The organism is Marivirga arenosa, assembly GCF_030503875.2.
Taxonomy (GTDB): Bacteria; Bacteroidota; Bacteroidia; order Cytophagales; family Cyclobacteriaceae; genus Marivirga; species Marivirga arenosa.
Window position 1 is genome coordinate 1,620,687 of record NZ_CP129968.2, and the last position, 57,671, is coordinate 1,678,357.

Annotated in this window: 52 protein-coding genes and 1 tRNA gene (2 of these 53 cut by a window edge); 36 read left to right on the top strand and 17 right to left on the bottom strand. The window is 33.4% G+C overall.

Annotated features, from left to right (window positions below; genetic code table 11):
* Nucleotides 1-156, bottom strand: the 5' end (the start) of a protein-coding gene (locus tag QYS47_RS06990) for a hypothetical protein (protein WP_322348172.1). Its footprint begins 510 nt before the window's first position; 156 of the gene's 666 nt are visible here — the first part of the coding sequence; it begins with the start codon at nt 154-156; its stop codon lies off the left edge, out of view.
* On the bottom strand, nt 143-721 hold the full coding sequence (locus QYS47_RS06995) for an RNA polymerase sigma factor (protein ID WP_302099666.1): 579 nt from the start codon (nt 719-721) through the stop codon (nt 143-145). Before QYS47_RS06995 ends, QYS47_RS06990 begins: the two co-directional genes overlap by 14 nt.
* Before the next feature lie 310 nt (nt 722-1,031).
* Between QYS47_RS06995 and QYS47_RS07000 the strand changes: the two genes are divergently transcribed.
* The 4 genes from QYS47_RS07000 (at nt 1,032) to QYS47_RS07015 (ending at nt 6,957) form a co-directional block, all read left to right on the top strand.
* On the top strand, nt 1,032-4,268 hold the full coding sequence (locus QYS47_RS07000) for a S41 family peptidase (RefSeq protein ID WP_322348173.1): 3,237 nt from the start codon (nt 1,032-1,034) through the stop codon (nt 4,266-4,268).
* Nucleotides 4,269-4,443: 175 nt separating this feature from the next.
* Nucleotides 4,444-5,178 (top strand): LiaF transmembrane domain-containing protein, encoded by a 735-nt coding sequence (locus tag QYS47_RS07005; protein ID WP_322348174.1) that lies wholly within the window; start codon nt 4,444-4,446, stop codon nt 5,176-5,178.
* A 7-nt stretch (nt 5,179-5,185) separates the two neighbouring features.
* The gene (locus QYS47_RS07010) at nt 5,186-6,226 is read left to right on the top strand and encodes a sensor histidine kinase (RefSeq protein ID WP_322348175.1); all 1,041 of its coding nucleotides are present in this window, start codon (nt 5,186-5,188) and stop codon (nt 6,224-6,226) included.
* Nucleotides 6,223-6,957, top strand: coding sequence for a LytR/AlgR family response regulator transcription factor (locus QYS47_RS07015; protein ID WP_322348176.1), 735 nt, complete (start codon nt 6,223-6,225; stop codon nt 6,955-6,957). The genes QYS47_RS07010 and QYS47_RS07015 overlap by 4 nt, the downstream gene beginning before the upstream one ends.
* Before the next feature lie 50 nt (nt 6,958-7,007).
* Here the strand turns inward: QYS47_RS07015 and QYS47_RS07020 are convergent, their stop codons facing one another.
* From QYS47_RS07020 to QYS47_RS07035, 4 genes are all read right to left on the bottom strand, one after another.
* Nucleotides 7,008-8,417, bottom strand: a complete 1,410-nt coding sequence (locus QYS47_RS07020; RefSeq protein ID WP_308357220.1) for an MBL fold metallo-hydrolase — start codon at nt 8,415-8,417, stop codon at nt 7,008-7,010.
* A 162-nt stretch (nt 8,418-8,579) separates the two neighbouring features.
* A complete protein-coding gene (locus tag QYS47_RS07025) occupies nt 8,580-9,959 on the bottom strand; it encodes an MBL fold metallo-hydrolase (protein WP_322348177.1) in 1,380 nt (459 codons plus the stop codon).
* 160 nt (nt 9,960-10,119) lie between these two features.
* Nucleotides 10,120-12,618 carry a PspC domain-containing protein gene (locus QYS47_RS07030; RefSeq protein ID WP_322348178.1) on the bottom strand — a complete coding sequence of 833 codons (2,499 nt, stop codon included), beginning with the start codon at nt 12,616-12,618 and terminating at the stop codon, nt 10,120-10,122.
* Between the two features lie 52 nt (nt 12,619-12,670).
* Nucleotides 12,671-13,033 (bottom strand): PadR family transcriptional regulator, encoded by a 363-nt coding sequence (locus QYS47_RS07035; RefSeq protein WP_308357217.1) that lies wholly within the window; start codon nt 13,031-13,033, stop codon nt 12,671-12,673.
* Between the two features lie 359 nt (nt 13,034-13,392).
* Between QYS47_RS07035 and QYS47_RS07040 the strand changes: the two genes are divergently transcribed.
* The 4 genes from QYS47_RS07040 to QYS47_RS07055 all read left to right on the top strand — a co-directional run bounded on the left by QYS47_RS07040 (nt 13,393) and on the right by QYS47_RS07055 (nt 21,126).
* Nucleotides 13,393-14,469: a putative type IX sorting system protein PorV2 gene (locus QYS47_RS07040; RefSeq protein WP_322348179.1), complete on the top strand. Its 1,077-nt coding sequence runs from the start codon at nt 13,393-13,395 to the stop codon at nt 14,467-14,469.
* Nucleotides 14,456-19,459: a putative type IX secretion system sortase PorU2 gene (porU2, locus tag QYS47_RS07045; RefSeq protein ID WP_322348180.1), complete on the top strand. Its 5,004-nt coding sequence runs from the start codon at nt 14,456-14,458 to the stop codon at nt 19,457-19,459. The genes QYS47_RS07040 and porU2 overlap by 14 nt, the downstream gene beginning before the upstream one ends.
* 109 nt (nt 19,460-19,568) lie before the next feature.
* Nucleotides 19,569-20,474, top strand: a complete 906-nt coding sequence (locus tag QYS47_RS07050; protein WP_322348181.1) for a thioredoxin family protein — start codon at nt 19,569-19,571, stop codon at nt 20,472-20,474.
* On the top strand, nt 20,464-21,126 hold the full coding sequence (locus QYS47_RS07055; protein ID WP_322348182.1) for a hypothetical protein: 663 nt from the start codon (nt 20,464-20,466) through the stop codon (nt 21,124-21,126). Before QYS47_RS07050 ends, QYS47_RS07055 begins: the two co-directional genes overlap by 11 nt.
* 11 nt (nt 21,127-21,137) lie before the next feature.
* Here the strand turns inward: QYS47_RS07055 and crcB are convergent, their stop codons facing one another.
* The 4 genes from crcB to QYS47_RS07075 form a co-directional block, all read right to left on the bottom strand.
* Entirely contained in the window at nt 21,138-21,509 is a 372-nt protein-coding gene (crcB, locus tag QYS47_RS07060; protein WP_322348183.1) for a fluoride efflux transporter CrcB, read from the bottom strand.
* The gene (locus QYS47_RS07065) at nt 21,506-22,399 is read right to left on the bottom strand and encodes a toxin-antitoxin system YwqK family antitoxin (RefSeq protein ID WP_308357213.1); all 894 of its coding nucleotides are present in this window, start codon (nt 22,397-22,399) and stop codon (nt 21,506-21,508) included. The genes crcB and QYS47_RS07065 overlap by 4 nt, the downstream gene beginning before the upstream one ends.
* An 86-nt stretch (nt 22,400-22,485) precedes the next feature.
* Nucleotides 22,486-24,372 (bottom strand): molecular chaperone HtpG, encoded by a 1,887-nt coding sequence (gene htpG / locus QYS47_RS07070; RefSeq protein WP_322348184.1) that lies wholly within the window; start codon nt 24,370-24,372, stop codon nt 22,486-22,488.
* A 204-nt stretch (nt 24,373-24,576) separates the two neighbouring features.
* Nucleotides 24,577-25,059 carry a DUF4293 domain-containing protein gene (locus QYS47_RS07075; RefSeq protein WP_308357211.1) on the bottom strand — a complete coding sequence of 161 codons (483 nt, stop codon included), beginning with the start codon at nt 25,057-25,059 and terminating at the stop codon, nt 24,577-24,579.
* Nucleotides 25,060-25,277: 218 nt separating this feature from the next.
* Here QYS47_RS07075 and QYS47_RS07080 point away from each other — a divergent pair, with 218 nt between their 5' ends.
* From QYS47_RS07080 to QYS47_RS07175, 20 genes are all read left to right on the top strand, one after another.
* Nucleotides 25,278-25,760 (top strand): CIA30 family protein, encoded by a 483-nt coding sequence (locus QYS47_RS07080; protein ID WP_308357210.1) that lies wholly within the window; start codon nt 25,278-25,280, stop codon nt 25,758-25,760.
* A 117-nt stretch (nt 25,761-25,877) separates the two neighbouring features.
* Complete coding sequence (locus tag QYS47_RS07085) at nt 25,878-26,141, top strand: rhodanese-like domain-containing protein (RefSeq protein WP_302126842.1); 264 nt, start codon at nt 25,878-25,880, stop codon at nt 26,139-26,141.
* A complete protein-coding gene (locus QYS47_RS07090; protein ID WP_302126840.1) occupies nt 26,138-26,452 on the top strand; it encodes a rhodanese-like domain-containing protein in 315 nt (104 codons plus the stop codon). The genes QYS47_RS07085 and QYS47_RS07090 overlap by 4 nt, the downstream gene beginning before the upstream one ends.
* On the top strand, nt 26,449-26,640 hold the full coding sequence (locus tag QYS47_RS07095; protein WP_302126837.1) for a hypothetical protein: 192 nt from the start codon (nt 26,449-26,451) through the stop codon (nt 26,638-26,640). Before QYS47_RS07090 ends, QYS47_RS07095 begins: the two co-directional genes overlap by 4 nt.
* 65 nt (nt 26,641-26,705) lie before the next feature.
* Nucleotides 26,706-27,302, top strand: a complete 597-nt coding sequence (locus QYS47_RS07100; RefSeq protein WP_308357209.1) for a methyltransferase domain-containing protein — start codon at nt 26,706-26,708, stop codon at nt 27,300-27,302.
* A 22-nt stretch (nt 27,303-27,324) separates the two neighbouring features.
* Nucleotides 27,325-28,698 (top strand): cytochrome ubiquinol oxidase subunit I, encoded by a 1,374-nt coding sequence (locus QYS47_RS07105; RefSeq protein ID WP_322348185.1) that lies wholly within the window; start codon nt 27,325-27,327, stop codon nt 28,696-28,698.
* Nucleotides 28,699-28,738: 40 nt separating this feature from the next.
* On the top strand, nt 28,739-29,776 hold the full coding sequence (gene cydB, locus QYS47_RS07110) for a cytochrome d ubiquinol oxidase subunit II (RefSeq protein WP_322348186.1): 1,038 nt from the start codon (nt 28,739-28,741) through the stop codon (nt 29,774-29,776).
* A 103-nt stretch (nt 29,777-29,879) separates the two neighbouring features.
* The gene (gene katG / locus QYS47_RS07115) at nt 29,880-32,147 is read left to right on the top strand and encodes a catalase/peroxidase HPI (RefSeq protein ID WP_322348187.1); all 2,268 of its coding nucleotides are present in this window, start codon (nt 29,880-29,882) and stop codon (nt 32,145-32,147) included.
* 83 nt (nt 32,148-32,230) lie between these two features.
* Complete coding sequence (gene yjjX / locus QYS47_RS07120; RefSeq protein ID WP_322348188.1) at nt 32,231-32,746, top strand: inosine/xanthosine triphosphatase; 516 nt, start codon at nt 32,231-32,233, stop codon at nt 32,744-32,746.
* Between the two features lie 48 nt (nt 32,747-32,794).
* Nucleotides 32,795-33,775: a TlpA family protein disulfide reductase gene (locus QYS47_RS07125; protein WP_322348189.1), complete on the top strand. Its 981-nt coding sequence runs from the start codon at nt 32,795-32,797 to the stop codon at nt 33,773-33,775.
* Nucleotides 33,776-33,912: 137 nt separating this feature from the next.
* The gene (locus tag QYS47_RS07130; RefSeq protein WP_302126820.1) at nt 33,913-34,734 is read left to right on the top strand and encodes a sulfite exporter TauE/SafE family protein; all 822 of its coding nucleotides are present in this window, start codon (nt 33,913-33,915) and stop codon (nt 34,732-34,734) included.
* A gap of 146 nt (nt 34,735-34,880) precedes the next feature.
* Nucleotides 34,881-36,218, top strand: a complete 1,338-nt coding sequence (locus QYS47_RS07135) for an MBL fold metallo-hydrolase (protein ID WP_302128639.1) — start codon at nt 34,881-34,883, stop codon at nt 36,216-36,218.
* Nucleotides 36,219-36,428: 210 nt separating this feature from the next.
* Nucleotides 36,429-37,031: an RNA polymerase sigma factor gene (locus QYS47_RS07140; protein ID WP_322348190.1), complete on the top strand. Its 603-nt coding sequence runs from the start codon at nt 36,429-36,431 to the stop codon at nt 37,029-37,031.
* The gene (locus QYS47_RS07145; RefSeq protein WP_302126814.1) at nt 37,021-37,794 is read left to right on the top strand and encodes an anti-sigma factor family protein; all 774 of its coding nucleotides are present in this window, start codon (nt 37,021-37,023) and stop codon (nt 37,792-37,794) included. Before QYS47_RS07140 ends, QYS47_RS07145 begins: the two co-directional genes overlap by 11 nt.
* Nucleotides 37,795-37,825: 31 nt before the next feature.
* Nucleotides 37,826-39,067: a hypothetical protein gene (locus tag QYS47_RS07150; RefSeq protein ID WP_322348191.1), complete on the top strand. Its 1,242-nt coding sequence runs from the start codon at nt 37,826-37,828 to the stop codon at nt 39,065-39,067.
* A gap of 90 nt (nt 39,068-39,157) precedes the next feature.
* A complete protein-coding gene (locus QYS47_RS07155; protein ID WP_302126807.1) occupies nt 39,158-39,976 on the top strand; it encodes a hypothetical protein in 819 nt (272 codons plus the stop codon).
* Between the two features lie 15 nt (nt 39,977-39,991).
* Nucleotides 39,992-40,831 carry a shikimate dehydrogenase family protein gene (locus QYS47_RS07160; RefSeq protein WP_322348192.1) on the top strand — a complete coding sequence of 280 codons (840 nt, stop codon included), beginning with the start codon at nt 39,992-39,994 and terminating at the stop codon, nt 40,829-40,831.
* 76 nt (nt 40,832-40,907) lie between these two features.
* On the top strand, nt 40,908-41,579 hold the full coding sequence (locus tag QYS47_RS07165) for a KdsC family phosphatase (protein ID WP_322348193.1): 672 nt from the start codon (nt 40,908-40,910) through the stop codon (nt 41,577-41,579).
* Between the two features lie 136 nt (nt 41,580-41,715).
* Entirely contained in the window at nt 41,716-42,717 is a 1,002-nt protein-coding gene (locus tag QYS47_RS07170; RefSeq protein ID WP_302126795.1) for an acyl-CoA reductase, read from the top strand.
* A 90-nt stretch (nt 42,718-42,807) separates the two neighbouring features.
* Nucleotides 42,808-44,151 carry a short-chain fatty acid transporter gene (locus QYS47_RS07175; protein ID WP_322348194.1) on the top strand — a complete coding sequence of 448 codons (1,344 nt, stop codon included), beginning with the start codon at nt 42,808-42,810 and terminating at the stop codon, nt 44,149-44,151.
* On the opposite strand, the gene QYS47_RS07180 is transcribed toward QYS47_RS07175, so the two are convergent.
* Nucleotides 44,148-44,762: a histidine phosphatase family protein gene (locus QYS47_RS07180; protein WP_302126787.1), complete on the bottom strand. Its 615-nt coding sequence runs from the start codon at nt 44,760-44,762 to the stop codon at nt 44,148-44,150. The genes QYS47_RS07175 and QYS47_RS07180 overlap by 4 nt on opposite strands.
* 105 nt (nt 44,763-44,867) lie before the next feature.
* On the opposite strand from QYS47_RS07180, the gene QYS47_RS07185 reads away from it, so the two are divergent.
* From QYS47_RS07185 to QYS47_RS07200, 4 genes are all read left to right on the top strand, one after another.
* Nucleotides 44,868-45,293, top strand: a complete 426-nt coding sequence (locus QYS47_RS07185) for a hotdog fold thioesterase (protein WP_302104185.1) — start codon at nt 44,868-44,870, stop codon at nt 45,291-45,293.
* A gap of 2 nt (nt 45,294-45,295) precedes the next feature.
* A complete protein-coding gene (locus QYS47_RS07190; RefSeq protein ID WP_322348195.1) occupies nt 45,296-46,513 on the top strand; it encodes a chorismate-binding protein in 1,218 nt (405 codons plus the stop codon).
* 94 nt (nt 46,514-46,607) lie between these two features.
* Nucleotides 46,608-47,060 (top strand): MarR family winged helix-turn-helix transcriptional regulator, encoded by a 453-nt coding sequence (locus QYS47_RS07195; RefSeq protein WP_308357192.1) that lies wholly within the window; start codon nt 46,608-46,610, stop codon nt 47,058-47,060.
* Between the two features lie 19 nt (nt 47,061-47,079).
* Nucleotides 47,080-48,084, top strand: coding sequence for a ligase-associated DNA damage response exonuclease (locus tag QYS47_RS07200; RefSeq protein ID WP_322348196.1), 1,005 nt, complete (start codon nt 47,080-47,082; stop codon nt 48,082-48,084).
* Nucleotides 48,085-48,151: 67 nt separating this feature from the next.
* Here the strand turns inward: QYS47_RS07200 and QYS47_RS07205 are convergent, their stop codons facing one another.
* The 4 genes from QYS47_RS07205 to QYS47_RS07220 all read right to left on the bottom strand — a co-directional run bounded on the left by QYS47_RS07205 (nt 48,152) and on the right by QYS47_RS07220 (nt 52,594).
* Complete coding sequence (locus tag QYS47_RS07205; protein ID WP_322348197.1) at nt 48,152-49,420, bottom strand: adenylosuccinate synthase; 1,269 nt, start codon at nt 49,418-49,420, stop codon at nt 48,152-48,154.
* Nucleotides 49,421-49,500: 80 nt separating this feature from the next.
* Nucleotides 49,501-49,842 carry an STAS domain-containing protein gene (locus QYS47_RS07210; protein ID WP_322348198.1) on the bottom strand — a complete coding sequence of 114 codons (342 nt, stop codon included), beginning with the start codon at nt 49,840-49,842 and terminating at the stop codon, nt 49,501-49,503.
* A 20-nt stretch (nt 49,843-49,862) separates the two neighbouring features.
* Nucleotides 49,863-50,336: a Fur family transcriptional regulator gene (locus QYS47_RS07215; RefSeq protein ID WP_308357188.1), complete on the bottom strand. Its 474-nt coding sequence runs from the start codon at nt 50,334-50,336 to the stop codon at nt 49,863-49,865.
* Nucleotides 50,337-50,383: 47 nt separating this feature from the next.
* Complete coding sequence (locus QYS47_RS07220) at nt 50,384-52,594, bottom strand: RelA/SpoT family protein (RefSeq protein WP_308357187.1); 2,211 nt, start codon at nt 52,592-52,594, stop codon at nt 50,384-50,386.
* A 102-nt stretch (nt 52,595-52,696) separates the two neighbouring features.
* Between QYS47_RS07220 and QYS47_RS07225 the strand changes: the two genes are divergently transcribed.
* The 4 genes from QYS47_RS07225 to clpX all read left to right on the top strand — a co-directional run bounded on the left by QYS47_RS07225 (nt 52,697) and on the right by clpX (nt 56,196).
* Nucleotides 52,697-52,778: transfer RNA gene (locus QYS47_RS07225), tRNA-Leu, on the top strand.
* Nucleotides 52,779-52,864: 86 nt separating this feature from the next.
* Nucleotides 52,865-54,208, top strand: coding sequence for a trigger factor (gene tig / locus QYS47_RS07230; RefSeq protein ID WP_322348199.1), 1,344 nt, complete (start codon nt 52,865-52,867; stop codon nt 54,206-54,208).
* An 81-nt stretch (nt 54,209-54,289) separates the two neighbouring features.
* The gene (locus QYS47_RS07235) at nt 54,290-54,958 is read left to right on the top strand and encodes a ClpP family protease (protein WP_308357185.1); all 669 of its coding nucleotides are present in this window, start codon (nt 54,290-54,292) and stop codon (nt 54,956-54,958) included.
* A complete protein-coding gene (clpX, locus tag QYS47_RS07240; protein ID WP_308357184.1) occupies nt 54,958-56,196 on the top strand; it encodes an ATP-dependent Clp protease ATP-binding subunit ClpX in 1,239 nt (412 codons plus the stop codon). Before QYS47_RS07235 ends, clpX begins: the two co-directional genes overlap by 1 nt.
* 157 nt (nt 56,197-56,353) lie before the next feature.
* Here the strand turns inward: clpX and rimK are convergent, their stop codons facing one another.
* The gene (gene rimK / locus QYS47_RS07245; RefSeq protein WP_308357183.1) at nt 56,354-57,265 is read right to left on the bottom strand and encodes a 30S ribosomal protein S6--L-glutamate ligase; all 912 of its coding nucleotides are present in this window, start codon (nt 57,263-57,265) and stop codon (nt 56,354-56,356) included.
* Between the two features lie 49 nt (nt 57,266-57,314).
* A protein-coding gene (locus QYS47_RS07250; RefSeq protein ID WP_322348200.1) for a homoserine dehydrogenase crosses the window boundary here: on the bottom strand, nt 57,315-57,671 show its final stretch. Its footprint extends 843 nt past the window's final position; only the last 357 of its 1,200 coding nucleotides appear in the window; its start codon lies beyond the right edge, outside the window — the gene reads right to left on this strand; the stop codon is at nt 57,315-57,317.

Genomic DNA, 57,671 nt, shown 5'->3' on the forward strand with positions numbered 1-57,671 from the left:
TATACTTACACTAGCTGCTATCATCCATGGGAATCCTTTTTTTTGTTTATTCCCCTTTAAATTCGCCTGTATTTTAGCAAAAGCATCAGCTGATACTCTATCGCTATGACGCTCTAGTTTTTGCTTAAATAATTGATCTATCTTATGAGTTTCCATGACCTATTGCTATTTCTTGTTCCATCTCTGCTAAGCGCTTTTGTAAAAATGTTCTTGCTCGGCTTAACTGAGATTTCGATGTATTTTCATTAATATTTAATTGTTCAGCTATCTCCTTATGAGAATAACCTTCAATGGCATAGAGGTTAAAAACTGTTCTATACCCAACCGGTAGTTCCGATATCATTTGCATTAAATCTTCAGTTTGCAAATGATCTTCCATTGCGTCATAATTCGGTAAATGATGCGCTTCTTCTATATCCATATTGAGTTGCATATTTTTATGCTTTCTCAAATACTGTAGCGATTCATTTACCATGATGCGTTTCATCCAGCCTTCAAAATTGCCTTCACCTGTATATTGATTTATTCTCTCAAATATTTTGGTGAAAGCTGTGATCATCACACCTTCAGCTTCAAGCATGTCTTTTACATACCTTCTGCAAAGGCTTAGCATCCTTCCGGAATATTTATCAAACAAGGCTTTCTGAGCACTTGCTTTCTGCTTAATACAGCCTGCTATTAAGTCTTCTTCCGTTTTAGATTTGTTGATAAACACTTTCATTATTGCTGGTTACATCTAGAAGATGCAAGTAAGTTATGATCGGTTGCGTGGGTAGTTGATAATTTTTAGAAATTTAGTGTTTTTTTACATGATAATTAAATGTAATCGTTCAAAAAGCTTTCTTATTTGGTTTATAGGCCTATTTTGAATATTGTATTGACACAATTTTTTTTTATTAACTTTTATCATCAAGGTGATTTAGGACGGATTTTTATTCTCCGGTTTTAATCTTTATAAGTCATTCATGTAATTCTAATATATATTTTGATATGAATTAATTAGATTGATATCAAAATTAAAATTTCTCACTATGAAGAAACTTACATTAATTCTAGCGCTAGCTTTAATTACCTATCATGGCTTTAGCCAAGGTACAATGTTGTTAAGGCAACCCACTATTTCCAACGAACATGTAGTATATGTTTACGCCAATGATCTTTGGAAAGCTCCCATATCAGGTGGGGATGCCATCAGATTAACCACCAATGAAGGTTATGAATCATCCCCTCATTTTTCTGATGATGGAAAGTGGATTGCATTTAGCGCCCAATATGATGGTAATACTGATGTATATGTGATGCCTGCTGAGGGGGGTTCTCCTAAAAGACTAACTTTCCACCCTGATTCTGATTATGTTCAAGGCTGGTCACCAGAAGGGGACATAATATTTAGAACTGGAAGACAGGCGCATCCTACTAAAACATCACAGTTATATACAGTAAAAGCAGAAGGTAGCTTTCCTCAACCCTTAATTGATATAAGAGCTGCATATGGAGAAGTATCAGCTGATGGAAAGCATTTAGCCTATACTCCAATAACTTCTTGGGATCCAGAGTGGAGGAATTATCGTGGTGGCCAGGCAATGCCTATTTGGATTCTGAATTTGGAATCAAAAGAATTAGTACGAACCCCCCAAAAAGATAAAGAAAGACATTTAGATCCAGTTTGGGTAGGAAATAAAGTGTATTATCTATCTGAAAGAGATTACGTTAGTAATATTTGGAGTTTTGATATTTCCTCTCAGGAAGAAGAACAAATTACATTTCATAAGAAATTTGATATTAAAAGTTTAGATGCTTTTGGAGATCAGATTGTGTACGAACAAGGTGGATATCTTCATTTACTTAATACTGCTGATAAAAGCACAAAACAGTTGGAAATCAATGTAGCAGGAGATTTAAATTTCAGCCGTGAAAGATGGGAAGATGTAAATGCGAATAATGTTACAAATCCGAATTTATCGCCTAATGGAAAGAGAGCGATATTCGAATATAGAGGTGATATTTTTACATTTCCTAAAGAGGAGGGGAGTTGGAGAAACATCACACAAAGCAGTGGTATTGCTGATAGATTTCCTATTTGGTCGCCAAAAGGAGATAAAATCGCATGGTTTTCAGATGAAAGCGGAGAATATCAATTGGTAGTAGCTTCTCAATTTGGAGAGAATAAGAAATCGTATCCTTTAAAGAATCCTACTTTCTATTTCACACCAGACTGGTCTCCGGATGGAAAGCATATTAGTTATACCGATACCGATTATAACTTATGGTATATCAATATAGAAAATGGAGCTGTTAAGAAAGTAGATACAGATGGATATGCTCATCCTAATAGGACAATGAATCCTAATTGGTCTCCTGACAGTAGGTACATTGCTTATGAAAAGCAGCAGGATAGTCATTTTAAAGCGATTTTTATTTATGATATTCAAACTGGTAAAGCAACACAGGTTTCGGATCCTTTAGCAGATGCAACCTCACCTGTATGGGATCAATCTGGAGATTATCTTTATTTCTTAGCAAGCACAGATTACGGTCTAAATTCTGGCTGGTTAGATATGAGTTCTTATGACCCATCTATTACAAGAAGCCTTTATGCTGTAGTACTTTCCACAAATGGGACAGCACCTAATCTTCCTGAAAGCGATGAAGAGGATGCTAAAGCTTCAACAGATGAAAAGGATGATAAAGAAGACAAGGATGAATCAAAAGCCATTCAAATAGATTTTAATACTATTCAAGAAAGAGTTGTCGCCTTAAAATTAGATGCTCGTAATTATCAATTTATTAAATCTGCTCAGGCTCACAGCTTATATATAGCGGAGTCTATTCCTAATCAAAGAGGTTTGAAAGTACATAGCTATGATGTGAAAAAGGAAAAAGCGGATGATTTTGCTGAGGGAATAAGCCAGATGGTATTATCAAAAGATGGTCAGCATACCTTATTTCAGCAAAATGGTAGCTGGAGTATTACTTCAACCAAAGGAAAAGCTAAACCAGATGATAAAATTTCAGTATCTGCGTCCATGAAAGTTAATCCTAAGGCAGAATATGCACAAATTTTCAAAGAAGGATGGAGATTTATGCGTGACTTCCTGTATGTAGATAATGTACATGGTGCACCTTGGGATAAGGTATATAGTTGGTATCAACCATGGGTGAAATATGTGAATCATAGAACAGATTTAAATTATTTAGTTGATATTTTGAGTGGTGAAGTTGCTATTGGTCATTCCTATGTTTCAGGTGGAGATATGCCAGATTTAGACAGAATACCTGTTGGCCTGCTTGGAGCTGATTATGAAATAGCAAATGGATATTATCGCATAAAAAAAATATATGATGGAGAGCATTGGAATCCTGATATAGAATCGCCTCTCGGGTTGACAGGTCAAAATATTAATGTAGGAGATTATATAGTGGAAGTGAACGGTAGAAGGTTAACAGCAAATGATAATATTTATGATCTTTTTGCTCAGACTTCTGGTAGAGTGGTTTCTTTAATGGTAAATGATAATGCTTCAATGTCTGGAGCTAGGAGAGTATATGTGAAACCAGTATCTAGTGAATATAGATTAAGATATATTGATTGGGTTGAGGGGAATAGAAGAAAAGTAGATGAAATGTCAAATGGGAAACTGGCGTATGTATATATTCCAAATACGAGCGGTCCTGGATTTACTAGTTTTAACAGATATTATTTTGCTCAGCAAGACAAAAAAGGAGTAGTCTTAGATGAAAGAAATAATGGAGGAGGTTCTGCTGCAGATTATATGATTGATATCTTAACTAGAGAACCTATTGGTTATTTTAATAGTAAAGCAGGAGATAATCGTCCGTGGACTTCACCAATTGCAGGTATTTGGGGACCTAAGGTGATGATTATTAATGAAAGAGCAGGCTCAGGTGGTGATTTACTTCCTTATATGTTTAAGAAAAAAGACATTGGTCCATTGGTTGGAACTCGCACATGGGGAGGATTAGTAGGGACATGGGATACACCTCGATTTATTGATGGAGGTAGAATGGTAGCGCCAAGAGGAGGTTTTTATGATACTGATGGAGAATGGGCAGTAGAAGGCGAAGGTATAGCTCCAGATGTTGAAGTGATTGACGACCCTAAAATGGCATTAGAAGGTAGAGATGCACAATTAGAAAAAGCAGTGGAGCAAGCATTAAAACTATTGGAAACGGAAGAGTTTAATATGAAGGCAGAACCGGAAGCACCGGTTAGATGGAAACGACCAGAAGGCTGGGATAAAGATTGATAAGCATATTTAAATTCAACAAAAGAGCATTAGATAATCTGATGCTCTTTTTTTTGTGGCAATTTCACCGGATGAATTCCGCTGTTCACCTAGTTTTTTCATGCTACAGCCTAGAATGATTTACAATAAGTAATCATTTACTCTATTATTGTATCGAACTTAAATCTTAATATAGATGGAAAATAGAAATCGGTATTCAGGAAAGAATAACTTCTCCTTTGGTTTTATTCTACTCTTCATTGGTAGTGTTTTATTATTAGATAGACTTGATGTTATTAGCTTTAGCTGGGTCTTTAGTTGGCCGTTTATCATGATTGGCTTTGGTGTATTTTTACTAATACGGCATGAGGGAAAGAATTTATTTGGTGTATTTCTAATCCTCTTTGGGACCTTCTTTTATCTCAGAAGAGAAAATTGGATACCCGATGAATATTATGAATTTATATTACCAATTGGGATAATAGCAGTTGGTCTGTATTTGATTTTGAATAGGCGATCTAAAGGTTCTTCGGATGAATTCTCTGATGAGGAAAAAAAAAGCTTTGAATCATCAGATCCTCAAATAGTGAATAGTGATTATATCAAAGCTGAATCAGTATTTGCAGGATTACAAAGAAGGTTAATAACTAAAGACTTTAAAGGTGGTAAAATTACTACAGCTTTTGGAGGTGCAGATATTGACTTGTCGAAGGCTGAAATAAAGGATAAAGCGGTCTTAGATGTTGAAGTTATTTTTGGAGGTTTAAAATTAATTATTCCACCTCATTGGGAAGTTCAAGCAGATGTAAGTAATGTCTTTTCTGGCATAGAAGATAAAAGAGCGTTTCCTTCTATTAATGAAAGTGATAAAAAAACACTTTATATTAAGGGCTCAGTTAGTTTTGGCGGACTCCAATTTAAATCTTATTAAATAAATTATGATAATTAGTTTTCTTCATCAGCGGAATAATGCATGGCTTAAACTAATTATCATATTTCTATTATTATTGTCACTTTGCACGTTACTTTTCATGTATTATGGGCAAAGTTTATGGGCATCTTTAATTGATAATTCCATATTCAGTTTATTGCTTTTTTCAGCATTTATCATTTTAGAAAATGTATTTAAGAACTATATACCTACAGCTAAAAACCGCATATTAGTTTACATTATTCCACTTGTAATTTCTATTGCTATATTGTTTTTGGGAGATTTCATACTTCAAAAATTTGCTATTTCTTCAGAAATAAATCAGGATTTTTTGGATCAAGTATTTGTTTTAAGAGCCTTTATAATTTCTATAATTTTAGTTTTTTACACAGTTTTAATTAACATAAATGCTAAAATAAAAGAACAGAAAGAGATTGAAGAAAGAGAAAATAAGATTCAGCAATTAGCGAAAGAATCAGAATTATATCAGCTAAAACAGCAATTACAGCCTCATTTTTTATTCAATAGTTTGAATTCTATTAGTGCCTTAATTAATCAAAAACCAGAAAAGGCGCGAGAAATGACTTTACAGCTTTCTGACTTTTTGCGAAACACAATTAAGAAAGAAGCCAATAATTGGATTACTGCGGAAGAGGAATTGAAATTTTTAAAATTATTCACTGATATAGAAAATGTCCGCTTTGGTCATAGGTTAGCAATAAAGTTTCAATTCAATGATGAGCTTATGGAAATGAAACTTCCTCATTTATTGATTCAGCCTATATTAGAAAATGCTATTAAGCATAGTTTGTATACTCTAGAAAATGATGTTGAAATCAATGTTTTATTTGATCAATATCAAAATAATTTAAGAGTAAGGATTACAAATCCATATGATTCAAAAGTTGGACAGGCAAAAGGAAGTGGATTTGGACTTGATGCAGTTAATAGAAGGCTTTTCCTTATTTTTGGCAGATATGATTTATTAAAAATTACAGATCAAGATCAGACCTTTATGGTAGATTTAACTATCCCTCAACAAAAATGAAAAGAACCATAATTATTGATGATGAACCACTTGCAGTTAGCCTTGTAGAGGAATATCTACAAAAGCATACTGATTTTGAAATAGTAAAAACCTGTAATAATGGTTTTGAAGGAATAAAAGCCATTCATGAGTATAATCCAGATTTAATATTTTTGGATGTTCAAATGCCAAAAATTAATGGTTTTGAGATGCTTGAATTACTAGATGAAGTTCCTTCAGTAATTTTCACTACAGCCTTTGATGAGTATGCTTTAAAAGCCTTTGAAGTTCATGCTGTTGATTATTTATTAAAACCATTTTCACAAGACCGTTTTGATTCTGCATTAAATAAGTATAAAGAAGCGAATCACGCAAAAAATATTTCTAAGCTGATAGAGGATGAAAATCTACTCCAGAAAGAATTCCTTAATCGAATAGTGCTAAAGGAAAAAAATGATATTAAAATCATTCCTGTTGAGGAGTTAATATTTTTGGAGGCTAATGATGACTATGTAAATATTAACACTAATGACGGGAAGTTTTTAAAGAATAAGACCTTAAGCTATTTTGAGAATAGTCTTGATCATAAAGTCTTTGTTCGAGTTCATCGCTCTTATATTGTAAAGGTAGCTGAAATCACTAAAATTGAGCATTATAAAAAGGATAGTTATATCGTGATTTTAAAATCAGGTGAGCAAATTCCAGTCAGTAAAACAGGTTACCCAAAACTAAAAAATGCTTTAGGGTTATAAAAGAGGCCATGTTTATATACATGGCCTTTCTGATTAGAATAGAATTAAACTTATAAAAGTGTAGTTGGGCATATATATTCAGATACAGGTATTTCTGTTTCCTTAATAGCTTTAAAGCCTCCCCTTACATCTTCAAAATTATCATAACCTCTTGCTTTCAGTATAGAGGCCGCAAGCATACTTCTATATCCTCCTTCACAATGCAAAATAAATTCTTGATCTTTAGGGATTTCTGCTAAATGCTGATTAATTTGATTTAAAGGGATGTTTTCAGCTCCAATTATATGTTCTGAATCAAATTCACTTTTCTTTCTTACATCAAAAATAATCGGTGAATTATTCATTCTTCCTGCTAAATCTTTAGCATCAATTCTATGAATAGTATCTATTTCTTTATGTGCGTACTTCCAATTGTTAAAGCCTCTGTCTAAATAGCCAATAGTATTGTCATATCCCACTCTAGATAATCTGATCATGGCTTCCTCTTCTTTGCCTTCTTCCGTCACTAAAAGAATTTTTTGTTTGATATCAGGAATCATTTCACCTACCCACATAGCAAAGTTTCCATCTAAACCTATATTTATGCTGTTAGGTATAAAGCCTTTTGCAAATTCTTCAGCATCTCTTGTGTCCAAAACTAATGCTCCGGTTTCATTTGCAGCTGCTTCAAAAGCCCCTGGGCTGAGAGGATGTTTAGCTTTTTCCATTACCGTATCAATGCTTTCATATCCTTTGATATTCATCAAAACATTTTTTGGAAAATAGCCTGGAGGAGCGGTCAGGCCAGTCAATAGTTTTTCTATAAACTCTTCCTTGCTCATCGATTGTAGGGCATAATTTGTTTCTTTCTGATGACCTAATGTGTCTGTTGTTTCTTTACTCATCATTTTACCGCAAGCACTTCCTGCTCCATGATTAGGATAAACTATCAACTTATCGTCCAATGGTAAGATTTTATTATGAAGAGAATCATATAATAATCCAGCAAGTTTTTCTTCAGTTAAATCTTCTATTACATGCTGTGCTAAATCAGGTCTACCTACATCGCCAATAAATAAGGTGTCACCAGTAATGATACCGTGATCTCTACCTTTTTCATCAATTAATAGATAAGTAGTACTTTCCATTGTATGACCTGGAGTATGTAATACTTTTACTTTATAATTACCTACAGTAAATAAATCATTGTCGGCTGCTACAATTGCTTCAAATTCTGGTTTTGCGGTAGGACCATAAACAATTTTAGCTCCAGTTTTCTTTGCCAAATCTAAGTGACCACTCACAAAATCTGCATGAAAATGAGTTTCAAATACGTATTTAATTTTTGCTTTATCCTTATTTGCTCTGTCAATATAAGGTTGCACTTCTCTTAAAGGATCAAAGATTGCAGCTTCTCCATTGTTTTCTATATAGTAGGCTGCATGTGCTAGACATCCGGTGTAAATTTGTTCGACTTTCATAGCTCAATAAAAATTTAGTTTATACAATTTTACGAGCTGTAAATCAGTCAGTTAGTAACTTTGGTAACCTTTCTTCAATACAATGATGAGAATCATTTTGAATAATGATTTATGTCATAAAAACCGTTAATTTAGAAAAAAATGGCAAAGAAATTTTACTTACTAAATGCCAGTGAATAATTCAAAAGATTCTAGATAATCGGGAATGAAAATATTTTTATGACCACTTTGTTCAAGCTCATTTTTCAAATGCTTCATAGCTTCCAATTCACCATGGACGATAAAGGTAAATTTTAATGCATTTGTAAATGATTCATACCATCTGATTAATTCCAGTTGATCAGCATGGGCTGATAAACCATCTATTTTTGTGTAATGACATTTGATGGATTTTTCTTCTCCGTAAATTTTCACGCTTTCCTTACCCTCTAAAATATCTCTACCTCTAGTGCCTACTGCCTGAAATCCAACCATTAGTAATAAATCATTTTCATTGCCTAAGCGATTAAACAAATGGTGAAGAATTCTACCCCCAGTAAGCATTCCACTAGCGGAAATAATAATGGCTCTATTTTTTAATTCATTAAGTAGTTTGGATTGCTGATGTTCCTGTACATAATGAAAGTTTTTAAAATTAAAGATCTCTTTATCCTTTAACTTATGGCGATCACTATATTTTTCATAGAGATTGGTCACGCTGATCGCCATTGGACTGTCAATGTAAACTGGGATATGCGGAATCTGGCCGGTTCTCATTAACTCATACAAGTAAAATAATAGATTTTGAGTTCGACCTACTGTAAATGCAGGGATCAAAATGACACCATCATTTAAATGATATAAAATATTCTGTTTTAACTCATCCTGAACTTTAGAAACTTCATTTATTCGGTCTCCATAAGTGGATTCCATAAATAATACATCTGCATTTTTGAAATGAGTAGGAGGATTTAATATGGGGTCAGAATCTCTTCCGAGATCTCCACTGAAAAGAAGAGTCTTTTCTTGGTTTTCACCTTTCAAAATAATTTTTACTGATGCAGCACCTAAAATATGTCCTGCTGGATAAAATATAATTTGAACCTTATCATTAAGGTCGAAGGGTCTTTCGATCTTTTGGGGAACCAAGGTCTTTAATGCCGCTTCAGCATCTTTTTGATCATACAAGGCTAATGGGTTTTTGTGCTTAGAAAAGCCTTTTTTCTTAGCGTACTCTGCTTCCTCTTCCTGAAGTTTGGCTGAATCTAACCACATAATTTCAAGAAGGTCAGCTGTTGCATCTGTACAATATACTTTTTTATTGTATCCTTGTTTAATCATTCTTGGAACGTAGCCAGAATGATCTAAATGTGCATGTGTGAGAACAATTGCATCTACTTCTTCTACATTAATGGGGAAATCATCCCAATTTCGCAATCGAAGGGTTTTTAAGCCTTGAAAAAGTCCACAATCAACTAATACTTTAAAATCATCTATTTCTAACAGAAATTTTGATCCTGTTACGGATTGTGCGCCACCCAAAAATTTTACTCTTACGTCCATATTGATCTACTTATGTAGCATTTAACACTAGCAAACTATCAATTTAAAAGTAAAACTTGTATGAAATGAATGATTATTTTGAAAATATTATGAGCTAAGGGTGGAGGAGTGAAAAAACAAACTCATGTCAGACTGAATTGCTGACATGAGTTCAATTTTATTAATCTGCAGAAATTCGTCCTGCGCTATTGCTCTCACGGTCTAAGCGAGGTCTTCCTTGATAAGTAATTTTTGAAGCACTACTAGCTTCTGCATTTAAATAATCAGTAACGTAAACTTCGGCTTTAGCAGCACTTGAAGCTTCAATATCAGCTCTTTTTACTTTTAATCCATAGGCCTCCAATTTTGCTGCACTGCTAATATCTAAGTTGAAGTAGTTAGCTACTCCTTTTAATCGTGATCTTCCAGCACTAGATAAATCCATGTTGATTTCATTATAGTCCAGATCAGCATATAATCTAGCACCACTTCCAATATCTAAAGTAAGTTTGCTACCTTCCATTTTCTGAACATTAGCAGTAGCTCCAGATGTTACTTCTAAATTATTTAATTCTGGCATTCTGATAATACACTTCACTTTAGGGAACTGTGAATCCCAGTCCCAATCTTTTGAAAAGAATTTCCATTCTACTTCCTCTCTATCAAAATAAACTTTCAATCTGTTATTTTGAACTTCAAACCGGAAGTCTTCCAAATCATCCGTGTCATCAGTAACCACTTGTAAACCATAGTCATTCGATTGAATTACTTCAATCATGATTCCTGTATTTGCCGATATTTCATCGAAATCTGAGATTTCATAGGTTCTAGTATAAGCATCATCATCAAATTCTAATGATGGACCGAAGAACAAATCGGTATTAGATCTAAAATCATCATCTGATTCGTAATATGATCTTTTCGTTTCTTTTTTATCAGTACAAGTCAAACATTTTAAGTCTCCATTTTCTTCAAATGTCCATCTGTTATTGGGGATTTGACTTACACTATACCCATTAATATAAATTGTATTTTTTAGGATATGTCTCATTTTTCTACCCATCTCAAACTCTTGTCCATAAGGTACATATAACGTCATATCTAACCTTTGTCCTCTGAATGGCGCATCTTCTTGAAACTGAATATTCGAATCGAACCATAAAATACTGTCACTTTTCAACTCTACATTGTGGCTTACCTTTTCCGCATTCTCACTAGCTTCAACTCTGGTGCTGCCTTGTGCTTTAAATCGTTTTTCTAATTTATAAACATCGCCTTCATATCCTCTGATTTTTAGATCAGTAACATCATAATCTTCATAACCTACTTCATTTAATTTAAGAACAGCTACCTTATTATTTAGATTATACTCCTCTGTTATTACTACTTCTCCATCAGATTTAAACTCCATAACTTGCGCTGGTATTAAAAATGCGCCTGTTATTAAGCTTACAAACCAAATAGCGATCAAAGAGAATGCGACAGTTCTGTTCATTAACCATTTTCTAGCCATCACACTAATACCTGCAACCGCTAGGAATAATGCTGGGATTAAGGATAATAAGAATACAACAATAATTAATTCTGCAGAAAAGGTATTGGCAATCAGTTGAGGCGGAATATCAAAGAAATTAAAAATTGAGGCATCTATCAATAAGCCTTGGCTGATAATAAGCAAAACAATCGAGGTAACCGCAGATGATAAACCCACCATTGTTAATACAATACCCAATACGATTCTTGCAGCTTCTACTAAGAAGTTAACTAAAGGGCCTAGTATTTTTGCTAAACCAGTTAAAATAATTGCTATTAACCTGAAAGGAAATAATAAGATTTTAACTAATAATGACTCTTCACCATCTTCAACCTTTAAGCTCGATTTAATATTCTTTTCAATATTACTTAAGGTAATGGGGGTTCCTTCCATCTGCATTTTCTCAGTTACTGTTTTCGCAGAAGGAGTAATAAACCATAAGACTAAGTAAATAATTAAGCCTGCTCCTCCTGGAATTAAGAGTAATACAAATAGTATTCTAATGATAGCAACATCAGTTCCAAAATAAGCTGCTAATCCTTTTGCTACACCGCCAATTACTCTGTTTTCTTCACTTCTATATAGCTTTTTTACCTTGTCATCCTCTTTAAGATTAGGATTTGCGGGTAAGAAAATCCACATTAAAATGTAACCGATAAAGATTATGGCAGAGGTAGGTTGGAAAGGAATAAGTCCTAAGAACCCTACTATGAATAATAATCGTATCCATAAAACGTCAATACTAAAGTAATTCGCTATACCTGCTGCAACACCTCCAAAAATATATCTTTTAGTGTCTCTGTATAACTTTCTTTCTCCTTCACTTGCTTGGCTTTCATAGCTTTCAGTAGTGTTTTCTTCAAAAGCTTCATCCGTTTCTTCAGCTTTTTTGAAATCTTCAATGCTACCTAACGTAATCATTAAAGCTTCTACATCTTCAAGCTCAATTACTTGCTTGTCTTCCTTAAGTTTAGCTAAGAAAATTTCAGCAATACGATTTTCAATATCGCTAATGATTTCCTGACTGTCCTTAAAATCTGAAAAATAACGATTGATGGCATCCAGATAGTTTTTCAGCTTGTCAAAGCCATCTTCTTCTATGTGGAAAATTATGCCTCCTATATTTATACTTATATTCTTTTTCATTGCTTTAAAATTAAGATTTTTTGATTAATGATTTTGAGAAATTATTAGCCAATTAATTTTCCTCTTTTTCAGATTTAAGTTCATCATCTGTTTTTTTCTTGATTCTTTTGGCTGATTTATTAATCTCAATCCAAGTTTCATCCAATGCTTTAATTGTATTTTGTCCGCTCTCAGTTAATTGATAATATTTTTTAGGCAGACCACTTTGCGTCTGTGACCATTCATATTGAACTAAATCTTCTTGCTTCAATTTCATTAATAAAGGGTATATGATACCTTCAACTTTAATTAAATCTTCTTCAAGTAATTCGTCAATGATATCGGAGGCGTAAATTTCACCTCTTCTTAAAATCTGCATCACACAATATTCCAGAACCCCAGTCCTTAATTGTGTTTTTATCTTTTCTGCTAACATAGAATTATCATTTATTGATTAATTAATTATGGACCCAATGCCATTGTCTCTTATCCTATGCCAAGATGTGTACCATATTAATTTAACTAGTGAAATGCTTTGCACTATTTTGATTAAAAAGTGCCTATACATCAAATAAAATGGTGTTATTTATTTTTTTATTGAATTAAAGCAGGAAATCTAATGTTGAGGATTTGTTCGTGAAAGGTCAATTTCTTCCGATAATTGTTCGAAAGTGAACAATATAAAATGCCTTGAATTGCTAGATTTAAGTTGAAATCTAGCATTAGAAATTCAGATATGAATATCAACTTATAACTATAATTCTTATTTTTGAAAATTAAAGAACCCAATATTTAATGCGTAATCTCATTTTACTATTTTTATTATTAACCTCATCTCTTGAATTGTCTGCGCAGATTTCAAAACCAAAATATGCGAATGAGTTTTTATCTATTGGTGTTGGAGCTAGAGCTTTTGCGTTAGGTGGAGCCACCATAGCCTCAGTACAGGGAGCATCAGCTGGTTATTGGAATCCTGCAAAGTTATCATCATTAGAAAGTGATTATGCTTTAGATTTAATGCATGCAGAATATTTCGCAGGAATTGCGGCATATGATTATGCCGCTTTTGCGACAAACATTGATGAAAAAAGTAACATGGGGTTTTCAATCATTAGATTTGGAGTTGATGATATACCAGATACTCGGTTTATCTATGATGCAAATGGAGCCTTAAATTATGACAATATACGATTCTTCTCTGCTGCTGATTATGCTTTTCAATTTTCTTATGCCAGAGAATTAGATTTTTTGGAAGGGCTTTCAGCAGGTGCTAATATGAAAATAATTCACAGAACTGTCGGTGAATTTGCTACAGCCTGGGGATTTGGCTTTGACTTAGCAGCGCATTATAAATGGAATAATTTTGATTTTGCTTTAGTAGGGCGTGATATTACAGGAACCTTTACTAGTTGGTACCATAATATAACTCTGATTGAAGATATCTATACTCAAACGAATAATACAATTCCTGAAAACACTACTGAATTGGCAGTACCTCGTGTAATATTTGGTACTGCCTATACGCAAGAGCTACCTTATAAATTCTCTATAATGGGAGAGTTTAATTTTGATGTAACCTTTGATGGTGCTCGAAATACTTATGTTAGTGAAGAAAATTTCTCTATTGATCCTAAAGGAGGAATTGAAATTGCATATGACAATATGGCTTTTCTAAGATTTGGAGGAAATAATCTCCAAAAGATTAAAAATTTCAATGGTTCAGAGAGATGGAACGGTCAAGCAAATATTGGATTGGGATTTAAATATAGAATACTACAAGTTGATTATGCTTTCACTGATTTAGGAAATAGTTCTGAATCTCTTTATTCTCACGTCTTCACTTTAAAATTGAATTGGAATGCGAAGGAATAGGGTAGTATTTATTATATCGTTTTTATTTCAGTTTACTCAACTACTTGCTCAAAATCCTCAGTCATGGATTAATTATAATCAAACTTATTATAAAATCTCAACAGCAAGTAATTCGCCTTACCAATTAACTTATAATGATTTATTAGAGGTCGGAATTCCTTTAGCAACTATTGATGCAAGAGCCATAAGAATGTATCATCGTGGAGAGGAGGTAGCAATTAGAATTACAGGACAAAATGATGGACGAATTGATCAAGGGGATGTAATTCAATTTTTGGGAAAATCCAATGATGGGGTTTCAGACACACCATTATATCAAAATCCATCAGATCAGGCTCATCAATATTATAATCTATTTTCTGATACCACCGCTTATTTTTTAACATGGCGGTTAGACGGTACAGCAGGTAAGAGAATGATAGAAAGAAGTATTGTTAATAATACAAGCAGTTTAGCAGCTGAAGAATCAATATTACAATCAAAATTGCAACTATATACTCAAAATGGAGACAGAGGTCAACGTTATAGCCCCCAAGATGATGTTTATAAATCTTCCTTTGATTTAGGTGAGGGATGGACTGGATCAGCTTTTACGGCTTCAACAGATTTTACACTCTCCAATATTGTTAAAGAGAATAGATCAGCAGCTTTACCTGAACTTGAGGTATTAATACAAGGCCGAAATATGCGTTTACATCAAACAGAAATATTAGTAGGACCTAATACTGGTAATCTTCGATCAATTGGGGTAGTCAATTTTGAGGAATATCAATACCAATTATTAAATGCTGAATTGCAGTGGGAGGATATCAATACTGATGGAACAATGGTAGTTCGCGCTATACCTCAAGCTGAGGGAGCAGATAGAATTTCTTTATCCTATAGTAAATTAGATTATCAAAGAAATGCAGATTTAGAAAATGAATCGGGTATTCAGTTTAGTCTAAATCCAAATCCTAATTCTGAATCTTATGTGAGCTTTACAAATACCAATAGTAGTGCACGACTTTACAGAGTGGATATTTATAATGAACCAGAGCTATTGTTAACCAATCGAAACGGTTCTGAAATCAATACTGTAGTCCAAAATACATTAAATGGCGCAAAGCTATACATTCAAAATCAGAATTTCTTAAGTCCTAAAATTGAGAAAGTTAGTTTTAGAAATTTGGCTAATTTAAACCCTGATTATGTAATAATTAGTCATCCTCAATTAATGAGGCCTAGCGGAGAGTATAGCAATCCTGTAGCTGCATATTCTGCTTACAGGGCTTCAACTACTGGTGGAGGATATGATACACTTACAGTTGATATAAATCGATTATATAACCAGTTCAATTATGGGGAAATCTCACCTCTAGCTGTTTATAGATTTACTGAATATTTAGTTCAAAATACCAAAGCTAAAATGGTTTTTATAATTGGGAAAGGAACCAATTGGTATCATAATTATTACAGAAGAAATGAAATAACTGATGATTTATACAATGATTTTGTTCCACCCGCAGGTTCACCTGGTTCCGACAATTTATATGGGTTTGATTTAATAGATAATGCCAGAGCATCTATATCCTTCGGCCGTTTAAATGCACATAATAGCCAAATTGTAGCTAATTATTTAGATAAGATAAAGGATATGGAATCTCAGGAATTTGATGATTTGAGAAGGAAACATTTCCTAAATCTTAGTGGTGGGGTTTCTTTTACTGAAGTGAATCGATATATCAATTATATCAACGACTTTGCTAGCGCTGAAATAAGGCCTTATATCGGAGGAGATTATTCTAACCTAACCAAGGAAACTACCCAAGTTGTGGAGTTTATAAATGTATCTGAAGAAATTAATAAAGGAGTTAATTTGATTACTTTCTTTGGTCATTCTAGTCCCAATACTGCAGACATCGATATTGGACTTGTTTCGAACGAAAATTTGGGTTATGAAAATCAAGGGAAATACCCCTTTATTCTAATTAATGGTTGTGATGCAGGGGCTATTTATCAAATCGCTAAAAATGCAGATGTATTTGGCGAAAATTGGATCAACACAGCAAATAAGGGTGCTTTAGGGATGATTGCTCATTCCTATTTAGGGTTCTCAAATGAATTGAAACGCTACAGCGATATATTTTTTGCAAAGGCATATAACGATTCGGTTTTAATTAATGAACCCATAGGAATCGTTCATAAAGCAATAACAAATTCATACTTGGATATATTTGGTGCCAATCCTTCGCCTCTGTATATCTCTCAGGCACAACAGATGAATTTGATGGGAGATCCCGCATTTAAACTATTTCCTGCTGAAAAGCCTGATTATGAAATAACGGATGAATCATTGGAGGTAGTTTCTTTTGATGGGAATGAAATTGATGCCTTAACTTCTGAATTTGGGATAGATGTGATCATTAATAATTATGGCATAACAGTTGAAGATTCCTTAGCTATTTTAGTGAAAAGAAATTTGCCTAATGGAGAAATAATTGTTCAAGACACACAATATGTGGCACCAGTTTATTATCAGGATACGGTTCAGATTAAAGTAATAAATAATAGGCCAGAAAGTTTTGGACAAAATATATTTGAAGTTATAATTGATCCTGCTGGCAAAGTAGATGAACTCAACGAAAATAATAATACAGCTCAGATTGAATTCTTCATTTCCTTAGGTACAACACTTAATTTATATCCCTACAATGATGGAATAATAAATAATCAAAATATTACCTTAAAAACACAATCAATTGATTTAAAGTCGCCTGTACGAGATTTTTTATTTCAATTAGATACTGTTCCTACTTTCAATAGTCCATACTTACAATCTCAAACCATAAATGCGAGAGTAATAGCAGAATGGCAGGTATATTTATTGGCTGTAGAGGATCAGAATTATTACTGGAGAAGCAAATTTGCAAACCCTCAAGCAGGTGAATTAGATGAATGGTCGAATTCAAACTTTGTTTACAATTCAAATTTAGCTCAAGGTTGGCGTCAGAATTCTATTAATCAGATTTCAAAAAATAATATTGAAGGGATTACCATTTCAAATACATGGAGCTTTGAAGAAAATAACTTTGACTTAAGTGTTGTAGCTCCTGCTAATAGTCAAACAGATAATATCAGTATTAAAATCAATGGGAATGAATATGCCACTTTTGGTAGTCAGTTGGGGCCTTGTGCTATAAATACACTTAATTTAGTAGCATTTGATAAATCAACTGGCGTGCCTTATGTAATCCTATCGAATGGAAGTTTTGATGTGTTAGATCCCTTATCATGTGGGATTAGACCACAAGTCATTAATCAAATTAGAAATGAACAATTAGCACAACCGGAAGAGTATTTTAAGAAATATTTTGATGAATTAGCTGAAGACGACTTTGTATTGATTAGTTCTTATGATAGTGTAGCATGGAATGTGTTACGAGCTAATAATAGAACAGAATTATTGAACTTAGGTGCTTCTTCATCAGCAATAGATAATTTACAAAATGGAGAGCCTTATATATTATTGGGAAGAAAAGGTGCAGGAGAGGGTAATGGGATTGAAGTTTTGGCTGATGCCAATAGTACTACTTCAACTAAACAACAAACTATTAACTTGGATGATATAATAAATGCGCGTTTTGAATCAGGAAGTATAGTTTCTAGAATTATAGGTCCAGCAAAATCTTGGGATCTATTAGATGCTAATTTTATTAATGTTGAAGCATCTGATATAATTAGAATTGATGTATTTGGAATTGATACTTTATCCAATCAAGCATTATTATTCTCGGATGTGAACCTACCGCTTAATATATCGAATATAAATGCAGAATTATATCCTCAATTAAGATTGAGAATTAATTTTTCTGACCCTACAAATTTAACACCTGCTGAACTCACTAATTGGGAAGTGACACATACTGAAGTACCTGATATTCTAATTTTACCAACTCAAGATACAGAAGAAATGAGAGCAGAATTGGCTGAAGGAGAAGTATATAATGCTTCATTTCAATTATTCAATGTTACTCCTAATGATTTTGATGACCCTATAATTTTAAATCGTGAGATATTTAACCGTGAAAGTAGACAGACTTTCAATGAAAAGATACAGTTTCCTGCTTTACTCAGCGAATCAGATACCACATTTAGCCTAGGTATTAATTCTGAAGCAAAAGTAGGTGAGAATGATTTAATCTTGAAACTGAATGATAATAACTCATATAGTGAGAAAAGATTTAGTAATAATCTGCTTAATTATAATCGATTATTCATGGTGCAGAAAGATTCACTTCCACCATTGATTGAAGTTACTTTTGATGGAATTAGTATTCTAGATGGTGATATAGTATCACCTCAACCATTTATTCAAATTGAATTAAAAGATGAAAATCAACTCATTCAGAAAAAGGATACTACTGGAATTGAAATGGAATTACTAGAACAGTGTGAAGGATGCTTGCCACAGAGAATTAACTTTTCAAGCCCTAATGTTGAATGGATTCCAGCATCAGAAGAAAATGCTTTTACCATAAATTACCAACCCAATCCTTTAGAAGATGGAAATTATCAATTAAGAGTTCGAGCAACTGATGCTAGTGAGAATACAGCAGGAGAAGAGCCTTACAAGGTACGCTTCGAAGTAGTTAATGCATCTACTATCACAAATTTTTATCCTTATCCTAATCCATTTTCTACCAGCACACGCTTTGTTTTTACCTTAACAGGTAGCGACTTACCTCAAGAAATTAAAATTCAAATTTTAACGGTAACAGGTAGGGTAGTAAGAGAAATATTACAAGATGAAATCGGGCCTATTCATATCGGAAATAATATAACTGATTATGCTTGGGATGGAAAAGATGAATTTGGTGATCGATTAGCAAATGGTGTTTATCTCTACCGAGTATTAGTACGTAAAGATGGAGCTTTTATGGAACAGAGAGCAACAGCGGGTGATAAAGCATTTACAAAAGGATACGGGAAGCTTTATATTTTAAGATAATGTTCATTCAACATAAAATTATTTTGAGTTGTTAACACTATTTAACACAAATCGTAGTTGGTAATATACCTTAGTAGTTAATTTGCATAAAAATTATTCTAAAAGAACTATGATGAAGAAAGCACTATCAATTTTAACCACTTTTTATTTACTTTCTATTTCTCTGTCTCTAGCTCAGGGGGTAGAATTTTACACTAACGATGATGGAGATAAACATATTTGGGGGGAATTTCCAGTTCATCAATTACAAGAGGATACTACTTATTCAACTTGGTTTAACAAAGGCTATGAGAAATTCTCATTAGAGCAAAAAGAGTTAGAATGGAATAAAAAACTACAGAACAAAGAAGTAGACATTTATTTAGGAACTTGGTGTGGAGATAGCCAGGAGTGGGTACCTCAATTTCTTAAACTTTGGGATGAATTAGGTTTAGAAAGGGATCAACTGAGATTCATTGCTCTTCATAGTTCTGATGAAAAATACAAACAAGGACCTAATGGAGAAGAAAAGGGCTTAAATATTCACCGTGTACCTACCTTTATTTTTAAAGAAGATGGAAATGAAATTGGTAGAATAGTAGAATCGCCAAGTACAGATTTATTAACCGATGTTGCTCAGATAGCATTGGGATATCCGTCAGCACCTAATTATAAAGGAGCTACTTATTTTCTTGATCTTTTTGATAAAATGACTTTGGATGAGGTTTACGAAGATATCCAAAATATTTATAATACAGCTTATTATAAAGTAGGTAGATCTGCAGAGTTGAATACCTTGGGTAAGGTATTAAAAGCTGGGGGAAAAAATAAAGAAGCCTTACTTATTTTTCAACTCAATACCTATTATCACTCCTCAGTATGGTATACTCATAATAGTTATGCAGAGCTTTTGACAGAAATGGAGAATTATTCAGAAGCAGTTAAAGCTTATGAGAAAGTAATATCCATATATCCTGATAATGAGAAAGCTAAAGCAGAATTAGAAAGGATTAAACCTTTGATCAATGAAGATTAAAGAGAGAATACACCTGATTGATTTTTATAAAGGCTGGTTTGATAATCTTTTCTTTAAGATTTTATTAATTGTTATATTTCTACTGAACTGTAATAGAAATCTTTACAGCCAAAATAAATCTAATTGCTGTTCTATTAAAATTCAGCAAATTGAACTAAATGATTCAATACTTGTAAAAGAGATTGATTTACTGCTTGATTATATGAATAGCCGTGATTCACTATTCAATCAAGGCTTTGGTTACATCAGGGTTAATACATTTCCGAATTATAACTTCAATCCAAATTCTGATACTGTTTTTCAATATATGTTATATCCAGAAGTTAATACCTTCGATAGAAAAGATATTGATTCGCTTTTTCCGAAATATTATAGTTTTGTAGAAGGAAGGGTAGTACTTATTTATTCTTCTGCTTTAGAAAGAATGACTAATTATAGTATTGATAAGCAGAGTAAGGAAGATTTTTTGAATCTAATGAGAAAGCACCAAGTTCCTGCGGAAAACATGATAGGAACTTTACCAAATGGGGAAGAGGTATTATTGAAAAATATACGGTTAAATGATCGAATATGGTGGGGAAGTGAGAGAATGATTACCATTTATAGATCAAAAGTATATGAAGTAAATTACAATCCCGATCCTTATCACTAAAAGAAAAAAATTCAATTCCATTTAACAACCATAAACCCAAAATAAACTGCTAATAAACCTATTATTATACTTCCAATTCCGTATAAAAGAAACATACCAAATTGACCATTTTGTAGGTAGCTTAAATTTTCAAAAGTAAAGGTTGAAAATGTTGTGTAACCTCCGCAAAAGCCTGCGATAAGTAATAGTTTAAAGTTTAATGATGGGTTTTCTAATTCATAGGCAAGGAAAATCCCTATTAAAAATGAACCTAAAATATTGGCTATTAAAGTACCGAATGGTAAAATTATAGATAAATACTTTTGAGAAATTAAAGCTGTACCATAACGAGCAATACTACCTAATGCTCCACCTAAACCTACTAATAGTAAATTTTTTATCATTTTGAGGCATATTTACGTTTCCATTGATCACGATCATACACTAATTTACCTGCGGAATTCCATTCTTGGTTAATGTAGGGCTCAAAGTTTTTATCGAAAGGATCACGACCGTATTGAATGGTTTTTTTCCTTCTTCTTCTTAAATCATAATATTCAACCCATAAGCCTACTTTTTCATCAAATCTGTACTCACCTTGTACAGCTACTTGACCATTTTCATGAAAGTAAAGATAGGTCCCCTCTTTTTCACCATGTTCAATAGGAATTACTTCTTTTACCCGTTCTCGCTTTTCCTCATCATAATAGGTGATTTTAGAGTCAATAGGCCAACCCTTAAAATAGGTTAATTTATCTAATAAGATCCCGTTATTGTCATAGCGCATCCATCTGCCGTGTTTTAGCCCATTCCAGAACATCCCTTTTTCAATTACTACCTCATCCTTTAATTTTTGGTATGGTCCATGTAAAATTCCAGCAAATTTCGGGTCTGCGTTTTTAGTACTTCTGATTTCTTTTCTTTGAAAATCATACCAATAGAAATCTCGGACATATGGGTCGGGTTCCACAAATTCTTTTTTTAAGTAATTAAAGAGTTCACGAGTTACATTATTTCCATAACCTGAAAGCGTATAGCTCTTTCGAGTTTTCTTATCATAATAGAAGTTTCTTTTTGGTTTTTCTTCTTTCTTTTCTTCTTTGTCTTCTTCCTCTTCTTGTTCCGTGCTTAAGTCTATGGTAACAGGAGCTCCATCTAAAAATTGGAAAGTTTTTTTGATGGTGTCAGCTGGAGTTGGGATAGTATCCTGTGAAGCTTCTTCTTTTTTATCCTGCGCGATTAGTATAGTGGATAATGAGATGAAAAAAATTGATATGAGTAAGAATTTCTTCATATAGCCATTAACGAAAACAGCCCGAAGTTATTGAAAATTCCGGGCTGTCTCTAATAATTATTAATTTTTCAATTACGAATTCCTAATTATTTTTCCATCATTTCAACGCTACGGTTAATAAAGTCAGTCAAGTCTTTACCATTTAACATGTTTTGCGATAATAGCGCTAAATCATAGTTCTGCTTTGCAATATTTTTTTGCTCCTCTTCTTTTTCAGCTTTCAATATTTTGGAAGCCATCTTATGATTTGCATTCACAGTTAAATTATACTGATCTGGCATTCCACCCATGAAAGGCATTCCACCTCCAGTTTGCTGCATATCTTTCATTCTTCTCATAAATTCTGGCATTGTCAGTGATACTGGTAATTCATCAGGCGATAATGCTTCTACTGCAACCGTCATCAATTGATTATTGATGGCTTCTTCAAAAATCTTTTTAAGCTTTTCTTTTTCATCTTCAGAAAGAACGCTTTCTGCTTTTTCATCCTTGTCAATTAACTTGTCTACAATATCAGCATCCACACGCTTGATATTTGTTTTCTCTAGTTTTTGTTCTAATTGATTGATGAAATGGGCATCAATTGGGCTATCTAATAAAACAACATCATAGCCTTTTTTCTGTGCTGAGTTAATGTATGCATGTTGCTTATCAGGATTTGAAGCATAAAGTATAGTCACATTCCCATCTTTATCGGTCTGATTACCAGCAATGCTTTCTTTATATTCATCTAAAGTGAAATATTTATCCTGTTCAATGCTTTGTAATAAGCAGAATTTCTTCGCTTTGTCATAGAATTTGTCATCACTCATCATTCCATACTTCACAAATAAGCCAATGCTTTCCCACTTCTCTTCAAATGATTTTCTATCATTTTTGTAAAGTTCAGCTAATTTATCCGCTACTTTTTTGGTGATGTGATTATTGATTTTCTTTACATTACTATCTGCTTGTAAGTAGCTTCTAGAAACGTTAAGAGGAATGTCAGGAGAGTCGATAACTCCATGCATTAACATCAAGAATTCAGGAACAACATCTTTTACTTCATCAGTAATAAATACTTGACGAGAATATAGCTGAATTTTATTCTTCTGAATATCAAAGTCATTCTTGATTTTAGGGAAGTATAAAACTCCTGTTAAGTTGAACGGATAATCAACATTTAGATGAATCCAGAATAAAGGATCTTCACTGAATGGATATAATTCTTTGTAAAAGTCTTTGTATTCCTGATCCGTTAAGTCTGCAGGTGCTTTTGTCCAGATTGGAGTAGTATTGTTGATTACCTTTGGTTTCTTTACCTTTTTCTCTTTGGCATCATCTCCTTCCCCTTCTTTTACTGTTTCTTCTGTTTCTCCAAATATGATTGGGATTGGTAAGAATTTACAATACTTGGTAAGAATTTCATTGATTCTGTATTCTTCTAAAAACTCTTTTGAATCATCATTAATGTGTAGGATGATTTCAGTCCCTCTTTCTTTCTTGTCACCCTCTTTTAATTCAAATTCAGTACTTCCATCACAAGTCCAATGAGCTGGTTTAGAGTCCTTTTCTCTTGATAAGGATATAATTTCTACTGTATCTGCCACCATAAAAGCAGAATAGAAACCTAAACCGAAGTGACCTATTATTCCAGATCCTTCACCTTTTTCTTTATATTTTTCTACGAATTCGGTGGCACCAGAAAAGGCAATCTGGTTAATATATTTTTTGATTTCTTCACCTGTCATACCGATACCTTTATCGATGACATGCAAAGTCTTTTTCTTTTTATCTATCTTGATTTCGATGCTAAGATCACCTAAATCACCCTCATATTCGCCTAAAGTACCTAGGCTTTTAATTTTTTGAGTAGCATCTACTGCATTTGAAACTAACTCACGTAGGAATACCTCATGATCAGAGTATAAAAACTTCTTTATTATCGGGAAAATATTTTCCGAATGAATCGAAATACTACCTTTCTCTTGCATTTTGTTTACTGTTTTGATTACAAACTCGCAAACCTCAATAGTTATTCCATTTGAATTTTTATGATCATTTGCTGTCAGCTTGTCATAAATTTTGAATTGGAAAATGTCAACTATGAAAAAATAGCATTATTGTTAATTCACAATCAAAAAAAATGCCTCTCTAAATAGAGAAGCATTTTATATATTTTTCTTTATAGCTCCTTATTATCTCAACCTATCCATAGATCTTACAAGCCTTTCATCTTTTCTGATAAAACGAACAGCTAATGAATTGAATACTAGCGCTATGGCTGGGAGAAAAAGCCCGTAATTATAAGCTCCAGCTATACCTGGTAATACATTGCCTTCTGCTTGTGTAGTCCAATATGCAGATAAACCTAAAGCCGTACCGATTAAGATTGAATTCAGAGTTGAGAGCATAATCTGTCTCATTCTATTTTTATACATTCCAATGGCAATGAAAGCAACTAATGAACCTAAAAGTCCTAAAATTCCAGCAACAGCATATGGCATAAATTCTTGTTCTTCTCCTTGTTCTGGAATATTGGAAGTTTCTAATGCAAAAGCAGTAATCGTATAGGTAGCACCGGTTTCAGTATCCACTTTTTGCCATAAAGGTGAAAAAAGGAAAACTAGCATTGCTAACGCAACTATCAGTAAAAATATAGTTTGTATTCTTTGAAGCATCTAAAAATCTGTTTGATTATTTAATTGCAAATATACAGTAAAAAATACTTTAGCAAATGTAACAACACTAAAATAGAACTTAATTCTACATTTGATTTCAATATTTAAACCACCCTAGCTTTTGTTAGTTATGCATTATAAATGACTAACTAATATCATGTATGGTGAAATTATTTTATTTTGTATTAGTATTTTTAGTCCCCTTTCAAATCAGTAAGATGACAATATTTAACTTTAATAAGAATTCTGATTTATCTAATTGGTATGTGGTAGATGATAAAGTTATGGGTGGTGTTTCCGCTGGTTCTATCAGAATTAATGAAGAAGGGTATGCAGTTTTTAAGGGAGATGTTTCCTTAGAGAACAATGGTGGGTTTTCATCTGTCAGATACCGATTTCCTAAAATCGAGTTAACAGATTTTACAAAAGTTAAAATTAAATTGAAAGGTGATGGTAAAAATTACCAGTTCAGAATAAAGGCAAATTCAAATGATTATTATTCTTATACATTTACTTTTCAAACGACAAACAATTGGGATATTATCGATATTCCACTAAGCAGTATGTATCCTGTTTTTAGAGGTAGAAGACTTAATATGCCTAACTTCAATCATTCATCTGTTTCAGAGGTAACCTTTTTGATTGCAAATAAGAGGAATGAAAAATTTGAATTACTAATAGACAGTATTGAGTTGATTTAAATAGAACTTTTCATCTTCTTTTTCTTTATTATATCTTAAATGAATGTAACAACTGTTACTATCCTAATATTTGAATGTGCGTTACTTGCATCATAGTTTTACAAAAATTAGAAATAAATGAAAAATTCAAATATAACAATTATTGACGTAAGGTCAGAAGGAGAATTTGTAATGGGACATGCTCAAGGAGCAATAAATATTCCCTTAAATGAGATAGAAGATAAAGCTGAGGAAATTAGCAGGATCGATGGAGAAATAGTATTATGCTGTGCATCAGGAAATAGAAGTGGAATGGCACAAAGCATTTTACAATCCAAAGGTATAGATTGCCACAACGGAGGTTCATGGTTTGCGGCTGAAAATTATGCAATGGCATTATGAGTTTTTTAAGAAAATTATTCGGTTTAGGTCCTAAAGCTGATTTTAAAACATTAGCTGAAGAAGGGGCTATCATTCTGGATGTTAGAACAAAAGGGGAGTTTAAACAAGGTCATATAAAGAATGCTAAAAACATTCCTGTAGAGACTTTGGCTTCTAATATTTCTCAATTAAGAGATAAAGAAAAAACAATAATCACTTGTTGTGCATCAGGAATGAGGAGTAGCAGAGCTAAAAGTATATTAAAAGCGAATGGTTATGAAAACGTTTTTAACGGTGGTGCGTGGACTTCACTAAATAGAAAATTAATATGATTAAAGCGATTTGGAATACTCCCTGGACTTTTATGCGATGGCTAAGATTGCTTATAGGTATGTATTTATTAGTAACAGCTTATCTGGAATGGGATTTCATGGCATTAATAGTGGGAGGATTATTCACTTTTCTAGCTTTGTTGAATCAAGGATGTGGTAGTGGCAGTTGTGCTGTGCCCAAAAAATAAATAAAAAAAGCCAGTAGTTTTCTGGCTTTTTTATTTTGTAAAAATCGACAAAATAACTAAAATTTATGAAAGAATTTTGGAATGAAAGATATGCTCAGGATACGTTTGTTTACGGAACTGAGCCCAATGAATTTCTCCGTGACAATTTAAAAAAAATGGAAGCAGGTAAGATTATTCTTCCATGCGATGGTGAAGGTAGAAACGCAGTTTTTGCTGCACTTTTAGGTTGGCAAGTGAATGCATTTGATTTTAGCTCATCAGCAAAAGCTAAAGCAAATAAACTTGCAAAAGAGATGAATGTGTCTCCTCATTATGAAACTGCAGATATTCATGAAAAGGAGTATCCGGAAAATTCAGCTAATGTAGTGGCTCTCATTTACGCTCATTTTCCTGAAGAATTAAGAAAGCTTGCTCATCAAAAAGCCATAAAATGGTTGAAGCCTGGAGGGAAAATAATATTGGAAGCTTTTAATCCAGATCAAATCAATAATAATTCTGGAGGACCCAAAAATGTAGAGATGTTATATACAAAAGAAATCCTTAAAGAAGATTTTAAAGATTTAAATATAGAATTGCTGGAAATTACAGAAACACATTTAACAGAAGGAAAATATCATGAAGGAAAAGCTGATATTATCCGCTTAATTGCAACTAAACCTTAACAATAAATAAAAACTATCAATTATGGATACTGAAATCTTAGCAAGAATACAGTTTGCCTTTACAGTGGCCTTCCATTACATCTATCCACCTTTAAGCATTGGATTAGGAGTAATATTAATCATTATGGAAGGGATGTACTTGAAAACAAAAAAAGAGTTATATCATAAAATGACCCGTTTTTGGGTTAAGATTTTTGCTCTCATATTCGGAATTGGAGTAGCTACTGGAATTGTAATGGAGTTTGAATTCGGAACGAATTGGGCAACCTATTCACGCTATGTCGGAGATATATTTGGTTCTGCTTTAGCTGCTGAGGGTTTATTTGCTTTTGCACTAGAATCAGGATTTCTTGGGGTATTGCTTTTTGGATGGAATAGAGTTTCACCCGTTGTTCATTTTATTTCTACTATTGGAGTTGCTTTTGGTTCTATGTTTTCAGCTGTTTGGATAGTGGTAGCCAATAGTTGGCAACAAACCCCTGCTGGTTTTAAAATAGTGGGAGAGGGTTTAAACCAAAAGGCAGAAATTACTGATTTCTGGGCAATGGTATTTAATCCATCATCAGTAGATAGACTTTCTCATGTTATTATAGGAGCCTTTCTTGCCGGAGCGTTTTTAGTACTCTCAGTAAATGCATATTACATTTTAAAAGGAAAATTCCTTGAAATAGCAAAACCAGCTTTTAAAATCGCATTGGTTGTAGCAATGATTTCTTCTTTAGCACAATTATTTACTGGGCATAATTCAGCTGATGGTGTTGCAGAAAATCAACCTGCAAAACTTGCTGCATTTGAAGGTCATTATCCTAAAAGTGAGGTGGCAGATTTATATTTATTCGGTTGGGTAGATCACAAATCTAAAGAAGTTGTAGGCATTAAAATACCAAAAGGTCTAACGTTTCTAATCCATCAGGATTTTACTACCCCAGTCAAAGGTCTCGATGCTTTTCCTGAAGATGAAATTCCTACTCAGGTGAACGCAGTTTTTCAATTTTATCACCTTATGGTAGCTATTGGTATGTTACTAATTGGCTTAAGTTTATTTGCAGGCTTCTTGTGGTGGAGAGGAAAATTATTTCAATTTAGATGGCTTATGTGGGTATTCGTTTGGGCAGTGTTTTTACCCCAGATTGCTAATCAGGTAGGGTGGTTTGCCGCTGAAATGGGAAGACAGCCTTGGGTGGTTTATGGATTATTGAAAACTTCTGATGCCTTATCTCAAGCAGTTACTGCTAATCAGGTTTTATTCTCATTAATTTTATTTTTCTTCGTTTACTTATTGCTCTTTCTATTATTTATATATCTACTTAATAAGAAAATTCAGCACGGACCGTATGATGAGAAAATGGAAGACCAAAGGCCGCATCAAACTGCTAGTGTACCTGATTTCAACTAATCAAATTATCAATCAATCTTAATTTTAATAAGCTAAAAATATGGATACTTTTATCGGACTTGAATATAATATTTGGTGGTTTTTGCTGTTGGGAGCAGTGGTAACGGGTTATGCGATCCTGGATGGTTTTGATATTGGTGTTGGAGCTATTCATCTCTTCTTAGGAAATAGGGAAAATAGAAAAATTGCAATAAATGCAATTGGCCCCGTTTGGGATGGAAATGAAGTTTGGCTTGTAATTACAGGAGGAGTCTTATTTGCAGCTTTTCCTCCTGTTTACGCTACACTTTTTTCAGGTTTATATATCCCGCTGATGTTGTTTTTGGTCATGATTATCTTTAGAGCAGTGTCAATCGAATTCAGAGGGAAAGAACCGATGGTGTGGTGGCAGCAAACTTGGGATATCGCTTTTTCAGTTGCCAGCATTATTATGGCACTTGCTTTAGGTATGGTATTAGGGAATGTACTGCAGGGTCTGCCAATTGATGAAACAGGAGAGTTCACTCATAAAACTGATTTTAATTTTATCAATCCATTTTCTCTATTAACTGGTGTGACCACTTTAGGTTTATTTATGCTTCATGGAGCTCTTTATTTGGGAATGAAAACTGAAGGTAAGCTTTATGACCAATTAGGTTTAATAATAAAAAATAGTACTGTATTTTTTATTTTAGCAGCGTTACTGTTAAGCTTTTACACATTACTATACGTACCCCATTTAACTGATCAAATTAAAGAACAAGAATGGATGTTTTTCTTGCCTGTGGTTCTAGTATTATTAATGGCTAATATTCCTCGTCAGGTAAGCAAAAGGAATTATGGATATGCTTTTATTTCTTCTACTGGAGTGATTTCAGCATTATTAGTAATTGGAGCAGTAGGGCTTTTTCCTTCTATGCTTCATTCTACTATTGACCCTGCTTATAGTTTAACACTTTATAATGCTTCTGCCTCTGAAAAATCATTAGGTATAATGCTTACCATTGCAATGATTGCTGTACCCTTAGTTGCGATATACACAGGCTTTGTTTTCTGGACATTCCGTGGCAAAGTTAAAATTGACGAGCATAGTTATTGATTTTATCTATAACTATATATAGAAAATCGTCTTAATCGATTGTTGGAACACTAATTTTATAGTGTATTTTTGTATAGAATCAAATTTTTTAAACCATAAAGTAATGAAAAGAATAATTCCAATAGTATTATTATTCGTCATGAGCATGTTTACAGCATGTAAAAATGAAGGTGAGAAGACTGCAGAAGCAGATGCTTATTCTGGTGCTACTAAGAAGAGTGAATCTGCAATGAAGGCGAGCCAATTAACTGATTGGTGGCCAAATAGATTAGATTTATCAATTTTAAGGCAAAATTCTGAGTTGTCGGATCCTATGAATAAGGATTTTGATTACAAAGAAGCTTTTCAAAGCTTAGATTACTATGCGTTGAAGCAAGACATTGCTAAAGTACTTAAAGATTCTAAAGATTGGTGGCCTGCAGATTATGGTCATTATGGACCTTTTATGATTCGTATGGCATGGCACAGTGCAGGTACTTACCGAACTGGAGATGGTAGAGGTGGATCAAGATCTGGTCAACAGAGATTTGCTCCTATTAACAGCTGGCCTGATAATGCTAATTTAGATAAGGCAAGAAGATTATTATGGCCTATCAAGCAAAAATATGGTAACAAAATTTCTTGGGCAGATTTAATGATCTTAACAGGTAATGTTGCCCTAGAGGATATGGGATTTGAAACCATCGGGTTTGCTGGTGGTAGAGAAGACGTTTACGAGCCTGAATTAGATGTTTATTGGGGATCTGAAGAGAAATGGTTAAGTGATAAAGAACGTTATTCTGGAGATAGAGAATTGGAAGATCCTCTAGCAGCTGTACAAATGGGGTTAATTTATGTAAACCCAGAAGGACCAAACGGAAATCCTGATCCAGTATTGGCTGCATACGATATCAGACAAACATTTGGAAGAATGGGTATGAATGATGAAGAGACTGTTGCTCTAATTGCAGGAGGTCACACATTAGGAAAAGCCCATGGAGCTGGTCCAGCTGATAATGTGGGTGAAGCACCCGCTGCAGCAGATATGGAGGAGCAAGGTTTCGGATGGAAAAGTTCTTACAAATCAGGTAAAGGTAAAGATGCTATAACTTCAGGTTTAGAAGTAACATGGACTGATACTCCTGCAAAGTGGAGTCATAGCTATTTAACAAGTTTATTTGAAAATGAATGGGAGCTAACTAAGAGCCCGGCAGGCGCTCATCAGTGGGTGGCTAAAGATCCTAAAGTGATGGTGCCCGATGCGCATGACCCAAATAAAAAGCATAAGCCAGCAATGTTTACAACTGACTTATCTTTAAGATATGATTCAGGTTTTGCAAAGATCTCTCGTGAGTTTTTAGAAAACCCTGATTTATTTAATAAAGCGTTTGCTAAAGCTTGGTTTAAATTAACCCATAGAGATATGGGACCTAATTCTACTTATTTAGGACCTGAAGCTCCTGAAGAAGATTTCATCTGGCAAGATCCTGTTCCAGAAGTTAATCATCCTTTAATTAATGCTTCAGATATTGCTAGCTTGAAAAATGATATCCTTAATTCTGGATTAAGTATCAGTGAAATGGTTACTACTGCTTGGGCATCTGCTTCAACTTACAGACATTCAGATAGGAGAGGTGGCGCAAATGGTGCACATATCCAATTAGCACCAATGAAAGATTGGGAAGTTAATAACCCAGAGCAATTACAAAAAGTATTAGGTACTTTAAGAAATATTCAGGGAGAATTTCACAAAACTTCAGGTGCTAAGAAAGTATCTATGGCTGATCTTATTGTATTAGCAGGTGCTGCCGGTATTGAGAAAGCTGCTGCTAATGCTGGATATGATGTTGAAGTACCTTTTACTCCTGGCCGTATGGATGCCAGACAAGAAGATGTTGATGTGGCTTCAATGAATTTATTAGAGCCAATGGCAGATGGATTTAGAAATTATCTAAAAACTAGATACAGTGTTTCTACTGAGGAGTTATTAATTGACAAGGCTCAATTGTTAAGATTAACTCCACCAGAAATGACGGTATTAATTGGAGGTATGAGAACATTAGGAGCTAATTATGATGGTTCAGAGCATGGTGTTTTCACTGACGATAAAACAAAATTAACGAATGATTTCTTTGTGAATCTTTTGAGCATGAGCACTGAGTGGGATGCTACAGATGATACAAAAGAACAGTTCATTGGAAAAGACAGAGAAACTGGAGAGCAAAAATATACAGCAACTAGAGCAGACTTAGTATTCGGTTCACATTCTGAATTAAGAGCTTTAGCTGAGGTGTATGCACAGTCTGATTCAAAAGAGAAATTTGTGAATGACTTTGTCGCATCATGGGACAAAATAATGAAGTTAGATAGATTTGATTTAATCTATCAGTAATCAATTAGTGGTTATTGTTTTTAGAAAAGCCGAGCTGAAAAGTTCGGCTTTTCTTATATTCGGCCATTTTAAAATCAAAATAAATGAAAATAATAATTGCTTCTCAAAATCCAGTAAAAATTGAAGCTACTAAAATAGCTTTCCAAAAAATGATAGATGATGATTTTTCATTTGAAGGTATTAACGTTCCTTCCAATGTAAGAGATCAACCCATGGATCATAAGGAAACATTACTAGGAGCAAAAAATAGAGCTCAAAATGCAAGAGATAATAAGCCTAATGCTGATTATTGGGTAGGCATTGAGGGAGGGATTCATAATGATGAATTCGGTATGCAAGCTTTTGCTTGGATAGTTATCTTATCTAAAACGAAGAATAGTCAAGCGCAAACTGCAGTGTTTTATCTACCTGAACCAATTGCAGAAATGGTAAACAATGGTATTGAATTAGGCGAAGCGGATGATATTTACTTTAAAAGAAGTAATTCAAAGCAAAAAGATGGAGCAGTCGGAATTTTAACCAATGGATTAATAGATAGAACACAATACTATGAACATGCTATAATTATGGCTTTAATTCCATTTCAAAATAAACGGTAATTTTAGTTTGTTTTTAGCTTTTACTCTTTTATTTTTATAAGAAAAACTATGAATTCTTATATAACCTTGTTGTTCTTTTTCATCTCAATTTCGCTTGGATTCTCACAGGAGCAAGTAAATTTGACTATTAGAAGTAATAAGGGGCTATCCAAAGAATATTTGCTAATCCTTCAGAATGAAACTTATGCTTTTAGCCCGGATCAAAAGGAATATGTATTTTCATTAACAGTTTCTGAACCCGAATTTGGAGCGCTTATTACACCAAACAATAGATCATATACATTTTGGTACGATGGGGGTGAGGTTGAAGTGTTTTTTGAACAGAATATTTTTAGTAAAGAATTAATAGTAAGTGGATCAGAAAGTCATAAAATTTTTGAAAAGTTTGATTATAAAGATCCATATCCCAAATTCAAAGAGGTTTTCATTTCAAACTTAAATTCAATAGTTGCCTTAAATTACATAGATCGGTATTACAGATTTATGGATTTCACAAAAGCTCAATTTAAAGAGCTTTATCAGCTTATTCCAATAGCAAGGCGTTCAGAAATACCTAATTTCAATGCATATATAAATAGTTTAGAAAAGAGAAAAATCGAGCTGAAAGCTGAAATTATTGATTTTACTGGGTTTGACAAAGAAGGGAATTCTATTAGCACTAAAGATTTTCGTGGTCAATATCTATTGATAGATATAGCCGCTTCATGGTGTGGACCCTGTTGGAAGGCTTTTCCCTATTTAATTGAAGTGAAGGAAGAATTTAGTGAAGTGCAATTTATTACACTTAATGAAGATAGTGCTATAGATAGATGGACCTCTTTAGCTGAGAAGAATAATTTATCAATAAACTGGCCAGTGATATGGACGATTGAGGGTGATAAAAAAGAGTTGCTACTTCAATATAAGATTCAATCATATCCAACTTATTTATTGGTTGATCCAAAAGGGATTATTGTTGAAAGATGGGAAATTTCTTCTCAAGAAGTACTGAAAGCTAAATTGAAAAAACATATTAATAGAGGTTCTTGAAATAGTATAATCAGTGGATTTAGCTTAGAACCTTTGATTAAATGTGAAGTCGGTTGTTTATTTAATATAGTAACATTTGTTACGCCTGATAGATATTGTACTATCTACTTTTGTCTTAAAATTAACAGATAGACAATATGACATTAATAGAAATAATTGGTTTTTTAAGTGCGGCTATAATTGGCATCTCTTTAGGCTTAATCGGTGGAGGAGGTTCTATCCTTACTGTACCTGTATTAGTTTATTTACTTGGAATTAATCCTGTTACAGCCACTGCCTATTCATTATTCATTGTAGGTTTTAGTTCTTTAGTAGGGGGATTAAATTATGCTAAAAAAGGATTAGTAAATTATAAAACAGGTATAGTATTTACAATTCCAGCTTTCATTTCAGTTTATTTAACGCGTTTACTTCTAGTACCAGCTTTACCAGAATCATGGTTTTACATTGGAGGATTAGAAATCACAAGATCAATTGGGATTATGGTGATTTTTGCGATTTTAATGATTGCAGCATCATACTCTATGATTAAAGGAAAGAAAAAAGTAGCAGAAGAGGCTGAGGAGGAAGCAGGAGAAACCGTTCAAAAATTTAATTACCCATTAATTATTGTAGAAGGAATCGTAGTAGGAGCATTGACAGGTTTAGTTGGTGCAGGTGGAGGATTCTTAATTATTCCTGCACTAGTAGTATTGGCTAAGTTACCAATGAAAGAAGCAGTAGGTACGTCATTATTAATTATTGCTGCTAAATCTTTAATTGGTTTCATTGGTGATATTCAATCTGGTGGAGAAATTGACTGGGTATTTTTAGCAATATTTACAGTAATTGCTGGTTCTGGTATATTTATCGGTTCTTATCTATCGAATTTAATAGATGGTCAAAAACTGAAAAAAGGCTTTGGATGGTTCGTTTTAATCATGGGTTCTGTCATGATTATAAAAGAACTATTCATGTGATTGGATTCTAATGTTGTTTAATAAAAAGAGCTCTTCTGAGCTCTTTTTTTGTTTCATAGATTCTGTAACTACTATGTAACCAATGTTACTATCCTATTATGCTACTTGCCGTAAACAATACTGAATCAAAAAGAAAAATTGAAGATATGAATATTAAGCATTTTTATGATGACGCTTTAGCACAAGGTTCTTTCGCAATAGAAAGTGAAGGGCAAGTAGCTTTAGTAGACCCATCAAGAGATATTCAAGAATATATAGATTTTGCTAATGATCATAATGGTAAAATTGTAGCAGTTTTTGAAACTCATCCTCATGCAGATTTTATCAGTAGCCATTTAGAATTACATAACAAATTCGGTGCTAAAATATACGTGAATGAGAAAGTAGGAGTGAGTTACGATTTTTCACCATTAGGTCATGGAGAAGAAGTTAAAATAGGTAAAGTTACTTTCAGAGCACTATTTACTCCAGGTCACTCTCCAGATCATAATTCATATTTATTATTGGATGAAAATGGTGAACAAAAAGCTGTATTTACTGGTGATTCATTATTTGTAGGAGATGTTGGTCGTCCCGATTTAAGAGAAGGTGCTGGTAACATTCAAGTAAGTAAAAAAGAATTAGCTGGAATGATGTATGATACAGTAAACGATGTGTTTGCTGATCTAGCTGATGATACTATTGTATATCCTGCTCACGGTCCTGGTTCACTTTGCGGTAAAAATATGAGTAGCGATTTAAGTAGTACTATCGCAAAAGAGAAAGAAAATAACTGGGCGTTTCAAATTAAAGAAAAAGATAAGTTTGTAGATGCTTTTTTAGAAGGACAATCCTTCATTCCTAAATACTTCCCTAACAGTGTGGAAGTAAATAGAAAAGGAGCAGCTTCATTAGAAGAAGCCGTTAAAAATGCAGAGGTTAAAGAAGGATTTGAAATTCCGAGTTCAGCTTTAATAATTGATACCAGAGCAAAAGAAGAATTTAAAAAAGGTCATATAAAAGGGGCCATTAATATACAAAATCAGGAGTCTGATAAGTTTGAAACATGGTTAGGTTCAATAGTAGGTCCAGATGAAGATTACTATCTGGTTGCAGATAATAAGGATGATTTAGAATTTGCAATTTACAGAGCAGCTAAGATTGGATATGAAAATAACTTAGTAGCAGGAGTAATTAATCCAAAAGGTGAGGAAGTAACAGATCCGCTTGTAAATGTGGAGGATTTCAAAAACAATCCGGATGCTTACACTATCATAGATATTAGAAATAAATCTGAGGTAGCGGACGGTAAGTTTTTTGAATCAGCTACAAATATTCCTTTACCAGAATTAAGAGAAAAAGCTGCGGATATTGATACCGAAAAGCCAATCATTGTACATTGTGCTGGAGGGTACAGATCAGCAGCAGGATTTAGTATAGTAAAAAGATTATTACCAGAAGCTAAGGTTTATGACTTAAGTGATGCGGTAAACGACTTTAAATAGTGTTTTAGTTTTTTTTGATTGATTAGTGAAAAAAAGGTGGGCTTAGGCTCACCTTTTTTGTTTTATACCTAAATGTTATGCTTAATAATCAACACCTTGATTTAATGTTTTAAAAAAATAAAAATATTTCACATCCTTTAAAACTTTTCAGAGAGCAGCCGCATCCAAGAATTAAATAAGTCATAACTTGAATATATTAAAATGTATGCGGTGCAAAATGAAGATTTAATATCACAAGCCCAAAGTGGAGACACCTATGCGCAAGGCGAAGTGGTGAGAGAATGGTATCCGCGTATTTATAATTATGCTTTTAAATACTTTGGAGAATCCGATTTAGCTGCTGAAGCCGCTCAGCAAACTTTCATTACCATGCATCATAAAATTGGTCAATTGAAAGAATGTAGCAAGTTTAAATCATGGATTTATACAATAGCTACAAATATTTGCAGGCAAGAAAGCAGAAAAGGTAAAAGACACAGATGGTTAAGTTTTGACCAGCTTTTACCTAAAAAGGAAGAGGATACAAGCCCAGTTTGGGAAGTGTCAAAACCCAGAGATCATAATCCAGAACAGACTTATTTAAGAAGTGAATTAGGTGGCATTTTAAATAAATGCTTACAGCAATTAAGTAAAGACCAAAGAGAGGTTTTGATTATGAAAGAATATGAGGGCTTGAAATTTAGAGAAATAGCAGAGGCTTTAAATGTTTCTGAAAATACCGTAAAGTCTAGACTTTATTATGCTTTCTCACACATGAGAAAACTATTAGCAAAAGAGAATATTACAGAAAATACATTAAAATATGAAAACTGAAGATTGGAAAGCGATGATAATGGATTATCTCTATGATGAGCTTGGTCCTAAAGATAAAACAGCTTTTGAAAACGAATTAAGTCAAAACCCAGACTTAAAAGAAGAATTGGAGGCTTTTCAAAGTACTCAAAATATTATGGGGAGCTGGGAGGATGAAAAGGTAAGTGCACCTCCATTTTTTAATGTATACAAAACCGAGCCACCAAAAAATAGTCAAAATGGGTATAAATGGTTTATTTCAATTGCAGCCTCCTTCTTGATTTTAATGTTAGCTGCAAAATTTACAGGACTCGAAATTTCAAGTCAGGATAATGACTTTAGAATAGCATTTAACCAAAATTCAACTGATCAAAATCAATTAAATCAGCAGGAAGTTCAGAAAATGATGGGCCAGGTATTGGCTAATTATGAACAGAAACTGGAAGAAAAGCGAGTGGAAGATAAGCAAGAGCTAAAAAGCTATTTAGCTAAGCAAAGTAATCAGAACAAAGCAATTATTGATAATTACTTAACCTCATTGCAACAAAATAACTTGCAGTTGATGGAAACCTATTGGAAAGAAAGTAACGAACAACAACAAGTATATACTGAGCAACTATTGTCTGATTTTGCTGAATATGTTCAAGAGCAAAGACAGGAAGATATGGATTATTTGTTTGCTAAAATGGAATTGATGGAGTCAGATAAAGATCTATTTAAAATTGAGACCGGTCAAATGATCAATGCTCTGGCAAGTAATCAATCAGCTGAGGAGGCTTATTAAATAAAGAATTAAAAATTTAAATAAAATAGAGATGAAAAGATATAGTTTAATAGTAGCACTATTCCTTATGGGCATGATCAGCTTCGCTCAAGATATTGACAAAGCTAAAATGAATAAGGATTTGAAAGTTGCTCAAACGGTTTTGAATAGCTTGGTAAATGATAATAGATCTGCTAATTGGGGTAATAATAATGAAGAACAAGCTCAGTACATAGAAGATTATGGAGTGATTTTAACGATGCCAAGAAATAGAGCCTTTGCATTTACAATAGCCCCTGAAATGCCACCTATGCCAGATTTCTCTAACGCAATAGCCAGAAGTTTCGAGGTCATCGAAGATATACGAATTGATATTGAAGATGAAGAATTAGATGAAGAAACAAGGGCCGAAATAGAAGCGGAAAGAGCCGAAAGAAGAGCTGAATTAGCGGAAAGGCAAGCTGAATTAGAAAGAAGAGCTGAAATTGCAATGGAGAGAGCTCAAGTGAAAATTTTGCAAATGGACAGCATGAGAAATGAAAAAATTGCTGAAAATAAAGAACAGGTGATTGAATTTTTACTCGATTACGGACAATTGATTAGTCAGCTTAAAGATTCGGATAAAATTTTAGTTATGGAAAAGGGTCAGGATATGAGATTCTACCGCAACGCTCAAGGTGTTGAGGCAGTAAAATCAAATAGATTGTCTATCGAGGCAAAAGTATCTGATCTAAGAGCTTTTCAAAAAGGTAAGATTGACAGAGAGGAGGCGAAAAGTAGAATCGTGATAAATCAGAAAGCAGAAGTAAAACCACTTGCTAAGGATTTAACTTTGCTTCAAACTATTATGAGAAGGTTATATGCTAAAGACTTATCTGATACTTATTATCTTAATTCAAGAATGCCTTATGATCAGATAGAAGGACTTGGAGTGATCTTTTATATGGATATGGTTTCTTCCATCAGATCTGGAAGTGATTTTTGGAATGTACCTACTCAGGATAGGGAAGACTTAATACAAGAAGAGCGAGATGAGCTTATCAAAAGTTTATATCCGCAATTTGAGGAAGAGTTGATAGATAATATTTTAGAATATGGTAAAAATGTCAATAGCTTAGCTGATGATGAGCAATTAATTTTTAAAGTTGGGATAACGAAATGTACAGATTGTGGAATACCTGAAACCTTGGAATTACAAGTAAAGGGGAAAACTTTGAAAGATTTGAAATCTGGAAAGATAAATCAAAATCAAGCTCTAAATGATTTAAAAGTTATTAAAGGAGCATTGCAATAAAACCTTATTCCATTAGTATCTTTGAGCGTGATAGCGTAAGCTGTCAGGCTCTTTTTATTTCTGGCAATTAATCTCATTAATTAATTTTCCATGCAAAAATTAGATATTCTTTATCTAACCGATTTATATTATAAAGCACAAGGTAGAAATTATTACGAAGAGGATCTTTACATAACTTCTCAGTTGAAAGATTATTTTAATATTTTAATAGGACATCCTCAGCAAGCAATTGATCATATTGATAAAGCTGACTTAATCGTTTTTAGAAATACAGGACCTGTTGTTTATTATCAAGAATATTTTGATCATTTTGTAAATAGTATACAAGTTAAAAATAAGCTAACATTCAATTCATTTGATGGAAAGGCAGATATGAAAGGGAAACAGTATCTTTTGGATTTGTATGCTCAAAATTATCCTGTTATTCCTACTGTTGAAAAGATTGAAGATTTAGATCGTCTCCCTGAGTCTGATCAATATATTATCAAACTTAAAAACGGTGCAGATTCTATTGGGATGCAATCTCTCAGAAAGGAGGAGATAGCCAATGAAAATCTTAATGGTAAAATTATTCAGCCCTATATAGATTTTGAATATGAGCTTTCTTTTTATTTCATTAATAATGAATTTCAGTATGCTTTGTATGCTCCTGACAAACATAAAAGATGGGAATTAATGCCTTATGAACCTCAATCTTTAGAGTTGGATTTTGCTAGCAAGTTTATTGAATGGAATAATATGAAATGCGGCATTCAAAGAGTAGATGCATGTAAATTAAAGGATGGAAGTTTATTATTGGTCGAATTGGAGGATTTGAATCCGTACTTATCCATTGATTTGTTAACAGAAGATAAAAAGCATTTCTTTATTGATAATTTCGTTAAAGCATTATCTGCTTTAAAAGCATAATTTAATGAATTAAAAATGTCAGATATAGATTCTTTTTCAGTCAAAATAAATCCTAATACTAAATTTATTTTCTCTACTTCAGGAAGTGCTAATTCCATCCAAAAACATAATTCTGCTTTGCAGAAATTTGGTTTAGATATGGTTTATTTTACTTTTTCTGATCCAATCACTCCAGATCAATATGCTGAATTATTAAAATCACCCATTTCAAGAGGAGGTGCAGTAACTGGAAAGGATGGTCTGAAATCTACAATTATACCTTTTTTGGATGAAGTAGAACCCATTGCAAAAAAAACATTAGCTGTAAATACTATAGTCAATCAAGGGGGTAAATTATTGGGCTATAATACAGATGCCGAGGGTTTAAAAGCAGCTCTTTCTAAAGGAATAAATAATTCTAATCACACCATTAAAACTGCTGTGATTTATGGAAATGGAGGAGTATCTGGAGTGGCTTATCATGTTTTGAAAGAATTAGGGATAAAAGCTGTAATCACAGGAAGAAATCAGGAAAAAGTAAATAGTAAAAAGAGAGATTTGGGAATAGAAGATGATGACTTTAGAGGGCCATATGATCTTTTAGTGGATGCTACCCCTATATCATCGCAAGCTGATTTTTTGAAAGCAGAGGGTTTTAAAGAATTAATCACGCATTGCAAAATGGTATTTAGTCATAATATGCCGGAGAAGGACAATAAAACAAATCATCTCCAAAAGTATTGCCTCGAGCATAATTTGGAGTTTATCCCCGGTAGTGAAATGTATAAAGCTCAGTTAATAAGACAATATAAATTGTTCATAGGAGACATTTCTACCGAGCAAATACTAGAAAATTGGAATCTGGAAGCTAGTTGACTTATTGAAGCATTATTATTTCATAAAGCGGAGTAAATTAGAATTACTATTTTTGTGAGCCATCAAAAAACTGAAAATGGATTTACTATCGAAAAACATTGAGTCATTTTTATCCAAGGAAGGGAAATCACTAGATCAATTATTGGATTATTATAAGGTAAAAAGAATTGATGAACTGAAATTGGCAGAATTAAAGCTTTTCTGTTCTGAACATGATCTGAATTTCACCAATATGTTAACTCGCCCAATGTTTGTAGATAAATCAAAACTAAAAAACATTAAGTTATTGATTTTAGATGTTGATGGTGTGATGACTGATACTGGAATGTATTTTTCAGAAAGTGGAGATCAGTTTAAAAAGTACAATGCAAAGGATGGCATGGCTATTAAAGCACTTCCCAAATTTGGAATTCAAACTGGGATAATCTCATCTGCTGTAAAAGTAAAAATGGTTAAAGCTAGAGCGGAGATGCTGAATATCAAAAATGTCTATGTGGGTGGTGATCCAAAAATTGAAGTTTTATCTGCCTGGTGTCAAAAAATGAATCTTAAATTATCAGAGGTTGCCATTATTGGTGATGATATCAACGATTTAGCAGTGATGAAAGCAGTGGGTTTTGCGGCCTGTCCTTCAGATGCTGTGCTGAAAGTGAAAGAGACTGTTGATTTAGTTTTGAATACTAAAGGGGGAAAAGGTTGTGTAAGAGAATTTATAGATTTTCATCTGTTAGATAAACCTGTAGAGTAGTTAATATACGATCAGTAATTTATTTAAAAACACATTTGGAGCATACTTCCCATTTATAAAATTCTACTTTACTTATATACTTTCCTTTCTACTTGAAATCAACTAATTTTGCATTTCAATTTAAAAAGCGGTTACAATGAATCTGCAACAAAGAGTTAATGCATTTAAAACATTAGGAGATAAGCTGAGAGCTTTAAGTGAAGCGGAACTGGATGAATGGTATTTTCGTGCTACAGCTCATAACAATTGGTTTACTCGTGAGAATGTAAAGCATGCCATTGAGGCCATATCTGAAATGTTGCAAAGTGAGAGTTTAGATCGCTGGACTCAAGAATATGATTTAGCTGATACCTCAGATAAAAAAGTAGCCATTATCATGGCAGGTAATATTCCACTAGTTGGATTTCATGATTTTTTATCCGTTTTGATTGCAGGCCATAAAGTCATTGCTAAAATAAGTTCACAGGATCCTTTTCTTATTAAAGAGATTACTTCATTGCTGATTGATTTAGAACCGGCTTTTGATTCAAAAATTGAGTTAACTCAAGATACAATTGGTGGTTTTGATGCTGTAATTGCTACCGGGAGTAATAATTCTGCTCGTTATTTTGAGCAGTATTTTGGTAAATATCCTAATATCATTCGTAAAAACAGATCATCAGTTGCGGTTTTAACTGGAGAAGAAACTGAAGAAGAAATCCAATCTTTTGGAAAAGATATCTTCCAGTATTACGGTTTAGGATGCCGAAATGTAAGCAAAATTTTCGCACCAGAAGGTTATGATTTTTCTCCTTTCATAAAGGCACTTGATGAATATAAATGGGTGGCTGATCATCATAAATGGGTGAATAATTATGATTATAACAAATCTATTTATTTAGTTAACGAAGAGCCTCATTTAGATTCAGGTTTCTTTTTGATGAAAGAGGATGAGTCTTTAGTGTCCCCGATCTCCGTGATTTTTTATGAATTTTATAAGGATCAAGCGGACTTGCAGAAGAAGTTAGATTCAAATCAAGAGCAAATTCAATGTGTTGTTGAGAAAGAAGGGGAAATAAAACCTGGAAATGCCCAATTACCAGAACTCTGGGATTATGCTGATGGAGTTGATACACTTAAGTTTTTAACTGAATTATAATTTTCTATGACTTTAGCATAAAACTAGTTCAAATTATTTACTGGATTTGTTCCTTATATTCTAGAAATGTATTTTCGAGAAAAACTCGAAATGTCATTCTCAAAGCAATATATTAAGCTAGTTGATCGCTTCTTACCATCACCTTTTGTCATCGCTCTTTTATTAAGTGCTATTACTTTTTTTCTTGCTTTGATTTTCACGGGAGAAGAGGGAGAAAATCTATTTCAGCAATCACAAAATATATTAGGCTTTTGGCAAAAAGGCTTTTGGGAGTTACTTGCCTTTACCATGCAAATGGTTTTGATTTTATTGCTGGGTCATACGCTTGCTTTAACTCCTTTCTTTTCTAATATCATAAAAAAAATAGCATCCGTACCTTCTAATACTTCTCAAGCAGCTTTTTTAATAAGTTTTTTTACCATAGTCATGAGTTTTTTAAATTGGGGTCTATGCTTAATTTTTGGAGCAATTTTAAGCCGAAAAATTGGAGAGAACTTTAATGCAGAAAATAAAAATTTCAATTATGGAATCTTAGGTGCTGCGGGCTATTCTGGCATGATGGTCTGGCATGGTGGATTATCGGCTTCTGCTCCATTAAAAGTGGCAGAGATGGGGCATTTTTTAGTCGATAAAATTGGAGTTATAAGTATATCTGAGACTCTATTTTCTAGCATGAATATTGTGATTAGCATCGTGCTATTGATTTTCATACCAGGTCTTTTTTATTTTTTAGGCCGAATTTTTAGTTCAAATACTGATTATAGTAAGCTGCTAAAACCTTCCAATAAGGAAGAAGCTCAAATAGATAATTCAGCTAGTGAAAATAAGGCATGGATTGCCTATTTATTATCGGGTATAATGGTATTAAGTGCCTCTTTCTATGCTTTTGATAAATGGAATACAAATGAATCAATAGTGGATTTAAATTTCATCAATTTTCTATTATTAAGTTTTGGTATCTTATTACATGGAAGCTTAGCAAAGTTTATGAGAGCAGTTAATTCTGGAATCACGGGCGTAAGTGGAATTGTTATTCAATTTCCTATATACTCCGGAATTATGGGAATTATGAAATACTCAGGTTTAGTGATTCTAATTTCTGATTTCTTCGTCTCCATCTCAACAGCGACAAGTTTCCCTATTTTAACTTTCTTTAGTGCTGGCTTGGTAAACTTTTTTGTCCCATCTGGAGGAGGCCAATGGGCGGTGCAAGGGCCTATTGTGGTAGAAGCAGCAAATGCATTAAATATTCCTATCTACAAAATTATCATGGCTTTAGCTTATGGTGATCAAATAACCAATATGTTGCAACCCTTTTGGGCCTTACCCTTATTAGGAATTACGCAACTGAAAGCAAAAGACATATTACCTTACAGCTTTTTCGCTTTATTATTTGGGGCTGTAATATTTATAATAGGCTTATTAATCTTTTAATGATTTAAATACGATTTATCATTGTATTTAATCAATTGGAACATACTAGCAGTATGCCTAATATGATAAAGAGCAAGATTTGAGTGTTCAAAAATATCCATGTTTGACAAAGGGTAATTGAATAATTGAGCCAATAATATTCTCATAGCTCGACCGTGCATGCAAATCAAAACCTTCTTTTCATCCTGTTTTTGCATGATGTAATTTATGGCCTCTAACTGCCTCATAGCTACCTGATCAGGTGATTCTCCACCTTCAACAGGTAGTGAAGTTTCACCTTGACTCCATTTTTCTAAAATGCTGTGGTAATATTTGTTTTCCTCTGGCGTAAAAGGTTGGCCTTCTCTGGTTCCCCAACTGATTTCATTTAGCCCTTCAAGCTTTTCGAATTCTAACCCTTTTTCAATAAATTTTCGAGTTGATTCTTCTGTTCTTTTTAGCTGTGAAATGTATAATTTATCAAACGGGAAATCACCGTAGGCTTTAAAGAATTCCTCAGCTTGTCTTCTTCCATTTTCATTTAAAGAAGCATCAACACCGCTACCTTGCACTATGCCTTTTAAGTTATAATCTGTCTGACCGTGGCGAACTATATATAAATCTTTAACCATATCTTATTAAGAAAGAGAAATCAATTTTAAGTTTTATTGTTTAAAATTGAATATGTATCCGTAATTTTCGGCTCGAAATTACAAAATCAAAGAAGCGAAATTGCTATGGATAGAAAATTTCTTCATAAACCTTCTGTTGAGGAGTTAAATAAATTAGGTAAAAATACAATTTCAGAAGTATTAGGCATGAGTTTTACTGAGGTAGGGGATAACTATCTGATTGCTAAAATGCCAGTTGATCACCGTACCCATCAGCCTTATGGTTTACTTCATGGTGGGGCTTCGGTTGTTTTGGCGGAAACCCTCGGTAGTGTAGCTGCTATGCTTATGGTAGATCAAGAAAAGTATTATTGCGTAGGTTTAGATATTAACGCAAATCACATAAGAGGGATTAAAGAGGGATGGGTATATGGCAAGACAACTCCTGTTCATGTGGGTAAAACAACTCAGGTTTGGCAGATAGAAATCACCAATGAGCGTGAACAAATGATATGCATAAGTCGTATTACAATGGCAGTAGTTAAAAAGTAGCGTTGGACAATTTTACTAAAGAAATAGAAAGTATAAAAATTAATACTGAAACTGCTATTGATCAGTTTCTAGCTTTTGCTCAAAAGAATAATGCAGCTGTTGCGATTTACAGACTGCCTAATGATTCTAGATTGCAAATAATATGTGATTTGGAAGGTGGTTCTATAGTAGAAGACTTTAATTTAGATGATTTATCCACTGGATTTTTGCTACATCCTTTTCAGGAAGGTGAAAAAAGTATAGTTCATTTTAATGCTGAAATTTTAGCAGAAATTAACATTCAGTCAAATCATCAAAATCATTCAAAATCCGAAATTAAATGGAATAATACTCCTGATGAGAGTTTAGTAAAGGAGATATTTGAAAATTCTGAGAAGTTTAATTTTTCATTGCTCCAACATAATGGTATTTCAGATTCTATTTCTTCTGAAGGCTACATATCAATGGTCGAAAATGCTATTAAAGAAATAAAGAACAATACATTCTATAAAGTTGTCCCAGCAAAGACTAAGAATATAGAATATAATAATTCTATTGATTTAGGTAAGGCATTTTTGAAGGCAGCTCACAAATATCCTAATGCATTCGTTAGTTTGACTTTTTCAGAAAATACTGGTTTATGGTTTGGTGCTAGCCCTGAAACCTTAATAGAGGAAAAGAAAGGCGATTATTTTAAAACAATGGCTTTAGCGGGAACCCAAGCTATTGAAGATAAAAGTATAGCAGAAACTACCTGGACCCAAAAAGAAATTGAAGAGCAAGCTTATGTTTCGCGTTACATAATCAACTGCTTTAAAAAAATCAGGTTGAGAGATTTTGATGAATTGGGACCGAAGACCGTTCAGGCCGGTAATCTTTTACATTTAAAAACCACATTTAAGGTAGATACCAAATCAGTTCATTTTCCAGAGTTGGGTTCCGTAATGTTGAAGCTTTTACATCCTACGTCAGCAGTATGCGGTATGCCTAAAGATACTTCGTTGAAATTTATATTGGAAAAGGAAAAGCATGACAGAGCGTATTTTAGTGGGTTTCTTGGACCAATTCATTTAAATGAAATGAGTCATCTTTTTGTGAATTTAAGATGCTGCCAGATCGATAATGAAAAAGTAACTTTTTATGCTGGTGCTGGGATTACTGAAGACTCAAAGCCAGACAAAGAGTGGCATGAAACCGAAATGAAATGTAAAGTATTATCTGCAGTAGTATTCGGTAATTAAAATTTATTGAACTTATTTTTATTAAATCCGTAACTTATCCTTATTTTTAATGCATTAATCGAGTATTAATTTAAGTTAATCGAACCAAAGAATAATGAGTGGGAAAGCAAGCGGAAAAATCAATCCATTAATTAGCCAAACATTTTCAACCTTATTAAGCTGCCAACAAAAGATGTCATATGAAATTTCCAGGGAAATGAAATCCTATGGAATTACTCGTCAGCAATATGAGGTTTTAAAAATACTAGATGAGAATTCTGATGATTCAATGAATTTGAACAAAGTAAAAAGTCATCTGAGAGAAAATGTTCCTGATATTTCAAGAATTGTCCAAAGACTAGTTGAAAAGAAATTAATAAATAGGGAAAGATTATCTTCTGATAAGAGAAATTCTTCTATATCAATAAATGCTGAAGGAATTAAAGCCTTAAAGGAAATTGAGCCTGTAATTAAAGACAAAATGGATCAATTTTTTGGTGTTTTAACTTCTGATGAACTAAATGAATTAGCACGAATCATTTCAAAAGTTAACCAAACAAAGAGTTAAGGATTAGAGTTGAATTCAAATGAATTCGTTACTTGATTTCACTTCGAAAGGCATATATTGTCCTAGGGGAGATTTTTATATAGATCCTTGGTATCCAGTTAAAAATGCAGTGATTACACATGCTCATGCAGATCATTCTCGATATGGGCATCAATATTATTTAGCGCATCATGATTCTGAATATGTTATGCGTCAAAGGCTTGGTGATAATATTAAAATTGAAACGGTAGATTACAATCAAGTCATAAATTTTAATGGAGTTAAGCTAAGCTTTCATCCTGCTGGTCATATTCCAGGTTCAGCACAAATCAGATTGGAATATAGGGATAAAGTAGCGGTTATATCTGGCGATTATAAATTGGAAGACGATGGTTTATCAACACCATTTGAACCAGTAAAATGTCATGAGTTTGTAACTGAAACCACTTTTGGATTGCCTATTTATCAATGGAGGGATCAGAAAGATATTTTTAATGATATCAACAACTGGTGGAAAGTAAATCAAGAAAAGGGGAAAACCTCAGTAATATTTGCTTATGCATTAGGTAAAGCTCAAAGAATCATGAAAAATGTTGATGCTTCATTGGGTAAAATATATACCCACGGAGCTGTTGAGAATGCCACCGAAGCTTTGAGGAAAACAGGCTTACAATTACCCGAAACCATTAAAATTACCAATGAAATTAATAAGAAAGATTACCAAGGGAATTTGATAATTGCAACACCTGCTTCAATTGGCACTCCATGGATGAAAAAATTAGCTCCTTACAGTACAGGAATAGCTTCTGGTTGGATGATGCTGAGAGGAACTAGACGAAGAAAAGCAGCCGACAGAGGATTTGTACTTTCCGATCATGCTGATTGGAAAGGTTTATTGCAAGCAGTTAAATTGTCAGAAGCAGAAACTGTTTATTCTACCCATGGCTATGCAAATGTTTTTACAAAATATCTCCAAGATCGAGGCTTAAATGCGATCAGTTTAGATTCTCAATTTGAAGGAGAAAGCTTGGATAGTGAGTTGTAATATCTGATGTATTAAAAAAAAAGGAAGCCAATCACTCAGCTTCCTTTTCTAAATCTTTTTGCAAGACTTACCTTAATATTGTTTGTGTCCTATCCGGGCCTACAGAAACTAAATTAATTGGTACACCCATCTTCTCCTCAATATATTTGATATAATCTTTTAATGCTTGTGGCATGTCATCAAAAGAAGAAATATCATCTAAGCTACAATTCCAGCCTTCTAATTCCTCATAAATAGGTTTTACTTCAGAATCAACTATATCATATGGAAATTCTTCAGTAATAGTGCCATCTTCTAATTCATACTTAGTGCAGACTTTTATTTTTTCAAAACCTGAAAGCACATCAGCTTTCATCATAAATAATTCGGTAACCCCGTTAATCATTACCACATATTTTAATGCAGGGATATCTAACCAACCACATCTTCTTGGTCTTCCAGTGGTAGCACCAAATTCATTACCTATTTTTTGTAGTTCTTTGCCATCTTCATCAAAAAGCTCAGTAGGGAAGGGGCCACCGCCTACTCTAGTACAATACGCTTTAAAAATACCATAGACTTTTTGAATGCTGTTTGGCGCAACGCCTAAACCTGTACATACTCCAGCAGTCATCGTATTTGAGCTAGTAACGTATGGATAGCTACCAAAATCAACATCTAATAACGATCCTTGAGCACCCTCAGCTAAAACTGATTTCCCAGCTTTTAATTCGTTATTGATTAAATATTCGGTTGAGCTTACGTTAAATGTTTTTAAATACTCAATAGCGTCAAAAAATATTTTCTCAGCTTCCTCTAATTCGTAATCAAATTTATAAAACTCTAAGATGGTTTTGTGTGAATCAACAAGCTTCTGATATTTCTCTTTGAAATTATCATAAAAAATATCACCCACTCTTAACCCAAGACGAGCGATTTTATCCTGATAGGTTGGGCCAATACCCTTTAAAGTAGATCCTATTTTTTCGTTGCCTTTAGATTTTTCGTAGGCCGCATCTAATAATCGATGAGTAGGAAGTATTAATTGAGTTTTATTAGAAATGTAAAGATTCTCTTTAAAATTAATATTGAATGGATCTAGTTTATCAATTTCATTTTTAAAAATCACTGGATCTAACACAACACCGTTCCCGATTACATTTTTGATGGTTTCTCGAAAAATCCCACTTGGAATTTGATGCAAAACATGTTTAATACCATCAAATTCTAAAGTATGGCCAGCATTCGGTCCTCCTTGAAATCGAGCTACCGTATCGTAGTTGGGTGCTAATACATCTACTACTTTTCCTTTTCCTTCATCTCCCCATTGCAAACCCAGCAAAACATCCATTTTCATTTTCTAATTTTTTTAAATTATGCGGCTTTAGTCTAAAGCCTTGATTAATATGATTTGATATTTATTTAAGAATTGTTCTATTAGTCAATTAAGCTCTTCAAAGCCTCTTCCTTAGAGTCATAAATGGTAAAGATATTATTGAGTTTAGTGATCAATAATAGTTTTTTCACCTGCTCTGATGGATTTAACAACACAACTTCACCTTCTTTATTTCTTAACTTAGTTAAAATAGTAATCAGTACACCAATTCCACTACTATTCATGTATCTGACATTTGAGATATCAATGATACATTTTTTGATTCCTTTATTGATATGATCATTGATTAATTCAACCAGTCCTGGTCCGTTATTTTCACCAATCAAATCACCTGATATTTCAAGATTTAGAATATTATCAATTACTTCCTGTTTGAAATCCATTTTGTATATTTATTAATAAATTATTTTTGATCCTCTGCATTTAGTTTTGCTTGGCAATCACCACAAATTCCGTAAAGATTTAAAGAATGGTGCATGATTTTAAAATTCAAAAGATCACCCACCATAGTTTTAATATTTTGAATTCTTGGATCACAGAATTCAACTACTTTATGACATTCAGCACAAATAACATGATCATGTTGTTTATAGCCGTAAGACTTTTCGTATTGTGCCAGATTTCTCCCAAACTGATGTTTACTTACAAGATCGCATTCGACTAATAAATCAAGCGTATTGTAGACGGTAGCACGGCTAACTCTATAATTCTTATTTTTCATACTGATGTAAAGTGATTCTACATCAAAATGACCAGTACGGGTATATATTTCCTCTAGTATAGCATATCTTTCTGGGGTTTTCCTCAAACCTTTATTTTCTAAATATGCCGTAAATATTTGCTTTACTTCTTTGTAAACCTTCTCGTTCAATGCCATAATTTATTCATCTCCCTTCATGATTGGCAAATATAGGAAATCTACAATTAATCATAGCGGTTCACCTTCACTATCCCACGTACAGCCTTCATTTTTTCAATCAATTGATCTAAATGCTTGGTGCTCTGCACAAATAAATGAATTTTACCTTCGAAAATACCGTCTTTAGTATCAACCGAAATGGATTGCATATTTACTTCTAATTCACTGGAGATAATTTGAGTTACATCACTAATTAATCCAACTCTATCAGTTCCAATAATTTGTAATCCAGCTAAAAATGCAATTTCTTGTTGAGAAGTCCACCTAGCTTTAACCACTCTGTTACCATGATTAGATAACAATTCAGGTGCATTTGGGCAGGATGTTCTGTGGATTTTAATACCTTCATTCACCGTTACAAAGCCAAATACTTCGTCTCCAGGAATAGGATTGCAGCATTTGGCGATCACATAATCCACTACATCCATATCTTCTCCAATGAGAAGCATGTCTTCTCCTTTAGCTTTCTTTAATGCCTGCTCAAAAGATTTAGCGTCAGCGGATGAGCGAATCCTTTTATTGTTTTTTCTAGCCCTTTCTTGTTCCTCATCCTGGAACTTCTTGATGTTTTTAGGGTCATGCTTGCCTGTAGCAATTCCATAATAGAGGTCTAATGGTGTTTTTTCATCAAAATAAGCTCTGATTTTATTAATCACTTCATCCGAAGGAGCTATTTTCATCTGCTTTAGCTTTCGGTAAACAATTTCTTTACCTTCTATAGCAGCGGATTTTTTATCTTCCTTTAGAACGTCCTTAATTTTTGCTTTTGCTTTTGAACTTACTGCAAATCTGAGCCAATCTTCACTTGGTTTTTGTTTGTTAGAAGTGAGAATTTCTACTTGATCTCCATTTTTAAGTTCATAGTTTAAAGGAACTAATCTGTTATTCACTTTAGCGCCTAAGCATTTAGCTCCAATTTCTGTATGGATATCAAAAGCAAAATCTAAAGCTGTAGCTCCATTAGGTAAAGTTTTTAATTCCCCTTTGGGTGTAAAAACAAATACTTCATCAGAGAATAAGTTAGACCTGAAATCGTCCAAGAACTCTATTGCATTTGTGTCATTAGATTCTAACATCTCTCTCACTCGGGCAATCCATTGTTCCAATCTTGTTTCTTCAGGTTTAGAATAATAATCTTTATACTTCCAATGGGCAGCGTAGCCTTTTTCTGCAATTTCATCCATTCGGCTAGTACGAATTTGTACTTCTACCCACTGGCCATTATCACTCATCACTGTAGTGTGTAAAGATTCGTAACCATTAGCTTTTGGAGTGGATATCCAATCTCGTAGGCGATCAGGATTCGGTTTGTAAAAATCGGTTACGATTGAATAAACTTCCCAGCAAGCTGCTTTTTCATGTTCCACAGATGCATCAATAATAATTCTAATCGCAAATAAATCATATACCTGTTCAAAGGGGATATTTTGTTTTTTCATTTTATTCCAGATGGAATAAATGGATTTTGGCCTCCCTTTTATGTAATAATCCCATTTAAGTTTACTGAGCTCTCCTTCAATTGGTGCTATAAAATGCTTAATAAATCTTTTTCTGGCAGATTTAGTATTGTTGATTTTGTTTGCTATATCTCTATATACCTCTGACTCAGTATATTTTAGATGAAGATCTTCTAATTCTGATTTAATAGCATATAAACCCAGTCTATGGGCTAAAGGAGCATATAAAAAGATGGTTTCGGAAGCAATTTTGAGCTGTTTGTTTCTTGGCATGCTATCCAAGGTTCTCATATTATGTAACCTATCGGCTAATTTTATCAGGATTACCCTAACATCTTCGGAAAGGGTAAGCAGCATTTTTCTAAAATTTTCTGCTTGTTGAGAAGTTCCATAATCAAAAACGCCAGATATTTTTGTGAGCCCATCAATAATAGGGGCAACCTTTGGACCAAATTCTCTTTCAATATCTTCCAGTTCCCAGTCAGTATCTTCTACAACATCATGTAATAGAGCTGAAATAATAGAAGTAGTCCCTAAGCCGATCTCTTCAACGCAAATTGTTGCCACAGCTATAGGGTGAAGAATATAAGGCTCACCTGATTTTCGCCTCATATCTTTATGAGCTTCCATGGAGGTTGTGAAAGCTTTCTTAATTAATTTAGCATCCCCGTCCTTTAAAAAAGGCTTTGATTTCCTTAATAATTTACGGTATTCTCTGAGAATTAACTTACGTTCTTCTTCTAAATCTATGTTCTGCATATAAGCGGTAAAAAATGATCTTCAAAATAACATATAAAAAAACACATCTGCGACTTGCAGTGAAAAAATATTTCACTACATTTGCACTTCAAATTTATGAATGCGGATGTGGCGAAATTGGTAGACGCACTAGACTTAGGATCTAGCGCCTCACGGCATGGGGGTTCGAGTCCCTCCATCCGCACACTACACAAACCCTTAGTTCCAGTAACAAAGTACAGGAAGGAAGGGTTTTTTTGTATATTGATAACACTATAAAATTTAATTGTTTTGGACATTACACTCAACAAAAAGGACAACACCAACGCTTCAATTAAAATTATATTAAATGAAGCTGATTATCAACCTAATGTTGAACAAAAAATCAAAGAGTACAGGAAAAATGCTAACATAAAAGGATTTCGTCCTGGAAAGGTGCCTGCATCTTATATCAAGAAGTTGTATGGTAAAAGCATTTTGGTTGAAGAAATCAACAGTTTGTTATCAAAATCATTATCTGATTACATCAAAGAAAATGATTTAAAAATTTTAGGTGAGCCAATGCCTAATCAGGAGGATGCTGCTAAAATTGATTGGGATAACCAAAAAGAATTTGAGTTTGAATATACATTAGGCTTGGTAGATGAGTTTGACATCAAATTAGATGACAAATTTAAAATCGAGAAGCATAACATTGAAGTTACTGATAAAGTAATGAAAGAAACCATGGATAACTTAACTAAGCAACATGGTGATACTGAGTCAGTAGATGAAAGCAAAGCAGAAGATACTTTAGAAGGTAAATTAAGCACTGCAGATGGTGAAGTTCAAGAAAGAGTTGTTCTTCCTATTGAGGATATTGAGAAAAAAGCTCAAAAGAAATTTGTAGGCTTAAAGAAAGGTGATGAGGTTAAGTTTGATATTGAAAAAACTATTACTTCTGCAGAAGCTAAATCTAGACTTTTAGGTCAAAATGAAACCGATGCAAATGCAGCAAGCGGTGAATACACTTTAACTGTTTCTGATATTAAAAGAACCAAGCCGGCTGAAATTAATCAGGAATTATTTGATAAAGTGTTCGGTAAGGATGCAGTGAAAGATAAGAAAGAGTTTGATGAAAAAGTAAAAGAAACTATTTCTGAAAACTACGATAGAGAAACCGAAAATCTACTGAACAGAGATTTAGTAGATACATTAGTTGAGAAAACTAAATTTGAATTACCTGATGATTTCTTGAAAAACTGGTTGTTAGTAAGTAACGAAGGTAAAGTAACGCAAGAGCAAATTGATAAGGAGTATGATCTTTATACAAAAGATTTAAGATGGAATCTTATCAAAAATAAAATTGCTGAAGCAAACAAAGATGATATCAAAGTAGAGCATACCGATGTTATGGACTATACTAAGAAAATGATTGCTGAGCAATTTGGAGCTTATGGTATGTCTGACCAATTAGGAGAGAATATGGAGAGCTTTGCTCAGAATTATCTTCAAGGCGAGAATGGTGAAAACTACAGAAAAGTATACGAAGAATTATTGAATAAAAGAGTTTTGGACTTTGTAAAGGACAAAATTACTATCAAAGATAAGAAAGTAGATTTAGACGGCTTCAAAAAAGCTGTTGATAAGAACTAAAAGCTATTTTTATCGTTAATTTAAAAGTCCTTTCATTAAAGGACTTTTTTTTTAAATTTGTACTTATAACCAAATACTTAAATGATTAATAAAGAGGAATTTAGGAAATTTGCCGTAAAAGGTGAAGGTTTATCAGGTAGCATGGTGGATTCATATGTGCAGCAAGTAGAGAATATGACTCGTGCTGTAATTGAAGAAAGACCAACCAATTTTAGAGAGATTGATGTTTTTTCTCGTCTAATAATGGACCGTATCATCTTTTTAGGAATGCAAGTTGATGATAATATAGCTAATGTAATTACCGCTCAGTTATTATTTTTGCAATCTGTAGATGCTAAAAAAGATATTAGCCTTTACATCAATAGTCCAGGTGGTTCTGTTTATGCTGGTTTAGGTATCTATGATACCATGCATTACATCTCGCCAGATGTAGGAACAATTTGTACTGGATTAGCTGCTAGTATGGGTGCTGTATTATTAGCTGGGGGTGCAGAAAAGAAAAGATCTGCTTTACCTCATGCAAGAATTATGATTCACCAACCGATGAGTGGTATGCAAGGACAAGCTTCTGATATGGAGATTTCTTTGAAACAAACATTATCAGTTAAAGAAGACTTGTACAATATTCTGGCTCAACATAGTGGTAAAACCTACAAACAAATAGAAAAAGATTCTGATAGAGATTTCTGGATGAGAGCTGAAGAGGCTAAGGAATACGGTTTGATTGACGAAGTATTAGTGAGAAAATAATGGCAGAAGACAAAACACAGGTAAGCTGTTCTTTTTGTGGACGTAACAAGAAAGATGTCGATTTGATGATCTCTGGGATTCATGCACATATCTGTGATAAGTGTATCGCTCAGGCTCAGCAAATTCTACAAGAAGAGGTTAAAACTAAGTCTTCATCTAAAGATCCAAAGTTCAATCTTATTCGTCCGATTGAGATGAAAGAACATCTGGACCAATATGTGGTTGGACAAGATGAAGCAAAAAAAGTAATATCAGTTGCAGTATACAATCATTATAAAAGATTGATGCAGAAATCTACTAAAGATGATGTGACCATTGAAAAGTCAAACATTATTATGGTAGGAGAGACGGGTACTGGTAAAACTTATTTAGCGAAAACATTAGCTAAAATTTTACAAGTGCCTTTCTGTATTGCTGATGCTACAGTTTTAACTGAAGCAGGTTACGTAGGTGAAGATGTCGAAAGTATTTTGACTAGACTATTACAATCTGCTGATTACAATGTTGAAGCTGCTCAAAGAGGAATTGTTTACATTGATGAGATTGATAAAATAGCTAGAAAATCTGATAACCCTTCTATTACAAGAGATGTGAGTGGGGAAGGGGTACAGCAAGCGATGCTAAAACTTTTGGAAGGAACTTCAGTAAATGTTCCACCTCAAGGAGGAAGAAAGCATCCTGATCAGAAAATGATTAATGTTGATACTGAAAATATATTATTCATTTGTGGAGGGGCTTTCGATGGAATCAGTAGAAGTATTGCTTCAAGGTTAAACACAACTCCATTAGGTTTTGCTAAATCAGATTCAAATGATGAAGAAATAGATAAGGATAATCTATTACAATATATCACGGCTCAGGATTTGAAAAATTTTGGTTTAATACCAGAATTGATAGGTAGGTTACCTGTTTTAACTCATCTTGATCCTTTAAGTAAAGATACTTTAAAATCGATTTTAACGAATCCGAAAAACGCATTGGTAAAACAGTATACCAAGCTTTTTGATATGGAAGGTATTAAGTTGGTTTTTGAGGAGTCTGCTTTAGATTATATTGTAGATAAAGCTGTAGAATTCAAATTAGGTGCAAGAGGATTAAGATCAATTTGTGAGGTAATCATGACAGATGCCATGTTTGAATTTGATGGAGAATCATCAGGAACTGATTTAGTAATTGACAAGAAATATGCGGCCTCTAAATTTGAGAAATCTAAATACAAAAATCTTAGGGTAGCTTAATAGATATTAGAGTTTAGAATCTAGATTCTAGACATTATTCATAAACAAAAAGAGGGTCTGCTTATAAATATTTAAAGCAGACCCTCTTTTTTATTTCATGAAGTTAAATCAGCAATTCATTCTCTAGAATCTAGCTTCTAAAATCTAGTGTCTTATTTTATGCTTTTACATTATCCTTCGGTAATCGTTTTTTATCTTTTCCTCTTTCTATATACTCGATAATTTTTCCAGCAATATCAATTCCTGTTGCTTTTTCTATTCCTTCTAATCCTGGAGAAGAATTCACTTCTAGAATTAATGGCCCTCTTGATGATTGAAGCATATCAACGCCAGCAATGGCTAATCCCATAGCTTTTGCCGCTTTAAGAGCCGCAGCTTTTTCTGCTCGACTTAATTTTATAACATTTGCAGATCCACCTCTATGAAGATTAGAACGGAATTCTCCTTCTTTTCCTTGTCTTTTCATTGCGCCCACTACTTCTCCATCCACCACAAAAACACGAATGTCTGCGCCACCTGCTTCTTTGATGAATTCCTGCATGATTACCCGAGCTTTTAATCCTTCAAAAGCTTCAATTACGGATTCGGCAGCTTTCCTAGTTTCAGCAAGAACTACACCTAAGCCTTGAGTTCCCTCTAATAACTTTAATACAACAGGGGCTTTTCCTAAGTGCTCTAGAATATATTCGCCAGCATTTTCAGAACGATTAGTAAAAGCTGTTCTCGGCATATTTAATCCAGATCTTGAGAGAATCTGTAAACTTCTCAGTTTATCTCTTGATCGAGTAATGGCTAATGAATCAACCGCACTAAAAGTTTTCATCATTTCAAATTGGCGAACAACCGCGGTACCATAAAAAGTAACAGAAGCCCCAATTCTTGGAATTATAGCATCTATTTTTTCCAGCTTTTTACCATGGTAATAAATAGAGGGTCCGGCTTCATCCATGATGATATCACAATGCATATGGTCAAGCCTTATCGCTTCATGACCTTTTTGTTCAATGGCTTCTAATAATCTTCTAGTAGAATATAAATTTGGGTTTCTTGAAAGTACTGCAATTTTCATTTATATAAATTTTTAACACCCCCAAATTAGTTTAAAAAAGATGTTATCCCTAAAGTAATGACTCAACTTTTGTAAAATCATCATATAATTCTTCATTTATTTCAGCCCAATAAAATTTTTCGTCTTTTAATTTTAGTTTATTCAGAATTTGAAAATTTGTTTTAATGATTTTATGATTTGAGAATTCCTCTAAAATATCAAAACCCTCTGAATTTTCGATTTCTTTAGAACCTGATACAAAATAGACCTTGTCAGTTAAACTATTGCTTTTACCAAACCTCTCATTATTCTTAAAACGTGTGGAAGCCAAATTATAGCGAATATCTTTAAGGTTGGATAACACGGCTAGTGTTGTAGGATAACTTCCTGCTCCTTTACCTTTTAAAAATTGCTCACCTGAAAATTC

What these genes read in the sequence shown, in the direction of transcription:
- QYS47_RS06995 (WP_302099666.1), bottom strand. Translation starts at nt 721, where the DNA reads ATGAAAGTGTTTATCAACAAATCTAAAACGGAAGAAGACTTAATAGCA.
- QYS47_RS07000 (WP_322348173.1), top strand. Translation starts at nt 1,032, where the DNA reads ATGAAGAAACTTACATTAATTCTAGCGCTAGCTTTAATTACCTATCAT.
- QYS47_RS07005 (WP_322348174.1), top strand. Translation starts at nt 4,444, where the DNA reads ATGGAAAATAGAAATCGGTATTCAGGAAAGAATAACTTCTCCTTTGGT.
- QYS47_RS07010 (WP_322348175.1), top strand. Translation starts at nt 5,186, where the DNA reads ATGATAATTAGTTTTCTTCATCAGCGGAATAATGCATGGCTTAAACTA.
- QYS47_RS07015 (WP_322348176.1), top strand. Translation starts at nt 6,223, where the DNA reads ATGAAAAGAACCATAATTATTGATGATGAACCACTTGCAGTTAGCCTT.
- QYS47_RS07020 (WP_308357220.1), bottom strand. Translation starts at nt 8,417, where the DNA reads ATGAAAGTCGAACAAATTTACACCGGATGTCTAGCACATGCAGCCTAC.
- QYS47_RS07025 (WP_322348177.1), bottom strand. Translation starts at nt 9,959, where the DNA reads ATGGACGTAAGAGTAAAATTTTTGGGTGGCGCACAATCCGTAACAGGA.
- QYS47_RS07030 (WP_322348178.1), bottom strand. Translation starts at nt 12,618, where the DNA reads ATGAAAAAGAATATAAGTATAAATATAGGAGGCATAATTTTCCACATA.
- QYS47_RS07035 (WP_308357217.1), bottom strand. Translation starts at nt 13,033, where the DNA reads ATGTTAGCAGAAAAGATAAAAACACAATTAAGGACTGGGGTTCTGGAA.
- QYS47_RS07040 (WP_322348179.1), top strand. Translation starts at nt 13,393, where the DNA reads ATGCGTAATCTCATTTTACTATTTTTATTATTAACCTCATCTCTTGAA.
- porU2 (WP_322348180.1), top strand. Translation starts at nt 14,456, where the DNA reads ATGCGAAGGAATAGGGTAGTATTTATTATATCGTTTTTATTTCAGTTT.
- QYS47_RS07050 (WP_322348181.1), top strand. Translation starts at nt 19,569, where the DNA reads ATGATGAAGAAAGCACTATCAATTTTAACCACTTTTTATTTACTTTCT.
- QYS47_RS07055 (WP_322348182.1), top strand. Translation starts at nt 20,464, where the DNA reads ATGAAGATTAAAGAGAGAATACACCTGATTGATTTTTATAAAGGCTGG.
- crcB (WP_322348183.1), bottom strand. Translation starts at nt 21,509, where the DNA reads ATGATAAAAAATTTACTATTAGTAGGTTTAGGTGGAGCATTAGGTAGT.
- QYS47_RS07065 (WP_308357213.1), bottom strand. Translation starts at nt 22,399, where the DNA reads ATGAAGAAATTCTTACTCATATCAATTTTTTTCATCTCATTATCCACT.
- htpG (WP_322348184.1), bottom strand. Translation starts at nt 24,372, where the DNA reads ATGCAAGAGAAAGGTAGTATTTCGATTCATTCGGAAAATATTTTCCCG.
- QYS47_RS07075 (WP_308357211.1), bottom strand. Translation starts at nt 25,059, where the DNA reads ATGCTTCAAAGAATACAAACTATATTTTTACTGATAGTTGCGTTAGCA.
- QYS47_RS07080 (WP_308357210.1), top strand. Translation starts at nt 25,278, where the DNA reads ATGACAATATTTAACTTTAATAAGAATTCTGATTTATCTAATTGGTAT.
- QYS47_RS07085 (WP_302126842.1), top strand. Translation starts at nt 25,878, where the DNA reads ATGAAAAATTCAAATATAACAATTATTGACGTAAGGTCAGAAGGAGAA.
- QYS47_RS07090 (WP_302126840.1), top strand. Translation starts at nt 26,138, where the DNA reads ATGAGTTTTTTAAGAAAATTATTCGGTTTAGGTCCTAAAGCTGATTTT.
- QYS47_RS07095 (WP_302126837.1), top strand. Translation starts at nt 26,449, where the DNA reads ATGATTAAAGCGATTTGGAATACTCCCTGGACTTTTATGCGATGGCTA.
- QYS47_RS07100 (WP_308357209.1), top strand. Translation starts at nt 26,706, where the DNA reads ATGAAAGAATTTTGGAATGAAAGATATGCTCAGGATACGTTTGTTTAC.
- QYS47_RS07105 (WP_322348185.1), top strand. Translation starts at nt 27,325, where the DNA reads ATGGATACTGAAATCTTAGCAAGAATACAGTTTGCCTTTACAGTGGCC.
- cydB (WP_322348186.1), top strand. Translation starts at nt 28,739, where the DNA reads ATGGATACTTTTATCGGACTTGAATATAATATTTGGTGGTTTTTGCTG.
- katG (WP_322348187.1), top strand. Translation starts at nt 29,880, where the DNA reads ATGAAAAGAATAATTCCAATAGTATTATTATTCGTCATGAGCATGTTT.
- yjjX (WP_322348188.1), top strand. Translation starts at nt 32,231, where the DNA reads ATGAAAATAATAATTGCTTCTCAAAATCCAGTAAAAATTGAAGCTACT.
- QYS47_RS07125 (WP_322348189.1), top strand. Translation starts at nt 32,795, where the DNA reads ATGAATTCTTATATAACCTTGTTGTTCTTTTTCATCTCAATTTCGCTT.
- QYS47_RS07130 (WP_302126820.1), top strand. Translation starts at nt 33,913, where the DNA reads ATGACATTAATAGAAATAATTGGTTTTTTAAGTGCGGCTATAATTGGC.
- QYS47_RS07135 (WP_302128639.1), top strand. Translation starts at nt 34,881, where the DNA reads ATGAATATTAAGCATTTTTATGATGACGCTTTAGCACAAGGTTCTTTC.
- QYS47_RS07145 (WP_302126814.1), top strand. Translation starts at nt 37,021, where the DNA reads ATGAAAACTGAAGATTGGAAAGCGATGATAATGGATTATCTCTATGAT.
- QYS47_RS07150 (WP_322348191.1), top strand. Translation starts at nt 37,826, where the DNA reads ATGAAAAGATATAGTTTAATAGTAGCACTATTCCTTATGGGCATGATC.
- QYS47_RS07155 (WP_302126807.1), top strand. Translation starts at nt 39,158, where the DNA reads ATGCAAAAATTAGATATTCTTTATCTAACCGATTTATATTATAAAGCA.
- QYS47_RS07160 (WP_322348192.1), top strand. Translation starts at nt 39,992, where the DNA reads ATGTCAGATATAGATTCTTTTTCAGTCAAAATAAATCCTAATACTAAA.
- QYS47_RS07165 (WP_322348193.1), top strand. Translation starts at nt 40,908, where the DNA reads ATGGATTTACTATCGAAAAACATTGAGTCATTTTTATCCAAGGAAGGG.
- QYS47_RS07170 (WP_302126795.1), top strand. Translation starts at nt 41,716, where the DNA reads ATGAATCTGCAACAAAGAGTTAATGCATTTAAAACATTAGGAGATAAG.
- QYS47_RS07175 (WP_322348194.1), top strand. Translation starts at nt 42,808, where the DNA reads ATGTCATTCTCAAAGCAATATATTAAGCTAGTTGATCGCTTCTTACCA.
- QYS47_RS07180 (WP_302126787.1), bottom strand. Translation starts at nt 44,762, where the DNA reads ATGGTTAAAGATTTATATATAGTTCGCCACGGTCAGACAGATTATAAC.
- QYS47_RS07185 (WP_302104185.1), top strand. Translation starts at nt 44,868, where the DNA reads ATGGATAGAAAATTTCTTCATAAACCTTCTGTTGAGGAGTTAAATAAA.
- QYS47_RS07195 (WP_308357192.1), top strand. Translation starts at nt 46,608, where the DNA reads ATGAGTGGGAAAGCAAGCGGAAAAATCAATCCATTAATTAGCCAAACA.
- QYS47_RS07200 (WP_322348196.1), top strand. Translation starts at nt 47,080, where the DNA reads ATGAATTCGTTACTTGATTTCACTTCGAAAGGCATATATTGTCCTAGG.
- QYS47_RS07205 (WP_322348197.1), bottom strand. Translation starts at nt 49,420, where the DNA reads ATGAAAATGGATGTTTTGCTGGGTTTGCAATGGGGAGATGAAGGAAAA.
- QYS47_RS07210 (WP_322348198.1), bottom strand. Translation starts at nt 49,842, where the DNA reads ATGGATTTCAAACAGGAAGTAATTGATAATATTCTAAATCTTGAAATA.
- QYS47_RS07215 (WP_308357188.1), bottom strand. Translation starts at nt 50,336, where the DNA reads ATGGCATTGAACGAGAAGGTTTACAAAGAAGTAAAGCAAATATTTACG.
- QYS47_RS07220 (WP_308357187.1), bottom strand. Translation starts at nt 52,594, where the DNA reads ATGCAGAACATAGATTTAGAAGAAGAACGTAAGTTAATTCTCAGAGAA.
- QYS47_RS07235 (WP_308357185.1), top strand. Translation starts at nt 54,290, where the DNA reads ATGATTAATAAAGAGGAATTTAGGAAATTTGCCGTAAAAGGTGAAGGT.
- clpX (WP_308357184.1), top strand. Translation starts at nt 54,958, where the DNA reads ATGGCAGAAGACAAAACACAGGTAAGCTGTTCTTTTTGTGGACGTAAC.
- rimK (WP_308357183.1), bottom strand. Translation starts at nt 57,265, where the DNA reads ATGAAAATTGCAGTACTTTCAAGAAACCCAAATTTATATTCTACTAGA.